This is a genomic window from Paludisphaera rhizosphaerae, assembly GCF_011065895.1.
Taxonomy (GTDB): domain Bacteria; phylum Planctomycetota; class Planctomycetia; order Isosphaerales; family Isosphaeraceae; genus Paludisphaera; species Paludisphaera rhizosphaerae.
On the sequence record NZ_JAALCR010000040.1, the window covers coordinates 1 to 45,050 of the forward strand.

28 protein-coding genes are annotated in these 45,050 nt (G+C 67.6%); 16 read left to right on the forward strand and 12 right to left on the reverse strand.

From position 1 onward, the window contains the following. The first annotated feature begins 181 nt into the window (after window positions 1–181). The 7 genes from G5C50_RS28915 to G5C50_RS32455 all read left to right on the forward strand — a co-directional run bounded on the left by G5C50_RS28915 (window position 182) and on the right by G5C50_RS32455 (window position 11,149). Complete coding sequence (locus G5C50_RS28915; RefSeq protein ID WP_165074723.1) at window positions 182–598, forward strand: SRPBCC family protein; 417 nt, start codon at window positions 182–184, stop codon at window positions 596–598. Between the two features lie 423 nt (window positions 599–1,021). Then, entirely contained in the window at window positions 1,022–1,414 is a 393-nt protein-coding gene (locus G5C50_RS28920) for a BlaI/MecI/CopY family transcriptional regulator (protein WP_165074725.1), read from the forward strand. Further along, window positions 1,411–4,014, forward strand: a complete 2,604-nt coding sequence (locus G5C50_RS28925; RefSeq protein WP_165074727.1) for a M56 family metallopeptidase — start codon at window positions 1,411–1,413, stop codon at window positions 4,012–4,014. The genes G5C50_RS28920 and G5C50_RS28925 overlap by 4 nt, the downstream gene beginning before the upstream one ends. Before the next feature lie 365 nt (window positions 4,015–4,379). Then, window positions 4,380–5,804, forward strand: coding sequence for an L-serine ammonia-lyase (locus G5C50_RS28930; RefSeq protein WP_165074729.1), 1,425 nt, complete (start codon window positions 4,380–4,382; stop codon window positions 5,802–5,804). A gap of 132 nt (window positions 5,805–5,936) precedes the next feature. Beyond that, entirely contained in the window at window positions 5,937–6,467 is a 531-nt protein-coding gene (locus G5C50_RS28935; RefSeq protein ID WP_165074731.1) for an RNA polymerase sigma factor, read from the forward strand. Next, window positions 6,464–8,047: a hypothetical protein gene (locus G5C50_RS28940; protein ID WP_165074733.1), complete on the forward strand. Its 1,584-nt coding sequence runs from the start codon at window positions 6,464–6,466 to the stop codon at window positions 8,045–8,047. Before G5C50_RS28935 ends, G5C50_RS28940 begins: the two co-directional genes overlap by 4 nt. Window positions 8,048–8,248: 201 nt before the next feature. Next, window positions 8,249–11,149, forward strand: coding sequence for a sigma-70 family RNA polymerase sigma factor (locus tag G5C50_RS32455; protein ID WP_206107904.1), 2,901 nt, complete (start codon window positions 8,249–8,251; stop codon window positions 11,147–11,149). 42 nt (window positions 11,150–11,191) lie between these two features. On the opposite strand, the gene G5C50_RS28950 is transcribed toward G5C50_RS32455, so the two are convergent. Further along, a complete protein-coding gene (locus G5C50_RS28950) occupies window positions 11,192–11,920 on the reverse strand; it encodes a helix-turn-helix transcriptional regulator (protein ID WP_165074735.1) in 729 nt (242 codons plus the stop codon). A gap of 339 nt (window positions 11,921–12,259) precedes the next feature. Between G5C50_RS28950 and G5C50_RS28955 the strand changes: the two genes are divergently transcribed. From G5C50_RS28955 to G5C50_RS28965, 3 genes are all read left to right on the forward strand, one after another. Next, window positions 12,260–13,735 carry an NHL repeat-containing protein gene (locus G5C50_RS28955; protein ID WP_165074737.1) on the forward strand — a complete coding sequence of 492 codons (1,476 nt, stop codon included), beginning with the start codon at window positions 12,260–12,262 and terminating at the stop codon, window positions 13,733–13,735. A gap of 217 nt (window positions 13,736–13,952) precedes the next feature. Beyond that, window positions 13,953–17,630: an Ig-like domain-containing protein gene (locus tag G5C50_RS28960; RefSeq protein ID WP_165074739.1), complete on the forward strand. Its 3,678-nt coding sequence runs from the start codon at window positions 13,953–13,955 to the stop codon at window positions 17,628–17,630. Window positions 17,631–17,795: 165 nt separating this feature from the next. Then, a complete protein-coding gene (locus G5C50_RS28965; RefSeq protein WP_165074741.1) occupies window positions 17,796–19,976 on the forward strand; it encodes a hypothetical protein in 2,181 nt (726 codons plus the stop codon). A gap of 36 nt (window positions 19,977–20,012) precedes the next feature. On the opposite strand, the gene G5C50_RS28970 is transcribed toward G5C50_RS28965, so the two are convergent. Both G5C50_RS28970 and G5C50_RS28975 read right to left on the reverse strand, forming a co-directional pair. After that, on the reverse strand, window positions 20,013–21,803 hold the full coding sequence (locus tag G5C50_RS28970; RefSeq protein WP_165074743.1) for a B12-binding domain-containing radical SAM protein: 1,791 nt from the start codon (window positions 21,801–21,803) through the stop codon (window positions 20,013–20,015). 274 nt (window positions 21,804–22,077) lie between these two features. Next, a complete protein-coding gene (locus tag G5C50_RS28975; RefSeq protein WP_165074745.1) occupies window positions 22,078–24,660 on the reverse strand; it encodes a serine/threonine-protein kinase in 2,583 nt (860 codons plus the stop codon). Between the two features lie 460 nt (window positions 24,661–25,120). On the opposite strand from G5C50_RS28975, the gene G5C50_RS28980 reads away from it, so the two are divergent. Both G5C50_RS28980 and G5C50_RS28985 read left to right on the forward strand, forming a co-directional pair. Next, window positions 25,121–26,068, forward strand: coding sequence for a hypothetical protein (locus G5C50_RS28980; RefSeq protein ID WP_165074747.1), 948 nt, complete (start codon window positions 25,121–25,123; stop codon window positions 26,066–26,068). Between the two features lie 635 nt (window positions 26,069–26,703). Then, window positions 26,704–27,636: a polysaccharide deacetylase family protein gene (locus tag G5C50_RS28985; RefSeq protein WP_165074749.1), complete on the forward strand. Its 933-nt coding sequence runs from the start codon at window positions 26,704–26,706 to the stop codon at window positions 27,634–27,636. A gap of 15 nt (window positions 27,637–27,651) precedes the next feature. Here G5C50_RS28985 and G5C50_RS28990 read toward each other — a convergent pair whose 3' ends face one another. The 4 genes from G5C50_RS28990 to G5C50_RS29005 form a co-directional block, all read right to left on the reverse strand. Further along, entirely contained in the window at window positions 27,652–28,302 is a 651-nt protein-coding gene (locus G5C50_RS28990; protein ID WP_165074751.1) for an HdeD family acid-resistance protein, read from the reverse strand. 119 nt (window positions 28,303–28,421) lie between these two features. Continuing rightward, window positions 28,422–28,988, reverse strand: coding sequence for a hypothetical protein (locus G5C50_RS28995; protein ID WP_165074753.1), 567 nt, complete (start codon window positions 28,986–28,988; stop codon window positions 28,422–28,424). A 278-nt stretch (window positions 28,989–29,266) separates the two neighbouring features. Further along, entirely contained in the window at window positions 29,267–32,755 is a 3,489-nt protein-coding gene (locus G5C50_RS29000; protein ID WP_165074755.1) for a tetratricopeptide repeat protein, read from the reverse strand. A gap of 429 nt (window positions 32,756–33,184) precedes the next feature. Next, entirely contained in the window at window positions 33,185–34,738 is a 1,554-nt protein-coding gene (locus G5C50_RS29005; protein WP_165074757.1) for a dockerin type I domain-containing protein, read from the reverse strand. Window positions 34,739–35,064: 326 nt separating this feature from the next. Between G5C50_RS29005 and surE the strand changes: the two genes are divergently transcribed. Continuing rightward, window positions 35,065–35,826: a 5'/3'-nucleotidase SurE gene (surE, locus tag G5C50_RS29010; protein WP_165074759.1), complete on the forward strand. Its 762-nt coding sequence runs from the start codon at window positions 35,065–35,067 to the stop codon at window positions 35,824–35,826. A 34-nt stretch (window positions 35,827–35,860) separates the two neighbouring features. Here the strand turns inward: surE and G5C50_RS29015 are convergent, their stop codons facing one another. Further along, window positions 35,861–36,664: a phytanoyl-CoA dioxygenase family protein gene (locus G5C50_RS29015; RefSeq protein ID WP_165074761.1), complete on the reverse strand. Its 804-nt coding sequence runs from the start codon at window positions 36,662–36,664 to the stop codon at window positions 35,861–35,863. 233 nt (window positions 36,665–36,897) lie between these two features. Next, window positions 36,898–37,701 (reverse strand): phytanoyl-CoA dioxygenase family protein, encoded by an 804-nt coding sequence (locus tag G5C50_RS29020; protein ID WP_165074763.1) that lies wholly within the window; start codon window positions 37,699–37,701, stop codon window positions 36,898–36,900. A gap of 456 nt (window positions 37,702–38,157) precedes the next feature. On the opposite strand from G5C50_RS29020, the gene G5C50_RS29025 reads away from it, so the two are divergent. Then, entirely contained in the window at window positions 38,158–38,976 is an 819-nt protein-coding gene (locus G5C50_RS29025; protein WP_165074765.1) for a PEP-CTERM sorting domain-containing protein, read from the forward strand. 99 nt (window positions 38,977–39,075) lie between these two features. Here G5C50_RS29025 and G5C50_RS29030 read toward each other — a convergent pair whose 3' ends face one another. The 3 genes from G5C50_RS29030 to G5C50_RS29040 are packed head-to-tail and all read right to left on the reverse strand — an operon-like array spanning window position 39,076 to window position 41,390. Then, a complete protein-coding gene (locus G5C50_RS29030; RefSeq protein ID WP_165074767.1) occupies window positions 39,076–39,570 on the reverse strand; it encodes a hypothetical protein in 495 nt (164 codons plus the stop codon). Window positions 39,571–39,616: 46 nt separating this feature from the next. Continuing rightward, window positions 39,617–40,489 carry a PDZ domain-containing protein gene (locus G5C50_RS29035; RefSeq protein ID WP_165074769.1) on the reverse strand — a complete coding sequence of 291 codons (873 nt, stop codon included), beginning with the start codon at window positions 40,487–40,489 and terminating at the stop codon, window positions 39,617–39,619. Between the two features lies 1 nt (window position 40,490). After that, window positions 40,491–41,390 (reverse strand): PDZ domain-containing protein, encoded by a 900-nt coding sequence (locus tag G5C50_RS29040; protein ID WP_165074771.1) that lies wholly within the window; start codon window positions 41,388–41,390, stop codon window positions 40,491–40,493. A 557-nt stretch (window positions 41,391–41,947) separates the two neighbouring features. Between G5C50_RS29040 and G5C50_RS29045 the strand changes: the two genes are divergently transcribed. Both G5C50_RS29045 and G5C50_RS29050 read left to right on the forward strand, forming a co-directional pair. Then, entirely contained in the window at window positions 41,948–43,045 is a 1,098-nt protein-coding gene (locus G5C50_RS29045) for an alpha/beta hydrolase family protein (RefSeq protein WP_165074773.1), read from the forward strand. 339 nt (window positions 43,046–43,384) lie between these two features. Beyond that, window positions 43,385–44,764, forward strand: a complete 1,380-nt coding sequence (locus G5C50_RS29050) for a hypothetical protein (protein WP_206107905.1) — start codon at window positions 43,385–43,387, stop codon at window positions 44,762–44,764. Window positions 44,765–45,050: the final 286 nt, after the last annotated feature.

The window sequence follows — 45,050 nt, forward strand, 5'->3', positions numbered from 1 at the left end:
CTCGCGGGGGAAGGTGGCCCGAAGGGCCGGATGAGGGGGCGACCGGCGCTGGGTTCAGAGTAAACAATCGGACGTGCATCCGACGCCGGTCATCCCCCTCATCTGACCGCTTCGCGGTCTGTCTTCCCCCGCGAGGGGGGAAGATCGTCGAACCGCAACCCCTCCAGCTCAGGAGTTTCCCATGGCCCAGGCATCGGCCTCGATCGAATTGGCGGCGTCCCCGGACCATGTCTGGCGGCTGGTCGGCGGCTTCGGCTCGCTCCCCGAGTGGCTCCCCTACATCCCCAAGAGCGAGCTGATCGAAGGGGGCCGCGTCCGTCGGATCACCACGGAGGACGGCGGGCTCATCGTCGAGCGGCTCGAATCGTTCGACGAGGCCGATCGCAGTTACAGCTACTCCTTCGTCGAGTCGCCGTTCCCCGTCTCCAGGTATCGCGCCACGCTCCACGTCCGCCCTGCCGACGAAGGCGACGGCTCGCGCGTCGACTGGTACGGCGAGTTCACCCCCGTCGGCGTCTCCGACGAGGAAGCCTCCCGCATCTTCCTGGCCATCTACGAAGGCGGCCTCAAGGCCCTGGCGGATCAACTCGGAGGGTAGACTTTCGACCCGGCCGATCCTCCCGTCTCCTCTGATGGGCATAGGCAACCCTAACGACATTCCGGACCGCCCCGGTTGTCCCCTCTCCCCCCGGGAGAGGGCGGCCGCGCAGCGGCGGGTGAGGGTCGTCGGATTTCGGATTGGGCGTCGTGGATGGGCTAACGGTCTTCCCCCCTCGCGGGGGAAGACAGACGCCGCAGGCGTCAGATGAGGGGGACGACCGCCGTCGGATTCGCGTCCGAAGCATGACTCTCGGAGCAACGCCGATCCCCCCTCATCCGGCCCTGCGGGCCACCTCCAGGGGGGAAGGCCATTACGGTCCTCTCCCCAAGCTAATCGAGAATTCTACGAAACGATTCGTTGATTTCTACGAAGCGTTTCGTATGATGCTCGTCGGGCTCAATCAACCAGGAGGGCCGAGCGATGGAAGAGCGGGAAGGGGCGTCACGGCCGACGGACGGCGAGCTGGCGATCCTGCGCGTCATGTGGGCCCGCGGGCCGAGCACGGTGCGCGAGGTTCATGAGGCGCTCGCGGGTCGTCGCGAGACGGGGTACACGACGACGCTCAAGCTGATGCAGATCATGGCGGAGAAGGGGATCCTGCTGCGCGATTCGTCGCAGCGGACCCACGTCTACTTCCCTCGCGAATCGGCCGAGGTCGTCGAACGCGGTTTGGTCCGCGATCTGATCGACCGCGCCTTCGACGGCGCGGCGGGGCGGCTGGTGCTGCGGGCGTTGGGCTCGAAGAAGGTGACGAAGGAGGAGGCGGCGCGGATCCGCGAGTTGCTCGACGAGATCGAGGGGGGCAAGTCATGAACGCATTCGCAACGATCATCGGCGGCCCGATCGCCTTCCGGCTGGCGTGGGGCCTGGTCCATTCCCTCTGGCAGGGCGCCCTGATCGCCGCCGCCCTGGCGGCCGTGCTGCCGTTCCTGCGCGGTCGACCGGGCGCCCGATACGCCGCCGGCTGGCTGGCGCTCGTCGCCCTCGCCGCGACCGTCCCGCTGTCGGCGGCCTTCGCGCCGGATGACGCCGAGCCCGTCGCGACCGCGATCGAGCGGCCGGTCGTCGTGGTCGTTCCGAAACCTCCCCTCGTCGCTCCCCAGCCGTCGGCCGCCGTCGCCTCGCCCGTCGCGAGTCCGACGCCCGCCGAGCCTGCGCCGACGCCCCCCGTCGCGGCCTTGGCTCCGATAACGAAGCCGCCGGCGCCGATCCCCGCCGACCCCTGGCGAATGCTGCGGCCGTTCGCGCCCTGGATCGCGGGGGGATGGCTATTGGGGGCCCTGCTGCTGGCCTTCTGGCGCCTGGGCGGCTGGTTCCGGCTGCGGGGGTTGAGACGAAGTGCAACGCCCGCATCGGACGACCTGCAAGCGGTGCTGGATCGCGTCGCCCGGCGCTTGAAGGTCGGGCGGGCGGTGAAGCTGCTGGAGTCGGCCCGGGTGCGGGCGCCGGCGGTGGTGGGCTGGCTGCGGCCGGCGGTGCTGGCGCCGCTGGGGATGCTCGCCGGGATGCCCATCGAGCAGGTGGAGTTGATCCTCGCCCACGAGCTGGCCCACGTCCGCCGGGGCGACTTCCTGGCGAACCTCTTGCAGACGGCCTTTGAGACCCTGCTGTTCTACCACCCGGCCGCCTGGTGGATCTCCCGGACGATCCGGGCCGAGCGCGAGGCCTGCTGCGACGACGCCGTGGTCGCGGCCACCGGCGAGCGGCTCACGTACGGCCGGGCCCTCGCCCACCTGGCGGAACTCTGCGCCGAGCCGCTTTCCGTCCCGGCCTCCGGCGGCGACCTGCTGACCCGCGTCCGCCGGATCGTCCGCCCCGAGCCGATCCGACCGCTGCCGCAGGCCGTCGGCGGCGTGCTCGCCCTGGCCGCGACCCTCGCCGTCACCGCCCTCGTCGCCGCGCCGCAGGCCGTGAAAGAGGCGGTCGCCGCCGATCCCCCCGCCGGCGACCGTCCCAGAATCGTCTCCGTCTCCCCCGCCGACGGCGCGACCGACGTCCCCGTCGAGACCGAGATCCGCATCCGCTTCGATCGCCCCATGAGCCCGACAAAGACGATTTTGGAATGGGCGATCGGCGGTCCCGCCTGGTTCTGGCCGCAGGGATCGTGGAGGTACGACGAGGAGGCTCGTGAATTCACCCTGCCGGTCCGACTCACGCCCGGCGTGAAGCATCGATTGAACCTCAACGTGAAGCAACCCGCCGGCCGCGGCGATGACTACGAAGGTTTCCGCGCCGCGGACGGCCGGGCCGCGGAGGTCTTCCAATGGTCGTTCGCCACGGTCGCGCCCAGGCCGGTCCCCGAAGGGGCGCCCAATCCCATGATGGGCGATGTTCGGCCGAGGAACAGCCGGGGCGAGGTCGGCCTGCTGACGCTCGTGACGATCCCCTTCGATCGGCCGATGGATCCCAACTCATACGAATTCTCCCGGGAGGAGGGTTACATCGGCGGCGACGCGGGGCCTCGGATCCTCGAAGCCTCTTACGACGCGGCGAAGTTCTCGTTCTCCTTCCTCATGTCGATGCCGTCGAACTGGTACGGCGAGCTGCTGCCGCAAAAATTCCGCTCGGTCGAGGGAGCCCCGGCCAGTCGGTATCCTCTGGTCTATCGCACGCTCCACAAGCCCTTCGACGACGCGCTGAGCGAGCGTGTCGCGGAGGCGGCCCGATCTCCCAAACTGCGCGAGGTCGTCGAGCGAACCCGCGAGGCTTCGCGCAAGATCGAGTCCGCGACGATCCACGCGACCGTCACGCAAGGGATGTCTCTGGCTCCCACGAAACAATGGCTCGACCGGATTTGGACGTATGGGGCGACGTTCCGCACGGCGCCTGGCGGCAAGTTCACGGCCGAGGTCGACGAACTCATGGGCCTCCGCTATCGCGTCGGTTCCGACGGGACGACCTGCTGGGCCGACAACCCCAGGGAGCCCGCCTCGGCTCCCGCGTCGGCGATCGAAGACAAGAAGATGTCGCTGATCGATCCCTTTGACGCCCACGGCCAGGCGACCGTCGCCGACTTGATCCGCGACCGCAAACTGGAGTACGTCGGCCAGAGCGATGTCAACGGCCGCCGCTGCCATGAGATCCGGTCGTGGAATCTCGATCCGCGCTTCCCCGATATGCTGCCGCACTGGTTCATCGATGCCGAAACGTTCCTGCCGGCGCGGGTGGTCAGCTCCTGGTCGATCGCGTTCGACTTCACCTATGAGGATATCAACGCAAATGTCCCCGACGACGTCTTCCGCGTCCCCCCCGGCGTGCCGCCCCCGGCGCCGCTTCCCGAGGGTTTCACCAGCCGGTACCTATTCGCGCGGGATGGGACCGACGGTTATCTAGGGGTTGGCTGGGGCATGTTGGGGAACGCCAAGAGGGCCGGCGGCGGGATCAGCTTCGGCGCGCCGGCAGACCGGCGGTAGAATGATCCGGGGGATCACGACGGGATGTAGGGGATGACCGGCGCCGGACGCGCAAGTCGTCTCGCATCGATCGAAGCCGGGGCGAATCGGCCTTCCCCCCCCCCGCGGCATGGGTCTCTCCAGTTTTCAAGGACCTTAAGTCTTTTTCTGAATCCATGTTATGTGTGGGTGCCATGGCCACGCTTGCGTGGCCATGCGATCGGCGACGGTCGTCCAACCGTCCCACGCCAGTTCATGGCCACGCAAGCGTGGCCATGGCACCCCGCAAATCCTTTCATGGATTGGTTTTCAAAACTGGAAAGACCCATGCCGCAGGGGGGGCAGGCCGTCGGGCGCTCGTTCCGAACACACTCGCAGGCGGCCTTATGGACTTCATCAGCACGTTCGACATGTTCAAGATCGGCCTGGGGCCGTCCAGCTCGCACACGATGGGGCCGTGGGCGGCGGCGCGGCGGTTCTTGAAGGCGCTCCGGCGTGAGGGGCTGTTCGACGGCGTCGTGCGCGTGCGGGTCGACCTGTTCGGCTCGTTGGCGAAGACGGGGAAGGGGCACGGGACGGACCTTGCGGTGATCCTGGGGCTCTGCGACTGGGACCCCACCGCCTGCGATCCCTCGCAGGTCCACCCGGCCGTGGCGCGGGTCCGGGCCGAGAAGACGCTGCCCCTGGCCGGCGTGCGGTCGATCCCCTTCGAGCGCGGGGACGTCGCCTTCCACATGGACGAGACCCTGCCGTTCCATCCCAACGCCCTGACATTCACGGCGACCCTCGACGACGGAACGACCCGGTCGGAGACGTACTACTCGATCGGCGGCGGCTTCGTCGTTCAGGAGGGGGAGGACGCGGCGCGGCCGGCGGGCGTCGACGTGCCATATCCCTTCGAAACGGCCGACGACCTGCACCAGGCTTGCAAACGCTCCGGCTTGACCATCCCCAAGGTCGTCCTGCGCGATGAACTGGCGACCCGCGACGAGGCCGCGATCCGCGACGGCCTGGACCGGATCTGGACGGCCATGCGGGGCTCCGCTTTTCGCGGGGCCTTCACCGAGGGGATCCTCCCCGGCGGCCTGGAGGTCGTCCGCCGCGCCCCGCACCTGAACCGCTCGCTGCTGGGCGATCGGTTCGAGGCCGCTTCGAAGGACGCCGAGAGCTGGGTCGAGGCCGTGCGGGCCTCGGCGGGGGGCTTTGACGCGACGCTCAAGTGGGTGGCCTGCTTCGCGCTGGCGGTCAACGAGGAGAACGCGGCGTTCGGCCGGGTGGTCACCGCCCCCACCAACGGCGCGGCGGGGGTGATCCCGGCGACGCTCCTCTACCGCGTCTGCTTCCACGACGGCGGCGCCGAGGCCGTCGCCCCGTTCCTGCTGACGGCCGGGGCGATCGGCGCTGTCTTCAAGAAGCGGGCGACGATCTCCGCCGCGCTGGGGGGCTGCCAGGCGGAGATCGGCGTCTCCAGCGCCATGGCCGCGGCCGGTTTGACCCAGACCCTGGGCGGGACGACCGAGCAGGCCCTGATGGCGGCGGAGATCGCCATGGAGCACCACCTGGGCCTGACCTGCGACCCCGTCGGCGGCCTGGTGCAGGTCCCCTGCATTGAGCGGAACACCATGGGCGCCGTCAAGGCGATCACCGCCGCCCAACTCGCCCTCGAAGGCGACCCCGCCCGCGCCAAGGTCAGCCTGGACGCCGTCATCCGCTCCATGTGGGAGACCGCCCAGAACATGAGCTCCAAATACAAGGAAACGTCCGAAGGCGGCCTCGCCGTCCAGATCCCCGTCAACGTGATCGAGTGCTGAAGCGATAGAACGGCTACGGGAGAAGGATCCGGTATCCGGACGTCCCCGACGAAGTCTTCCGGGATTCCTGTCGCATTTCGGCGGCGGCGCGCCTCTCTCTAGTCGGTGACGACGTCGAGGAGGGGGGAGCCCATGCAGCCAGACGCCGAGATCGTGCGGGCCGTGCTCGACGGCGACCGGGAGGCCTTCGCCGCTTTGGTCGCGCGGCACGAGCGCGCGGCCTGGGCGACGGCCTGGCGCGTCCTTCGCGACGACCACGCCGCGGCCGACGCGGCGCAAGAGGCGTTCCTCCAGGCGTTCCATAGGCTGGCCGACCTCCGCAGGCCGGAGCGGTTCGGGGTCTGGCTGCTCCGCATCACGAAACGCGAGTCCGTCCGGCTGGGCCGGAGGCTCGCGAGCGGCTCGGGCCGGCCGCTCGATGGGGACGGCGGGGAAGCCCGTGCGAGCCCCGCGAGCGACGTCCCGGCCGACGCCGAGGAACTGCTGGCGGCCGTGGCCAGGCTCCCGGAGCACGAGCGGCTCGTCGTCGCGCTCCATTACCTTGAGGGCCGCCCGGTCGCCGAGGTCGCGGCCGTGCTCGGGCGGCCCGTCGGCACCGTCACCAAGCAGCTTTCGCGAGCGATCGAACGGTTGCGCGTCAGGACGAAAGGGGTGCTGGGATGAGGACGCCGGAAGACGTGGAAGCCCGACTGGCCCGACTCCGCGAGGCGTGGCCCGTGGGCTCGATGGTAGGCGACGTGATGGCCCGGATCGGGCCGGACGTTCCCCGGCGCACGCGGCGTCGGCGGCTGCTCGTGGGGGCCTCGCTCTCGGGGATGGCCGCCGTCGCCGTGCTGGCGTGGGTCGTCCTGATGAACATGCCGAGGGACCTCCTGGCCGCCGTCCAGCAAGGGCTGGAGCGGGCGAACTCGGCGCACGTGACGACCACCTTCTGGGACGATCGCGACGCGCCGCATCAGTCCCACATCTGGTATCGTCGCGGCGAGGGGCTCCGCGTCGAGGCGCCCGGCCAGGTGATCTTCGAGGATGGCAAGACCCAGTGGTCCTGGTCGACCGAGCCGGGCACGCGCGACCCGATCGTGCTCCGCCAGCGCAGCCAGGGCTTCTTCACGACGGGCCTGATGTCGAAGCTCGCCCTGCCGGACGTCCGCGACGACTGGGGGCGGTTCCGGGACCCCGACCTGGACCGCCGGGTCGACGGCCGGGCGTGCCTCGGCTACACCTTCGCGCTGGCGGACCTGGAGCGGATCCCGCCGGGGGCCCGGCCCGCCGACGGCCAGGAACATCGCGCCCGAATCCTGGCCGAGCCCGACGGCCGGATCGCCCTGGTCACCCTGGAACGCCGCCCCGCGGACGGCGACTGGCGTCGCGAACGCGAGATCCGCATCGAGTACGACGCGCACGTCGCCCCCGAGCAGGTCGCGGCGACGCTCCCGACCGGGGCGCGCGTGGTCGACTGCGACCAGGCCTTCGACAGCCTCTACCCGCTCGACAGGGCCGTCCACCGCGTCGAGTTGGGCGGCCTGATCCTGGCCGTGCACGACCTGCAACCGCTCCAGGACCGCGAGGGGTTCTACGTCGTCTCTTCGGTCCGCGGCGCGCCCGAGTTCCTGAAGCAATACCCGCCGCGCCGGCGTCCGCTCAACCCGGAGATCACCTACCTGGACGTCGCGACCCAGCCCATGACGAACCGGAACTGGGGCGGGAAGTACGACGTCGTCGGCCTGGGCGAGGCGAACCGCGAAGGGGTGGAGTACCGCTGGTGGGCGATCGTCCCTCGGCGCTTCTTCGAGGTGAAGGACGGCCGGCGCGTCTACCTTCCCGAGAACGACGCGTCGGCCCGGCCCGGCGAGCCCGGTCGGCTCGACGACCTGCCGGGCCGGGCCCGCGTCCCCCTGGCCGCGACATACATGGACGATCACCACCGCGACGCCCGCGGCGTGTCGGAGGAGGTGTCGAAGTGGGTCGAGATCCCGCTACCGCCGAATCGCCCCCCCACGACCTGGGAAGAGGTCGCCGCCCGGGCGCGCCGCGACCTGCAAGTGATGGGCGCCGGCCACGTCGGCTGGCTGCTCGGAGTCGCCGGCGGGAACACCCCAGGAGGTCCGAGCGGCCGCCCCCTATCCCGCTTCGCCCCCGACGCGATCTCCGACGCCGATTTCGCCGCATCCGTCCGCCGCGGCCTGGACGACGTGCGCGAGTGGGACGAGGTGCACGCCATCCGATCCATGGACGGCCGGTGAGGTCGTCGAGTTCGTCGCGGTCGGGCGGACGCCCCAGCCGCGACGGATCCCGCCGCGCAGGCCGGGGCCGGGCCCATCCCTCGCGGGCCTCGGCCTGTCGGTCGTTCTTGAAATCCGGGGAATTCACCCAATCGCAGGGACTCTCCGAAGCCCGGCGCGACATTATCTTGGTGAGAACCGAGAGTGATGCGAGGGTTCGGAATGGGCAAGGGACGTGACGGCGGGCTCAGCCACGTACGGGTGTTGTTCAACGAGGGCGCGGTTGCGGGGCTGACGGACGCGCAGTTGCTGGAACGGTTCACGACGCGAGAGGGCGAATCCGCCCAGGCGGCCTTCGCGACGATCGTCGACCGTCACGGGCCGATGGTCCTGCGCGTCTGCGGGTCGGTCCTGCGCGATCGCCACGAGGCGGAGGACGCGTTTCAGGCGACGTTCCTGGTGCTGGCGCGACGGGCCGGTTCCCTCTGGGTCCGGGGGTCGCTCGGCCCCTGGCTGCATCAGACGGCGTATCGGGCGTCCCTGAACGCCCGGGCGGCCGCGGCGCGCCGTCGCCGTCATGAGCAACGCGCGGCCGAGTTGGCGCCGTCCGCCGTCCACGAAGACGAACGCGACGATCAGGGCGAGGTGATTCACGAGGAGGTCGATCGGCTCCCCGAAGGATGCCGGTCGGCCGTGGTGCTCTGCTACTTCGAGGGGCTTTCCCCCGAGCAGGCGGCTCGGGTGCTCGAATGCCCGGTGGGGACGGTTCAAAGTCGTCTGGCGCGGGGCCGAGAACGCCTCCGATCGCGGTTGTCGCGACGGGGCCTCGGCGAGGCGGTCGGCGCCCTGATGGGGGCGTCGCCCCTACCGGCGCCGTCGGCCTTGCTGGCGGACGCGACGGTCAAGGCGGCGTCGTCGCTCTCGGGAGCGGCGGCCTCGGCGGTCGCGGTCCGCATCGCCGAAGGAGTTCTGAGAACCATGTTCCTGACCAAGATCCGAACCGCGGCCCTCGCCCTGGTCGCGACCGCCGCGCTGGCCGTCGCCGGCGCGCAGACGCTCCGCCAGGGCGCCGCCGCTCCGGCGCCTCCCGTCGACCTGAACGCCGTTCGGGCGGCGCTCGGAGCCACGCCCGACGCCCTCAACGCCGCGGCTGAATCCTCATCACCCCCCGTGGATCTCGTCTGGAAAGACCTCCCTCCGGCCGAGGCCCTGGGCGTGATCGAGAGCCTCTCGGCCCTCACGCGAGCGAACTACGAGAAGATCAAGACATGGAAGGGATCCTACTCCAGCGTCGTGCGGCAGTATCTGAGCGTCGGGTTCGTCACCGACGCCGCGGGATCGAACGGTCCCTTCAACCAACAGTTCGATTCCGTCCTCAAGTTTGCGGTCGACGTCAACAGGGACGCCCTCTACCGAGATGTCGAGACGAGCCGAATGCGGTTTCTCAAGATCGGCTCAAACGAGGAGGTGAAGGTACCCAACGTGGCGGCCGACGATCACCGGTCGGTGACGACGCCGGAGTCCTATCTCGTCTTCAGTCCCAAGACACGGGCGACATGGGGCGTGATGCAGAACGTCCCCGAGGCGAAGAACGCGCGAAAGGTCGATCGATTCCCCACGAATGCGACCGAGTCCCGGCATGACGGCCCGGGGACCGACCCTCGCGAATTCTTCAAGACCGACCCCATGAATTGGTTCTGGTCGGGCCTTGACCGCTACGCCAGGGCGATGAAGGGGGAATCGGGGGCCCGGGCGAAGAAGGTCGTCGAGGAGCAACTGAAGGTCAGCAAGGCCGACGGACCGGGCGGCGTCTGGTATCAGGAGCGGATGTGGTACGACGACGGCCGAGGCGGACCCAGGCTCAAAGCGACGACCATCTGGAGCCCCCAGGCGGGCTACAATCCGGTCGCCCGAATCATGGCGTTCGACGCGCCTGACGGAAAAGAGCAAGGCCGGAAGGAATGGCGCTGGAGGTCGATCGACGGCGTGCTCATCCCTTCGTGGGTCAAAGACACGAATCGGCGCGAACCGGGCGGCGAGGTCTCGCTGGAGCACGAATCGAAGCTGCTGGAGTGCGTGTTGAACCAACCGCTGGATGCTCACCAGTTCGACGAGTTCGGCCTGGGCGTCGCCGATGGCGACATCATCCTGAACCACAAGGAGCGTGTGGGCTACATCGTCCGGGACGGCGCGATCGTGAAGCTCGCGGGCTTCGGGGAGAGATCGATCCTGAAGCCGAACGTTCCGAGGCCCGCGCCGGCGGCCTCGAAGGCGGGGCGGATCTACACGACGGCGATCCTCCGCACGGACGACGCCGGTCGGCCGGTCTCGTCGGTCGTGGCCGTCGACCCGGACGCCGAGGCAGTGTCGGGCGTCTTCGAGAGGGCGCCCAACCGGTTCAGGCTCTCTCCCGACGGCCGGTTCATCGCCTACGTCTTGCTTGAACCGATCGACTCCAATTCCGGGCCGAACGCCTCGTCGCTCTGGATTCGCGAAGGAGGCGGCGAGCCCAGGCGGGTCGTCCGTCTCGACGGAGCTTCGAGCGGCGAGGTTCCGGTCTGGTCCCCGGACGGCAAGCGACTGATCGTGAGCAAGGGGACGCTCGACGAGGCCCGCAAAGCCTGGATCCATGAAACGATCCTGCTCCACGCCGACGGCTCGGGTCAGGAGACGCTGAAGATTCCCCGTGAGGACACCGTGCAGGACTGGTCGCCCGACGGCTCGCGGATCCTCACGGCCTCGTCGCGCAACGCGAAGATCGGCTGGCAGCTTTACGTCATGAATCTCGACGGATCGAACCCGAGACAGATCACCGAAGGCGGCAACCCCTTCTCGGCCCGGTTCTCGCCCGACGGCCGCCGCATTCTCTACACCGACGGGCCGAAGGCGGATCGCAGGGGGATCTGGGTGGTCGACCTCGACGGCTCGAACCGTCGCCGCGTCTTCGACGAGGACGGCTCGGCCTGCTGGTCGCCCGACGGCAAGCGGATCGCCGTGGCGGTTCGGGGGCGGAAGCCCGAGGAACACGCCCGGCTGGAAGTCGTCGACCTGGAGACGGGAAGCCGCCGCACCGTCTTGACGATGCCCGGCCAGGAGATCGCCGACATGCCCGACTGGCGCTGAGCCGTGTCGGGCCGGCTCACGTCTCGGGCCGCGAAGGATCGCTCAGGGGATCGAGCGGACGCTCCATCCTCGCCGGATCCAGCGGGCCATCAACTCCGCGCGGCTGCGTACGCGGAAGTGTCGGAAGACGACCTTCATGTACTGGTTGACGGTGTATCGGCTCAGCTTCATCCGGGCGGCGATCTGCTTGTCGCCGTCGCCTTCCAGCAGGCATTGCAGAACGCGGCGGGCCTGCGGGGGGAGGGCCGCCGGGGAAGGGTCGCAGACCTGGGCCAGCGGGCCGCCGACGAGCGGCGCCAGCGCGGCCTGGGTCTCGTACACGACGGCCCGCTCCCGCGCGTTGAAGTCGCGCGGACGGCCGGCGCGCATCAGGTGGATCCCCAGCGAGAAGTCGCCCGCCGCGCCGGGGATTGAGCGGTTGCACCAGAGGGCGTTTCGCGCGCCGAGCGGTCGAAAGATGTCCTGAAACTCCTTCGTGGCCTCCCAGCGTCGGTCGTCGAAAAGCTGCGTGCGGGACAGGGAGATCCCGTCTTCGACAAGGAACCAGCGGCGGCAGACCCTCTCGGTCTCGTAGGACTCGGGATTCCTCACGTAATCGGCGAACCCGGCGAAGTAGCCGGCGCGATCGGACTCGCAGCTCCACCCCCATTCGGCCTGGCTCAGGTGCTTCGGCCGCTTGCTCCTGAAGCCCTCCATCTCACCGACGAAGCCGATCGAGCCGCCCGTCAGCCCGGCCAGCACCTCGATCAAGTGCTGCTGCCAGCATGTCACGTCGTCCCCTAACTCCCGGCATTCGCCGACGAGCCGATGGATCGCGCGGTAATCGGCCAGAGTAAGACGTGACGATTTTTCCATGAAGAGAATTTGGGTTGAACTGCGATGAGGTGAAGACTCCCTCATTTTAGGGATGACGCCGATCGTAAACCATTGCGTACTCTTTGCACAAGAAGTCACTTCAGTTCAGGATAAACAATTATTTTCTCGGTCTCTGAGCCGTTCCCGACCGGTTTCTCGCATGGTCTTCCGTTCGAGCCTCCGCGACGACGCCCGCCGCGGCCGAGGCGAAATGGACGGACCGAATCACCACCTCGATCGACCAGGAGCCCTGCCATGTGGACGCGCAACCCGTCGAAGCGATCCCGGAGCCCTCGGAGGGCCTCGCGGCCCCGGTTGGAGTTTCTCGAAGCGCGGACGGTTCTATCCGCGGCGTTTGATTCGGTGCTGACCGTGGGGAACGACTCCGCCAGCGTCGGCATCCGCGACCAGACCGAGGACGCGTCCGGAAATTCTTATGTGACGGGCGTCATCGTGGGGACGATGGACTTCGACCCGGCCGTCGTCCACGCCGACGGCTCCGACGTCCTCACCCCTCGGGGCACGAACGACGCCTACGTGGCCAAGTACAACGCCGACGGATCCTTCGCCTGGGCTCGATCCCTGGGGAGCGACTACGTCCAGAAGTCGACCCTGGACCTCCCCGAGAGCGGTTACGCCGTCCGCGCCGACGCCGCCGGGAACGTCTACGTCTCGGGAGTCTTTTTCGGCAAAGCGACCTTCGGGACGATTCAGTTGACCTCCGCCGGCGACGCCGACGCATTCGTCGCCAAGCTCAGCCCGAGCGGGAGCGTCCTCTGGGCGAAGAGCTGGGGAGGCTCGGGGCAGGACGTCGGCAACGATCTGGCCGTCGACTCCTCCGGCAACGTGATCGCGGTCGGCACGACGGCCTACTCCGACCCTGTCTCCGGTTGGATCGCCAACACGTCTCAGATTCGCAAGTACAGCTCCACCGGCGCGTCGACGTGGACGGTGAGCATCGCCGGCCCGACCCACGGCGCCAACAGCGTGGCGACCGATTCCGCCGGCAATATCTACGTGGGGGGCAAGTTCAGCGGCACGGTCGACTTCAACCCCGCCCTCCTGAAGGCGAACTACGCCAGCGGCAACTACGGGTCGGGCTACATCCTGAAGCTCACCTCGGCCGGCGCTTACTCCTGGGTCTCGACCTTCCAGACCAGGACGACGTCGCAGACGTACGGATCCGCCATGACGATCTACGATATCGACGTGGACGCCGCCGGGGACGTCGCCGTCGTGGGCAACGCCCAGGGTCAGATCGACTACGACCCGAGCGCGTCCGTCGATTACGAACTGCCCGATCAGAGGCGGGTCAACGGGTTCGTCGTCAAGCTGGCGCCGAGCGGCTCCCTGGCGTGGGCCCGGAACGCGGGCGCCGACTCCGCCACGCAGGTCGCCTTCGACGCGGCCGGCGCCATGTACGTCGCGGGCAATTACTTCACGGCGGCCGGCTTCACGCCCGGCTCCGGCCTGCCCGACGTACCGAGCTCGACCACCGGCTCGACCTACCTGACCAAGTACAGCGCCGCCGGCGCCCCCGTCTGGGCCGTGACGTTCTCCGGGACCGGGGCGATTTACCCTTACGGGCTCACCGTCGACGCCTCCGGCGAGATCACCCTGGCTGGCGCCTTCCTGGGCACGGCCGACTTCGACCCCGACCCCACCTCCACCCACGAAGCGACCAACACGGCGTTCGCCGACTTCTTCATCCTCAAGCTGAAACAGGTGTGAGGGGGGTGGGGCCGACGCCTGCACAATTTCCAACTGAAGCCGCTTGTCTACGAGGACAGTCGCCTGCCGTCTCGTCGCCGGGTGCCATGCCCACGCTTGTGGTGGGCATGTGATCGACGATGGACGAGCGATCATCCGCAACCGGTCCATGGCCACGACAAGCCTGGCCGTACCACCCGATTACGAAACCTCCGCGACTTAACACCGAGGTGACATTATGAGAACAAAGAAGCGCAAGGAGAAATCGAATTTCCGCAAGCGTGATCGACGGCTTCGGCTTTCGCCCCGGATCGGCGTGCTCGAAGAAAGGGTGATGCTCGACGGTTCGCTGGATTCCACGTTCGGAGCCGGCGGCCTCGTGACGACGGCCTTGGGAGCAACTCTTTCAAGGGCCCCGCTCGTGATCGGTGGATTCTCCACCCATCTTTCGCATGGCGAGGTCGTGGTCGCCGACGCAGCCTCCTCGCCTCTGCGTGTTAGCCGCTACGACGAGAGTGGTCGACTCGACACGACCTTCGGCAATAACGGCGTCGTGACCACGCCGGTTCTCGACGATAGCTATGCCCGCTCCGTTACGGTCTCGGGGAGCTCGGTCATCGCCGCCGGAATCGCCCGGTCCGAAAGCTCCCAATCCGAGTCCGAGTACTCGCCGGTGCTCGTGGAATACGACGTGAACGGCGCGCTTGACGGCGGATTCGGTACTCGCGGCGTGCTGGTGATCGATCCGAAGGTCTTGTTCGCGACGTCCTCGACCATGTCCGTGTCCGTCACGGCGGTCGCCACGCAGTCGGACGGCAAGATTCTGCTGGCGGGCTACGGATCTGTCCCGGGGGGAAATGGTCCCGCAACCTCCTTCGTGACGCGATACACCGCCGCCGGCGTGCTTGATACGACGTTCGGCGACGCCGGCGTTTTGAAGGGCCAAATCGGCGGCCAGTCGTCGACTTTGACCGCGATGAGCATCTCGCCGCTCGATGACAAGGTGTCGCTGGCGATTGACGCCGGCCTCGGCTATACGGTGGTCCGCCTCACGCGAGACGGCAAACTCGATGACTCGTTCGGCTCCGGCGGTGTGGCGACCGTGGAATTGAAATACCCCGGCGGGTCGGGTATCGCTCAGTCGCTCGCGTTCGACTTGCAGGGCGAACTCTACGCCGCGGGAACGATTACCACGGGTGCGGTCGGAATCATCAAGCTAACGTCCGCCGGGACTCTCGACGCCAAGTTTGGAAGCGGCGGCATCCTCGTCGGCGACTTCAAGCAGGGGGGGGTGTTTGAGAACGCTTATCCCGACATCGCCGTTCAGGCCGACGGGAGGCTGCTGATCGCCAGCTATGGCATGTACGCGGGACGGGCCGATTTCGTGCTGGCCCGTTATAACCCGACCGGGTCGCTCGACGCCGCCTTCGGCTCGGGCGGCCTGGTCCACACCGATTTCTCGACGCCGGGGTCGGCTGATTATACACGGGACGACGTGGCCACCGCCGTCGTCTTGTCGCCCGACGGCAAGGAGGCCGTCGTCGCTGGACTCGAAGGGTTCTATTCCTCCACTCCGGGGCCGCGTCTCGCCCTCGCCCGCTATGTGCTCGACGACCCGACGATCGCCGTTCCACCGCCTTCGGGGACGCTGCGACTCGATTCCTCCGCCGACTCGGGAAGCTCGTCCAACGACGGCATTACGAACAAAAAAATCCTCACATTCTCCGGCGTCCACAAGACCATCCCCTCGGCCTATCTCGAACTCGTCCGCGACGACTCGACCGTCGTCGACTACGAGTCGACCAGCGAGACGTTGACGGATCCCGGACCGATTCCCGAGGGGTCCCACCGGTATTCAGTGCGTCAGTTGAGCGCCTTCTTTCGAACGAGCGCCTCGACCTCGCCCGTGAACGTCGTGGTCGACAGGACCCCGCCGGCCGTCCCGCCGGCCCCGGTTCTCGACCCGTCGAGCGACACCGGAACGCCGGGCGACGATACAACGACGAGCACCAAACCGAAGCTAACCGGCACGGCCGATCCGAATACGACGGTCACGCTCTTCGACGACGCTGGGAAGTCTCTTGCTTCAGCTCAGGTCGGCGGTTCCGGACATTATTCTTTGCAAATCTCCTCCGCCCTGAGTTTAGGGTCTCACGTCGTCCACATTCGAGCGATGGACGTCGCCGGGAACTCGAGCACCGCCAGCAAGGCGCTGTCGTTGACGATCGTCAAGGACACGGCTCCAACTCCCATCACTCCAAAGATCACGCCGACCCTGATCGTCTCGGTCCACGGCCAGGAACAGGACCTCAAGGCGTTGGGCGCTCTTGTGATGCAGGGCGCGCTGGGCGTGTTCGGCGGAATCATCCCCGGCGCGGCCCTCACCTACGATGCCGTCAATGGCATTTCGGCCACCGGAAGCGGTCGCCAACTGGACCCCTGGCAAGATGACATCGGGACGCTTGCGCAAGTCATCTTCCAGGCGAACGACGCCAATCCGTCGTTTATCGAGTCGCTCGAGGTCGACTGGGACACCTACGGGAGCGAGCACGACCCCGCGCAGGAAGTGGCCAGGCAGATCAACGCCATCGTCGCCGACACGCAATATGACGGCTCGCCCTGGGATATCCTGTTCGTCGGCTACAGCCGGGGCGGTCCGTTCGTCCATGAGATCCTCAAGGGGCTCGACCTCGTATCAAACCCCAGGATCGACTACACCGAGGCGATCCTCCTCGACCCGACCGCGTCCAAGGTCTCGGGAGACGTGTTTCCCGCTTCCATGCCTCCCGGCCTCGATCGCGAGATCGTGTACGACGACGGCTACGCCTTCCCTCTCACCCAGTTGTCCTTTCATCTCCTGGGCAAGGAATACGACGTCGTCGAACTGACGAACGACGGGAACTCGGGGAATCGCGTCGCCGGGGCGGAGTACCGTTACGAACGGGATCAGATCCAGAAATACATCCAAGAAGACCACCCTGACGTCTGGGCTCTGATCAAAAAGTACTATATAGAGTCGCATGTTGGAAGCAATGCCCTTGATTCTTATAGATCCCACCTCGGCTTCCCTTACTGGTACATGGGTCGTGATCCATACGATGATCCACCGCTGGCGACTCAGTTCAAAGCCGATCTCATCGAATTCCTCAAGGCCAAGGACCAGGGCGCGGCCTTGAACGGCGGAACGGTGACGCTGCTTGACCACACGAAGAGTAGCCCCGCCTCGACCGCGCCGAACTTCAAGAATGCCAGCCAGGAGGCCGTCCAGGAGCTCACCAAGTTCGCGAACTCGCTCATCGACGACGCCAAGCGATTCGCCGCGCAGATCGCCAAGGAAGCCGAGAAGCTCGGCAAGGACATCGCGGCCGCCGCCAAGAAGGCCGGGGACGCGCTCGTCGCCGACGCGAAAAAGCTGGGGGGCGAGGCTCTGGCGGAGGCCAAGAAGCAGGCCGCGGCTCTGGCGAGAACGGCCCAGGCGGAAATCAACAAACTGGAGGCCGACGCCAAGAAGACCGCCGACGCCCTCTACAAGGAGGGCAAGCTTTTTGACAAGTCGGCGGCCAAGGAAGTCGACAAGGCATCCAAGCAACTCGCGAGTGTACAAAAGCAATCCGCGAAGGTGGTCGCCAAGGCGCAGAAGGACGCCGACAAGGCCGTGGCGGCCGTCAAGAAGGCCGTCGGCGACAAGCTGAAGAAGGCCCAGGAAGCGGCTAAAGCCGCGGCCGCCAAGGTTGCGGCCGCGACCGCGAAAGCCGAAGCCGACGCTCGCGCAGCCGCCGCGAAACTCGCGGTCGCCGCGAACAACGCCCGGATCGCGGCCGAGCAGGAAGCGGCGAAGATCGCCGCGGCCGCGTCGAGTGCGAGAGACAGGGTGTCAAGCGGCATCAGCAACGTCCGCAAGAAGTTCCACTTCTAATACGGGTTCCAGGATTCCCGGTCCGCCGGACGTCTTTCCGTCGACGACGATTCTGGTCGGCCCCCGGGGCCGACCAGAATCGCCACGGGGCGATTATCGCCCAGCCGCGCGCCGCAACGGAGGCGGGTCCTCCGCCGACAGTCGGTCCACCCACGGAGATTCACCATGTCGCTGAGCATTCGCGGTCGTCGATTCAGCGGTAGGAACTCGCTTGCCTCGGTCGGGCGCAAGGCCCCGCGGTTCCGGCCCGTCGTCCAGGATCTGGAGGATCGCCGGCTGATGACCGTGACGATCAAGATCGACTATTCCTACGACACGTCGAACTTCTTCAATACCACGGTGAAGCGCAACATCATGCAACTCGCCGCCGACATCCTGGGGAACCGGCTCGACGACCACCTTTCGGCCATCACGCCTTCGGGGAGCAATAGCTGGACGGCTCAATTCGAGAATCCGGCGACGGGCAACACGCAGAAGATCAAAAACCTGTCCGTGCCGGCGGACACGCTCATCGTTTACGTAGGCGCGCGGGACCTCGGCACGGGAAGCACTGCCGAAGGCGGCCATGGCGCTCCGGGAGGTCTGGGAGTTACAGGAATCCCCGCATGGGTCAACCTCATCGTATCCCGTGGCCAGCCAGGGGCCCTCGCCGCCAAGCCCACTGATATAGGCTCGTGGGGTGGGGCCATCGCCTTCAACAGCGCGACCAATTGGTATTTCGACGTGAGTAGTTCGAAGCTTGGTCCCAAACAAATCGATTTCCTCTCGGCGGCGATCCACGAGCTCGGCCATGTGCTGGGGATCGGCGACGTCCCGCCGGACGGCCACCCCACATCATGGACGCGGCTCGTCTCCGGCCACTCCTTCCTCGGGGCATACTCGGCCTCCGAGTACGGATCTTCGTCCGTTCCGCTGAATCCCGGCAACGACCATTGGGCCGAGGGGACCAGGAACGGCGGTTTTGAGACGGCGATGGATCCCACGCTACACGACAGCACCCGGAGGTTGTTCACCGACCTGGATTACGCCGCGCTGAAGGACATCGGCTGGCAGGTTCACGACCAGGGGTTCCTCCTGACCGTGGCCGGCACGGGCGGGACCGGCACGAACATGCTCTCCCTGGAGGACACCGGCAACACTCTCGCCAAGCTGCCCAACACATCCACCCTGCTGAGCACCGAGCACTACACATCCGGCGTCTTCGCCGTCTACAAGGCCGGCGACTTCACGTTCCGCGCGTTGGATGACGGGACCCTGGTGAAGTTCAACGCCGCGGGCGCCTTTGTGGGCACCCAGAAATTCACCGGCAGGGTGACCGGCCTCCTCTACAGCGCCAGCGAGAACGTCATGATCCTGGGGACGAGCGACGGCTGGATGCTCAAGGTCAGCGGCACGGGGGGCACCGGCGCGAACATGTTCAACGTCACGGAGACCTCCTACGGCTTCCAACGGACCTCCACCTCCACGAACTACCTCGTCGGCAGTGAGCAGTTCCTCCACTGGGGGGTGAGCGGGATCTATGCCAATCCCAGCGGGATCTACATCGCACTCGGGTTCGGGTCGGGGGGCCTGCTCAAGATCAACGGCACGGGCGGGACCGGCACGAACATGCTGGCCCTCGCCCAGGATCAATCCGGGGGGATCGTCGGCCTTTCGGGCTACCACTATTGGGTCGGCACCCAGAGGTTCATTGGCCGGATCACCGGTTTGATCTACACCGGGGGCCAGACTGTCATCGGCCTGACCGACGGCCGGATGGTCAAGATCAACGGGACGGGCGGCACCGGCACCAACATGTTCAACATCGTCGAGTACGCCGGTGGATTCCAGCGGGCCTTCGCCACGACCGACAACTACCTCGTCGGCAGCCAGTATTTCAGCACGTCGGTCATCGGCCTGTATCAGGCCGCCGCGGTCACCTTTATCGCGCTGGCGGACGGGTCGCTGCTCCAGATCAAGGGGACGGGGGGGACTGGCACGAACATGCTGGCCCTCCAAAGCAAGAGCGGTACGATCACGGGCCTTCCCGGCTACAACTACTGGATCCGCACCCAGAAATTCAGCGGCCGGGTGACCACCCTCCTCTACATGGGGGGGGCCACGATCATCGGCCTGAGCGACGGCCGGATGCTCAAGGTCAGCGGCACGGGCGGGACCGGCACCAACATGTTCAACATCGTCGAGATCGACGGCGGCTTCCAACGGGCCTTCACCACGACCGCCAACTACCTCCTCGGTAGCCAGCGGTTCCGCGCCGGCGTCTCCGGCCTGTTTCAGGTCGGCAACAACATGCTCGTGGCCCTTGACGAGCACCTCGATCCGACACACCCGATGCCCGGATTCTGAGCGCTGTGCCCGGGTCGAGTCGCCCGGTCGAGGGCGTCAGGCGTCGCCGGCCGGGGTCGTCCCCGCCGCTCTCGGGGCTTGCTGACTGATCACGCGGCATTCGACGCTCTGGCATCGTTCGGCGGGACGCCGCCTGGGTTGGGCGGCGGCGGCTTCGTTGGCTTCGTAGAAGGTGGGGGGCTCGTAGGTCCAGCCCTGGGAGAGGCGGTCGGCCTCGCGGTGGGAGGTCCAGTGGAGGTATCGGCCGCCGAGGGTCGCGGCGAGGCGGGCCTTCCAGCCGAACGTGCGGACGAGTTCGGCGAGCAGGCGGGTGGTCTTCTCGCGCAGGGCGGGGCGGTCGCGGAAATAAAGGCGGGCGGCGGCGACCATCGCCGTGTACTGGGTCGGCAGGCCCTGAGACTCCCAGGCGACCCGGTCGCGGACGCGGGGGTCGGGGTGGGCGTGGTGGCGCCGCCAGCCGGCGAGGAGCGTCTCGGCGATCCGGATCACGCTCGGGCCGTTCTCCTCGAAGTCGCGCGTGAAGGCGCGGATCATCCAGTCGCCCTCGGTCCCCGGCGGCAGCGACGGATGGCGGTAGTTGAACACGGACTGGCCGTGGACGTCCGCTGGGTTGCACTCGTCGTCGGGGAGGATCCGGCCGGCGGCGGCCAGCTCCGCGTACAGCGGCGTGCCGGGGATCGGCGTGTAGAGCATGAACTGGTGGAAGTCCGTCCGATACCGCACGGCGTGCGCGATCACGTCGTCCATGACCTCCGGCGCGTGGTTCTCCAGGCCGATGATGCTGGAGCCCAGGATCCGGATCCCGTGGCTTTGAAGCTCGCGGACCAGCGCCAGGGGGTCGATGTGGGAGAGCTTCTTATATGAGCTTTCCTCTCCTTCGAGCCCCATCCAGAGCCATGAGACGCCGATCCGCACCAGTTCGTCCATCGTGTATTTCTTCAGCGCGTTGGCCGAGCTGAAGACGTAGAGCGACCACGGCTTGCGATGCTTCTCCATCAGCTCCAGCACGCGGAGGGCGCGGGGGCGGTGGAGCAGGAAATTCTCGTCCATGATGAAGAACGAGCGGATCTTCATGGCGTCGGAAAGCTGGTGCATCACATCGAACAGCTCGTCGCCCGTCTTGTAGAAGTCGACATATTTTCCCTTGCCGCCGAACATGGCCGACGTCGAGCAGAAATTGCAGCCGAGCGGGCATCCCACGGAGGGGATCAAGGTGGCCGCCACGTCGCCCGGCTTCCCTTCGGCGGTCACCCCCATGCAGCGGGTGCCGATGCCCGAGTTGATCAGGGGATGCCGCAGCGGCTCGTCGACCTGGTCGTCCAGGAACCGTCGGAACCACGACACGCCGTCGCCGCGGACGATGTGGTCGGCGTCGATCCGATCCGCCAGGTCGGGGACGTTGGCGATGTGCCCGCCGACGACGATCGTCGCGTTGGGGCGATGACGGCGGATCATCTCGCACATGACCCGCACCTTGCGCTGGTTGAGGATGATGCTGCTGATCCCGATCACGTCGTAATCGTTCTCGCGGATCTCCTCCTCGAACCGTTCCCAGGTGGGGAAATCGAGCACGGTGCAGGGGGCTGAGAGGTTGGCCTGGATCAGCATCAGGCCCCAACTGCGGTGGAACATCCGGAGCGAGAACGGCCCCTGCACGCGCGTGACCTGGTTGTGGTAAAGCTCCATCGGATTGAGCGCGCGGCTGCCGTACTCGTCGTCCTGGGCGTAGGGTCCGCAGACGCTGGTCAGCAGGACTCGGGCGTTGTTCCCCAGCGGATGACGGGGAGTGGTCGTGGAGGGGCGGTCGATCACGGCGGTCGTGCTCATCGGCGAGCTCCTTTGCGATCGTCCCCCACGGCGCAGCCGTGCGCCGCGCGCAGCGGGACGATCTGTTGAGACTCCACCGTCGAGAATCCGGGGCGCAACCCAACCCCAAACCAACCGGCCGCAAAGCCGGCGACACGTCACCCCGTGGAAAGACGGTGGTCGGGTCGTGAATGGCTCTCGGCGATTCAGCGGAGAATCGACGGAGCGGGAAGGCGACCCGTTTTGATACGGGACAAGGACCGGGAAGGATCTCGCCGGCTTTCGATTCTGTCGCTCAGTCGGCGGTGACGCGGCAGGCGCAGGCCTCGGCCGCGTCGCGGCGAAGCCGGGCCAGAAACAGGCATTCGTTATCCTTATGGGAAGCAGGGCCAAGGGATTCCAATCGGGCGCGGGCGGCTTCGAGGCGGCCCAGCCGGGCCTCGGCCGTGGCGGCCAGGAGTTGGAGGGCGAACGACTCGCGATCTTCCGGCGGGGCCTCGGTCGTCGCCAGGGCGAGGGCCTCGTCGTGCCGCCCCTGCGCCTCCCGTGCGCGGACCAGGAGGATCCGCGCGTCGATCGAGAGGGGGCCGGCCGGGATCGTCGCGATCATCCGCTCGGCCTCGGAGGGTTCGATGGGCCCCGAACGAGCCTTAAGGCGGAGGCGGTCGACGACCACGCCGGCGTCGGTCCGATCGCCGGCCGCTTCCTCGAAGCGGGTTTGTGCCGCGGCGAAGTCGGCCAGGGCCTCGGGGATGCGCCCCAGCGCCAGTCGCGCCTCAGCCCGGAGGAGGAGGAGGGCGACCATGGCTTGGAGATAATCGCCGTTGCGAGGCCGCAGGCCGAGCGCCAGTTCCTGCATCGCCGCGGCTTCGTCCAGCCGCGTCTCAGCTTCCGCGACGGCCTCCCGCTCCGCCCGGATGAGGGCTAGCTGTTGGAGCCACATGGCCTGCTCGTGCTGGTACTGGGGCTCGTCGGGCAGGTCGCGGACCACCGCGGCGCCCGCCTCGACCGCACGGAGGGCGACGGACTCGTCGAGCGTCCCGGCGTCGTGCCGCCATCGGGCCAGTTGTCCCCAAGCTCGGGCGGCGGTCCGGCGGTAGCTCGGCTTCGCGCCGGGCCGTCGGCAGAGATCCTCGGCGATCTCCGCGGCGCGCCGGAGGCGGCCTTCGCCCTCCGGGTTCTGTCGCCTCATCTCAACGCGTCCCAGGTTGACGCCCTGGGAGGCGACGGCCTCCTCGTAATCCAGGTTCGCCGGCTGGTCGCGCGACAGCGCGGCGATCACATCGAGCGACTCGCGGTGCAGGGCGACGGATCGGGCGGCGTCCTCGACGTAGACGACGTCGGCGAGGCAGAAGAGGGTGCGGAAGAGGTCGTAGCGGATGTCGCTCCGTTTCGGGTGGTCGTGGACCAGACTGCGGAGGAGGTCGGCCGACGATTCGTAGCAGGCGACGGCCTGCGCCCACTGGTGCTGGTTCTGGTGAAAGCGGGCGAGATGGAACTGCGCCAGCGCCGCGCGGTACTGCACGTCGACGAGCGAAGCCTCGTCGCCTCCCGACTGTCGGATCTCCTCGATCGCCTGGGCGAAGCGGGCGAAATCGTCGTAGAACTTCGGGTCGGTGAGGCCGCCGATGCGGGCCAGCCGCTCCACGGTGTCGGCGTAGACGGCCGCCAGCCGGATCAGGCCGTCGTTCTTACGGCTCAGGTCGCGGTTCCAGCGCGAGAGGCCGACGAACCCGCCGATCACCACGGCCAGGCCGGCGATCCCCGCCGCGACGACGAGCCGGCGATGCTTCAGCATCCGCCGGCCGACGCGCTCCAGCCGCGAGACCGGTCGGGCCGTGATCGGCTCGCCGGCGAGGAAGCGGCGCAGGTCCTCGCCCATGGCGAGGGCCGAGGCGTACCGTCGCGAGGGATCGCGGGCCATCGCCGTCTCGACGATCGTCGCCAGGTCGCGCGGGACGCCGGAACGGATCCGCGCGATCGGCTCCGGATCTTGCTCCAGGGCGAGCTTGCACGTCTCGAACGGGGAGGCGGCGCGGTACGGCGGTCGGCCGGTCAGCAGGAAGTAGAGGACGGCCCCCAGGCCGTAGACGTCGATCGCCGGATTCCGCCGGGCCGCGTTCCCCAGGATCTGCTCCGGCGCCATGTAGCCGGGCGTCCCCGCCATACCCCCGGCGTTGGTCAGCGAGACCGCCGCCTCCTCGTCGACCAGTTGCGCCAGGCCGAAGTCGGTGACCATCGGGACCGGGACGCGGTCGCGCGTCATCAGGATGTTCGAGGGCTTCAGGTCGCGATGCACCACGCCGGATTCGTGAGCGTACGCCACCGCGGCGACGATCGGCGCCATCAGCGCAGCGCACTCACGGGGCGACGGCTGGGTTTCCTGGGCGTATCGGGCCAGCGAGACCCCCTCGATGAAATCCATCACCAGGAACGGCCGCCCGCCGTCGACCTCGCCGCCGTCGAGCAGCCGGACGATGTTGGGGTGCTTCATCAGGGCGAGGATCTGCCGCTCTAGTTGGAACCGGCGGATGGCCGTCGGCGTCAGGCTCCGGCCCATGAGCTTGACGGCCGTGAGCTGCCGGTAGTCGTCGACCCGATGCGCTCGATAGACGACCCCCATCCCGCCCCGATTCACGACGCTTTCCACCACGTAGCGTCCGACCCGGGCGCCGGGGGAGAGGTCGTCGTGCTCCTCATCCGTCTCGGTCGGCGGCGGTGGGGGCCACCAGAGATCGCTCGCGTCCTTCTCAGCCTCGGTCGAGAGGAGATCGGGAACCGACGCCGCCCCGGCGAGGAGTGCGACCTCCTCCACCTGATCGTGATGACGCAGGAGCGACGAGACCTCGTCCGCCAACGCCGCATTGCGTCGACGCAACCTCTCAAGCGCTTCGCGCCGCCGCATTTCGTCGCGGCCCACGAACCGCCGAAACAACCTCAGAGCGACCCGCCCTCGCGCCGCGTCCAAGTCCACCCCCGACGTTTTCGGGAATTTTTCTGGAGTCCCTTCCGAATTCGTCCACTTTCTCCGCGGATGATCCTGAAGACTCGGAATCCTCAACGTTCCCGAGTCTGCAGGCAGTGTAGCACGGTGTGGAACGAGATTCGACTCTTACGGTTTCACCAAACACACATCACCGAATTCGATGGGATTCGGGAACGGCGGCGAGGTGACGCGACGCGATTTCAGGCGGCTTGCGCCTGCATTCTCCGTGTATTCGGAAATCTCAATCCCTGGGTCGCCGGAGAAATCTCGAAAATCGGAATTGTCTCGCGCCTCGTGGGGATCGTCCCTCTCAGGTGACATTCCCGCCGAAACGATCGAGGAGACCCCCGCCATGCCCGCCACCGAGGCTCAAATCCGCGCCAATCGTGAGAACGCTCAGAAGTCCACCGGGCCCAAAACCGAGGCCGGCAAGGCCAAGGCGCGGATGAACGCGTTGAAGCATGGGATGCGGTCGAAATCGCCCTTCGCGCTGCCCCAGGAGGATCCGGCGGAGTTGGAGGCTCGACTCCGGGAGTGGATTGAGGAGTGGCAGCCGGCGAACGTGATCGAGCAGACGCTCGTGGAGAGGGCGGCGAAGGCTTCGTGGGCGCTGGAGAGGGTGGAGCGGTTTGAGGCGGCCTTGATTGCGCGGCAGGTGCGCAAGGCCATGTTGCGGTCGCGGGCTCGGGTGCAGGCGAGGGTCGGCCTGCTGGGGCGGAGGCTGTTCGCGACGGGGAATCGTGGGCCGCTGGAGGGGGTGAACGACGACCCGGCGGCCTTCGTGGCGGCGCTGGAGGATTCGCCGGAGGGCGTGCGGTGGTTGCTCGAACGCTGGGGGGAGATGCGCGATCTCATCGACGGCGATCACGCCTGGACGTATACCGATCAATTCATGTTCGTCCGGCTGCTGGGTAAGCATCCGTTCGACGCGGTGGTCGACCGCGAGTTGAACGCGATCTTCCTGGCGTGGGAGGCGTTGGAAGAAGGCCGGGGCGTGGAGTTCTGGGGGCACTTGCATCTCGGGTCGTCGAGGGACGACCCGGCGCTCAGCAGGTGCCGGCGCTGGCGGGAACTGGTGGATCGGCCGGCCGACGAGGCCGAGGCGCGGGGGCTGCTGCGGGCGGTTGTGGACGCCCAGGTCGAGCGGTTGCAAGACCGGCTGGCCGAGGTGGAGGAGGTCGAGGGAGACGACGCCTTCGAGATGGCCGAGCGAGCCTCATTCCTGGCCGTCGGCGCGGGCTCGCGAGTTGTTTCGGGCGGTGCAGATTCTGACGAAGATGCGGAAAGATTCGACGCGTGAACATAAAACGTCTTCCCCCCTGGAGGGGGAAGACAGACTGCGCAGCGGTCAGATGAGGGGGATGACCGGCGTCGGAAAGACATCGGATCCGACGGCTCCCTCGAACGCGGGGCCGGTCGTCCCCCTCATCCGGCCCTGCGGGCCACCTTCCCCCTCCAGGGGGGAAGGCCGTTGTGGCTCAGACAATGAGAGTCGGAGGCTCGCGGCTTCGTCCCCTCTCCCCCCGGGAGAGGGCAGCCGCGAAGCGGCGGGTGAGGGTCGTGGGATTTCGGAGGGCGTGACGGTTCCGCAAACAATCAACCCAGGCTGTGCCTACAGGTCCGACGACCCTCACCCGGCCCTTCGGGCCACCCTCTCCCGGCGGGGGAGGGGACGAAAGGGCGCCGCCGCTTCGCAAAAGGCGACGAACGAACCCACCGTCGCCAGGATCAAAGCGTCGACTGAACATGAAGTTAAGTCGGAAATGATCAACGCGTCGTCATGCAAACGAAGCCGCTCCCGTGCGGCGGGCTGAGGTTGGGGGACGGCTCTTTGACAATTCGGCGGAATCGAGGCACTCCCTTGCGGCAGGAAGTCGGTCCGCTCATGCTTGGACCGGGTTGGATGCTCGGTCCCAGGCCGGCGGAGATTTCAAGATGCGAAGCGCTCGGATGATGCTCGTCCTGCTGTCGGCGTTGACGGTGGGAACGGCTTCGGCGGAGGAAGCCAAGCGGTACCTGATCATCCACGGCGACGACGCCGGGATGTGCCATTCGGCGAATCGGGGGACGTTCCAGGCGATGGAGGACGGGATCGTCTCGTCCTGCAGCGCGATGGTTCCCTGCCCCTGGATCAAGGAGTTCGCCGAGTACGCCAAGAAGCACCCGGAGAAGGATTACGGCGTCCACCTGACGCTCAACTCCGAGTGGGAAGTCTATCGCTGGGGACCGGTCGCCGGACGCGAACGGGTGCCGAGCCTCGTCGACGCCGACGGCTACCTCCACCGGGGCGCCGACACGGTGGCCAAGGTCGCCAAGGCCGAGGAGGTCGAGGTCGAGCTGACCGCGCAGGTGGAGCGGGCCAAGGCGCTGGGGATCCCGCTCACCCATCTGGATACGCACATGGGTTCCGTCGTCACCCGGCCGGACCTGCTGGAGGTCTACGTCCGGCTCGGCCTGAAGTACGACCTCCCCGTGCTGTTCCTGCGCGACGTCGAGGGGGCGATCGGCGAGGAATACCCCGCCTTCCGCGAGCGCGGCAAGAAGCTGCTCGCCCAACTGGACGCCAAGGGGCTGCCGGTGCTGGACAACCTCCTGCAGTTCTACGGCGGCGACAGCCACGAGGCGCGCCTGGCGACCTACATGAAGGCCCTTCGCACGCTGCCGCCGGGCGTCAGCCAGCTCATCATCCACTGCGGCGTCGAGGACGATGAACTCCGGGCCGTCACCAGCAGCGCCTCGCGACGCGACGGCGACCGCCGGATCTTCACCGACCCGGCCGTCGCCGCCGAAATCAAGAAGCTGGGCATCGAGGTCATCACCTGGAAGCAGTTCCGGGAGATCACCGCCGCCAAGCCGGCCGGACAGTGACTTTCCGACGCCTTCTCAGGAGGCCGCCGGAGGAGGCTCGGCCGGAGCGGTGGGCGTTGGGTGGTGGGCCTTGTGGCGGGCGTCGAGATCCTTCAGGCGCAGGCCCAGCATGATCCAGGTCCAGCCGCTCCAGAGCATGTCGATGCCGACGAACAGACCGATGATGAACAGGGAGCTGGTCGGCCATTCCATCCAGATCATCAGGCCCAGGGCCAGCTCCAGCAGGCCGCCGACGAACACCCAACCCCACTGGGGGAACTGATACCAGGCCGAGGCGATCGTCCGGAAGGCTCCCCCCACCAGCAGGCCGCAGGCGAGCAGCAGCGTCATCGCGGCCATGGCGTCGAGCGGCCGGTTGAGGAACAGCACCCCCATCACCGCGTACAGCACGCCCATCAGCAGGACCAGAAAGAACCCAGACCAGTCGCGAGTCCAGAAGGCCCCCACCAACTGCGCCGCGCCTCCCATGATGAGCAGCACGCCGATGGTCAGGGCGGTTGTGAGCGAGGCGATCATCGGGATCGAGATGGCCAGAGTTCCAGCGACCACCAGGACGATTCCCAGGCCGATGAGCCAGGGCCAGCGGCCTCGGATGACTTCCAGCTCGTGGCGCAACTCCCTCCGGAACCGCTTCCTCTCCTCCATGACGTCCACGTCGGTGCTCATGACTGAACCTCGTCTCTGGGGTGTCTCATGGCGCGCGGCTGAACCGCGCTTCGCCCGGAGGGAGGCGCGGTTCAAGCTCTGGACCGTCGAATTGCAACCGGCGCGCCCGACGCGCCGGGTCAACCCAGTTTACGCCGCCATCGCGGACGCCGCGAGAAGGTGACGGCCCCGACGCCCAGGACCAGCAAGGCCGAGGCCGGGGGCTCGTCGACGCTCGTCACGTCGAGGACCACCTTGGTGGAGGAGTTGAAGCCGAGCCCAGCCCATGAAACGGCGATCGCGCCGGTGTTGAAGGTCAGATTCGACAGGGTGAACCCGGTCATGTTCGTCGCCGAGTTGATCTTCACCGCCGTGATCGGGGGCGCGGCGAACGAGAGCAGGTTGCCGCTGGTGATGAACAGCCCGCCGGAGTTCAACGAGGTCGGCGACGACGACCAGGAGCCCGACGAGTTGAACTGGTAGATGATCTGATCGTTCGTGACCGTGACCGTGAACTGAGGCGAGTAAACGCTGTGCGCCGCACCTTCGGCCGTGAACATCGTGGACGACCCGTAAGTCCCCCCGAACGTGTAGTACTGCGAGACCACCGTCGACCCGATCAACCCGGCGCGGGCGGGAGCCGCCGCCGTCATGAATCCGAGAGACGAGACCGCGAGCACCTGAATGACGAACCGGGACGGCTTCATGATCGCTCCTTGAACAGGCGGGGTTAAGCAGGGTGGGCGTTGGCTCGATGCATGCCTCCAGCTAAACCCTAGGTCGCGATCACGGTAATGCGGATTGTGTGGACGGAATTTTTAAGAAAATCCTCCCTAAGGCTTCCTAATTCGGCCCCCGAGGTCCTATGAGACGGTGGATAGGCTTACTTGAGGCCGAGCCACGGATTGGCCCCGACGCTCCGTCTCCCCCGGGAGTTTGGATGCGACCAGGCCTTCGATGTGATGAGGGAGCCCGGCCGGGGCTCTCAGGGCGCGCGATAGGGCTTGCCGGCGCGGTACAGGTCGAGCCGCGAGCGGTAGTCGGCGAGGGTCGCCTCGTCGGGCTTGTCCAGGAGTTCGACGGCCTTCTCCTGCCACTTGACGGCGGCGGCGAAGTCGCCGGTTTCGGCGTGGGCGGCGGCGAGGGTGTCCAGGAAGACCGGCCACTTCCAGTCGTTCAGCTCGCAGGCTCGCAAGGCGGATTCCAGGGCTCGTTTGCCGTCGCGGACCTTGTCGTCGGGGGTCGTCGCCAGGAGCCGGGCGCGGTCGTCGTGGGCGTCGGGAGCCTGCGGGTCGAGGCGGATCGCCTCGTCGTAGTCGGCCAGGGCGCCGGCGAGGTCGCCCGCGGTCTTTCGGGCCAGGCCGCGGTTCCTGTGGGCGAGGACGTCGCTCGGGTCGATGCGGATCGCCTCGTCGTAGTCGGCCAGCGCCTGGTCGTTCTGCCGCTTGCACCATCGGGCGAAGGCCCGGCCGTGGAAGGCTGGGGCGTACCTTGGGTCGATGCGGATCGCCTCGTCGAGGTCGGCGATCGCCTTATCGTATTCGCCTTTCAGGTTCCAGATTTCGGCGCGGTTGACAAGGGTGACGGCGTCCTGGGGGGCGATTCGGATCGCCTCATCATAGTCGGCCAGAGCCTTGTCATACTCGCCCTTGACCTTCCAGACGATGCCCCTGTTGCCGAGCGCGGCGGCGTCGAGAGGGTTGAGGCGGAGGGCCTCGTCGTAGTCGGCGAGCGCCTTGTCGTGCTCGGCCTTGTTGTGCCAGGCGACGCCGCGGTCGCGGATGGCGGAGGCGTTCTTGGGGTCGCGTCGGACGGCCTCGTCGAGGTCGGCGAGGGCCCGGTCGAGGTCCCCCTTCCGGCCCCAGGCGCGGCCCCGGGCCGCATAGCTCGAGGCGTCGTTGGGGTCGAGTCGGATGGCCTCGGTGTACTCGGCGACGGCCCGGTCGTGGTCCTTCTTCTGGTCGAAGGCTTCGCCGCGGAGCTGGTGGTTGAAGGGATCCTGGGGGTCGATTCGGACGGCCTCGTCGAGGTCGGCCAGCGACTTGTCGTAGTCCTGCTTCCTGCCCCAGCAGACGGCGCGGTTCTGGTAGGCAACGGCGTCGTCTTCCTCCAGCTTGATCAGCGCGGTGTAGTCGGCGATCGCCTTATCGTATTCCCCCTTGTTCTGCCAGGCGATCCCGCGGTCGCAGAGGGCGCCGAGGTTTTGCGGATGGAGGCGGATGACCTCGGTGAAATCGGCGACGGCCCGGTCGTAGTCCTTCTTCTCGTTCCAGGCGGAGGCGCGGTTCTCGTAGGCCGTGATGTACTTGGGGTCGAGACGGATCGCCTCGTCGAAGGCGGCGATCGCCTTATCGTACTCGTGCTTGTTCGCCCAGGCCTTCCCGATCATGAGGTGGGCTTGGGCGTCGTTCGGCTGAAGGCGGACGACCTGGGTGTAATCGGCGATAGCCTTATCGTATTCCTTGCGTTCCACATGAATCCAGCCGCGGTTCTCGTGGGCGTCGGCGTTGTCGGGGTCGAGTCGAATGGCCTCGGAGTAGTCGGCGATCGCCTCGTCGTCTTCGTTCCTGCGACTCCGGATGTTGCCTCGATCGTAGTAGGCCCCGGCGTCGTTCGGGTCGAGTCGGATGGCCTCGTCGTAGTCGGCGACGGCCCCGTCGAGGTCGTCCTTCTGCTCCCGGGCGAGGCCGCGATTGTGGTAGCTGGCGGCGTCGTTCGGGTCGAGTCGGACGGCCTCGTCGAGGTCGGCGATCGCCGCGTCGTATTCGCCTTTCTCGCCCCGGACGGCGCCGCGAGCCTGGTAAGCCAGGCTGTATCGGGGGTCGAGTCGGATGGCTTCGGTGAAGTCGGCGAGGGCCTTGTCGTATTGCTTCTTGAGGCGCCAGGCGTGGCCGCGGTTGAGGATGACCCGGGCGTTGTTGGGGGCGATGCGGAGAGCCTTGTCGAAGTCGTCGAGGGCCCTGTCGTATTCCTTGTTCGTGAGCCGGCAACTGCCGCGCGCGATGAGGACCTGGACGTCGTTGGGGTCGATGCGGAGGGCCTCGGAATAGTCGGCGATCGCGGCGGCGGAGTCCCCCCTCTTGCTGCGGATCATGCCCCGGATTCGGTAGGCCTGGACGTCGTTGGGGTCGATGCGGATGGCCTCGCCAAGGTCGGCCGTCGCCTTATCGTGCTCTTGTTTGTTCGCCCAGGCCATGCCGCGCGCGGCGTAGGCGTCGACATTCCCGGGGTCGAGCCGGATGACTTCGTTGAAATCGGCGATCGCCGCGTCGTTCTCGCCTCGTTCGACCCGGATGTGACCGCGTGCCTGATGGGCGTCGAGAAAACCCGGGTCGATCCGGATCGCCTCGTCGTAGTCGGCGACGGCTTCCTCGTACTTCCGTTGAGACGCCCTGTTGACGCCTCGGCTGTAGAAGGCCCGGGCGTTCCGTGGGTCGATCCGGATCGCGGAGTTGAAGTCGGCGAGGGCCTTGTCGTACTCGTGCATTTTGCTCAGGTCAGCGCCGCGATAGATGTAAACGTCGACGTCGTTCGGGTCGAGGCGGATCGATTCGGAGTAGTCGGCGATGGCCTTGTCGTATTTCCCCTGATCGCTCTCGACCGTGCCGCGGGCCCGATAGGCCAGGGCGTACTGCGGATTGAGGTGGACGGCCGCGTCGAAGTCGGCGAAGGCCTTGTCGTCCTCGCCCTTCCGCTGCCAGGAGACTCCCCGATTGTAGAGAGCGACGGCGTTCTTGGGGGCGATCCGGACGGCCTCGTCGTAGTCGACGATCGCCCTGTCCTCGTCCTGCGATTCGCTCCTGGCGATCCCGCGGTTGATGTAGGCGCCGGCGTTCTTCGGGTCGATGCGGATCACCTCGGAGTAGTCGGCGATGGCCTTCTCGTATTCTTGTCGCGAATCCCAGATGCGGCCGCGATTACCAAGGGCGTCGGCGTCGTTCGGGTTGAGGCGGATGACCTCAGAGTAGTCGGCGACGGCCTTGTCGTACTCGCCCTTCTCACCCCAGGCGACGGCGCGGTTGAAGTAGGCGTCGGCGTCCTTCGTGCCCAGCCGGATGGCCTCGGTGAGGTCGGCGATCGCCTCGTCGTACTGCTTGAGGTCCAGGCGGAGGCTGGCTCGTTTGAGGTAGTTCTCGGGGCGGGCGGGGTCGGCCTGGATGAGGGCGGAGGCGTCCTCGACGGCCTGCTCCAGGGTCTTGATGTCCTTGAGGTCGATCCAGCCCTCGGCCGCGGCTCTCTCGGCGACGACCCGGGCGCGCGGGCCTTCGACTTTCTCGACCTTGTAGATCCGGCGGTCCTTGGGGTCGAGCTGCTCGTCGGGCTTGCCGTCGACGTGGAGCGTCGCGCCTTCCAGGGCGATCACGCGGCGGCCGATCAGAGCGGCGGCCGGGCCGGGCCCCGGCTGCTGGGCGAGGGTCGGACGAAGGCCGGCGATGAGCAGCGAAAGCGCCAGAAAGAGGCGGCGGTCGAGCATGGTCGGCGTCCTCGAAGCGGGGGTGGGGAGCCCGGGGGGCGCGGTCGAGCGGCGTCGATCCTAGCATGGAGTTGTGCGAGGGTCGATGATAAAGCCGTCAGGATGAGAGATGTGAATGCGCTGGGTGCCATGGCCACGCTGGCGTGGCCATGTGATCGGCGACGGTCGCGCTGCCGTCCCACGCCGGTCCATGGCCACGCCAGCGTGGCCATGGCACCCAGGGCCCGCTTCATTCCGGTGGTGTTGAGCGAGGAATGTCGAGATGGGGATGTGCAAAGGCCCCTCGCGGGCGGGGGCGGCCGGGGCGGTCGGGCGAGGTGTGGTTTGCGCGACGGCTTCCGGCCTCGCGCTCCTCGTCGACGTTCCTGGACGCCCCCTCCCGCGGAGGGGCTTGTGTGGCGGTCGGCCCGATTCGGGGCTGGGCTTGGGTCAGGCCAGGGCGACGGGTGTCAGCGTGACGGCGATGCTCTGGAAGTAGATCGCGGTCAGCCCTTCGTAGCCGGAATCGGTCCCGACGATCAGCCAGAGGTTGCCCTGGGCGTCGGCCTGGACGGTGGCCGTGTGGGTGTGCTCGCGGGTCAGGGAGACGTAGGGGACGCTCGTCTGGTCGCCTTCCAGCTCCTGACCGTTGGCGATGTTCCCGACCACCGAGGCGTCCCTCCCGCCGGTGGAGTTGTTCCCCTTGTCGATGTTCATGCGAAGCATGTCGCCGTCGACGACCGCTTCGGGCTCGATCGTCGACGCGCCGGCTTTCAGGACGACCGACTCGCCGGGCGCCCCGCCGATGCCGGCGGCGTTGCTGGGGGCGTTGGAGGCGAACTTGATGGTGAACTCCACGGAGTACGTCGCGCCCGCCACCACGCCGTCCGCCGCCGTCAGCTTGCGGGTCAGGAACATGAAGGCGTCGTCGGAGCGGTTGTGGGACTGGAGCAGGTAGCCCGTGCCGTCCGTATTCAGGTCGGCCGGCAGGTCGCGGATGCCGGAGTCCAGCTCGTAGGTGTCGTTGGGATTCGTGGGGATGTCGGCGAAGCCGGCGTCCCAGCCCTGGGCGCCCTGGGAGAAGTCGTACGATTCGGTCACGACCGAGGCCGTCGAGCCCCGGACGACCGAGACGCTCTTCATGACGACCTGGCCGTCCGGCGACGTGGCGCGGAGGTCGAAGGTGTTGACCCCCAGGGCCAGGTCGACGTCGAAGTGGAACGAGCCGTCCGCGCCGGCGGTGGTGGTCACGGCCGAAGTGCCCGCGCCCAGCTTGACGATCGACCCCGGCGCGGCCTTGCCGACCAGGCTGGTCTTGGAGACGTCCGCGTCGACCGTGTTGTCGCCGTTGGGGTCGTCCGCGGGGGCGACGCCGGCGGTCAGCTCGCGAGGGCGGTAGGAGGTCGAGGCCCCCAGGTTGCGGAAGGCCAGCCGCCAGTCGCGGAGCGTCGTCACGCCGTCGCCGTCGACGTCGGTCCCGGCGAGGACCGTGTCGGCCGGACCGTTCACGCCGATCGCCGATCGGATCGCCGCCAGGTCGGTGCGGTCGACCTTGAAGTCGCCGTTGACGTCGCCGGCCAGCGAGACGTTGACGTCGTAGCCGCCGGTCGTCCCGTTCTGGGCCGTCGGCTGGATCGTCAACGCGCCAGGTCCGACCGAGACGATGGTCGACGATCCCGTCCCCCCCGAGACGTCGTCGTGACTGGAGATCGTCTGCACGCCCCGAGGATTCGAGGAAGCCGTCTCGGCGGCCGCGGGGTCGAACGAGGCGTCGGTCGACTGCGTGTCGACCTTCAGCAGCACGCGATTCCCCGCGCCGGGGCGGAAGCCGAAACGGTCGACGACCAGCGTGTAAGAGTCGGCCGGCGCGAGCACCAGCCTCCCTTGATAGACGGCGAACTTCGACCCCCCCACGGTGGAGAGCAGGGTGCGATCTTCCAGCAGATCCAGGCAGGGGTTGCGGCCGATCCGACGTCGCGGATCAACATGGGAGGAGAGTCTCATGTTGTCGCTCCAATGGTGTGTCGCCGACGCCCCGAACCGCACGAGCCGGCTCGGCCGACGGCGGAAACGAAAGCGGCCGACGAAGATGATCGCGAAACCCGTTCCAACACCAGGATCGCAGTCAGCCCTCGTCGGCCACACGGGAGTCGAGATCCCATGCGAGCAGGCGACATGAATAAAGGTTCATGTTTCAGGCGGGAGCCGCCGCCGGTCTGGGCCGGTCGGTTGACGGGGGGAGAGGGCCGCCGGTAGGATCGGCGAGGGGGGGAGCCCCCGGGCGGCCGACGTCGGGTCGATTACAACTGGAAGAGATCGAAGTTCCTACCATGCATATTCTTCTGACGAATGACGACGGCGTGTTCGCGCCGGGGCTGCGGGCGCTTCGCAAGGAGCTGCTGAAGCTCGGCGAGGTGACGGTGGCGGCGCCCGCCCTGGAGCAGAGCGGGGTCGCGCACACGATCACCCTGCTCAATCCCCTGGTGGTCAAGCAGGTCGACGACGACGATGGCAAGACGCTGGGGTGGTCGATCGAGGGCTCGCCGGCCGACAGCGTCAAGCTGGCCATCTGCGAGCTCATGCGACGGCCGCCGGACCTGATCGTCTCGGGGATCAACAGCGGGGCCAACGCGGGGATCAACGTCCTCTATTCGGGGACGGTCGCCGCGGCCATCGAGGGGGCTTTCTTCAAGATCACGAGCATCGCCGTCTCGCTGGAGCTGTCCGAGCACTTCGATTTCCCCACCGCCGCCAAGCAGGCGCGCAAGGTCATCGAGAAGATCCTGGCGAACAAGCCGGCCAACGGCTCCCTGTTCAACGTGAACCTCCCCGCGCACGCTCGGGGAGAGGCCAAGGGCGTGCGGGTGGTTCCCATGGATCTGGGCCGCCACGGCGAAGGCTTTGAGCGCAGGCAGGATCCTCGCGGCCGGACCTACTACTGGATGACCTACACCCCGCCTCGCGAGATCCCCGGTCCCGAGACCGACCTCACGGCCCTGGGCGACGGCTACATCACCGTCACCCCGCTCCACTTCGACATGACCCGCCACGAACGGCTTGAGGAAGTCGGCGGCTGGGACTGGAAGGACTGATCGAGGACGACGCCCGAACCTCCCGCCACCCTGCTCAACGGCTGAATCGCCCCTGGAACGCCACGCGGAGCCGGTGCAGCCAGGGCGGGAGATTCGGGGCGCCCACCCCCAGGACCCAGGCCTTGCGGCAGAGGTCCGAGAGGTTGGGGCCGGCCCCGTACACCAGGCAGGGGTGGTGGAAGGTCGCGTCGCCGGCGCGGAGCGATGAGGTGTAGACGGTCGCCGGGTCGATGGCGGCGGAGGTCTCCATGCCGGAGTTCTCGTCGCCGCGGCGCCAGTGGTGGGGGAGCTTTGGCCCCAGATGCGAGCCGGGGACGAACCGGATGGCGCCGCCGGAGGCGTCGACGTCTTCGAGCGCCATCCAGAAGTAGCCGTAGGACTTGGGCTCGCGTTTGCCGGTCAGTCCGTAGACGGCGGCGTCCTGATGCCAGGGGGACTCGACTTCGGGAAGCCCCACCGGCATGTAGACGGCGACGTCCCAGAGGATGGGCGCCGTCTTGCCGAGGAAGGACCGTGCAGCCCCCAGCGTGGCGGGTTCCAGAATGTGGCGCAACTCGGGGTCGAGCCGGAGGATGTTGCGGATCGCCGGGATCCCCGGCCGCCCGGCGCGAGCGGATTCGGGGGCCAGGTCGTCGACGTGCCCCGGCGGCAGATCCTGAATCCGTTCATAGAGCCCGTCGATCGTCTGTCGGATCAACGTCGCGGTGGTCGTATCGACAAACCCCGCCACGAAGGCGAAGCCCTCGCGCTGGTACAGAGACTTCAAATCCCGTCCGACGGGTTCGGCAATCGGCCTCGTCCCCGCTTCGCCGGCCGGGCCGGTTTTCAATCCTGCCATGTTCGCTCCTCGTCATGACGACGGGGTTCGCCCGTATCCAAGGGCGCCTCCTATCCTGAGCCTAGTTCAGGAATGTGAGGCGGGCGTTCTCGGGCGAGGATTCGAGGCCGATCGGGTCGCGAGGCCCCGAGTTGGATATTGAACGGCCCGGGTCGCCATCCGTGACGACGGCGGGCGACGGCGACATCACCGTCGCCCCGACGAGGACGACGCCCGGGCCTTCCCGGCGCTCGTCATCGGCCGAACCGTTGCTTGAACGCCACGCGGAGCCGGTGCAGCCAGGGCGGGAGATTCGGGGCGCCCACGCCCAGGACCCAGGCCTTGCGGCAGCGGTCGGAGAGGTTGGGGCCGGCCCCGTGGAGCAGCCAGGGGTGGTGGAAGGTCGCGTCGCCGGCGCGGAGGGAGGCGGTGTAGACGGTCGCCGGATCGATGGCGGCGGAGGTCTCCATGCCGGAGTTCTCGTCGCCGCGGCGCCAGTGGTGGGGGAGCTTCGGCCCCAGGTGCGAGCCGGGGACGAACCGGATGGCGCCGCCGGAGGCGTCGACGTCTTCGAGCGCCATCCAGAAGTAGCCGTAGGACTTGGGCTCGCGTTTTCCGGTCAGTCCGTAGACGGCGGCGTCCTGGTGCCAGGGGGACTCGACCTCGGGGTGCCCGGCCGGCATGTAGACGGCGGCGTCCCAGAGGATGGGCGCCGTCTTGCCGAGGAAGGACCGTGCAGCCCCCAGCGCGGCGGGTTCCAGAATGCGACGCAACTCGGGGTCGAGCCGGAGAATGTTGCGGATCGCCGGGATTCCCGGCCGTCCGGCGCGGACGGACTCAGGGTCCAGGTTGTAGACGTGACCTGGCGGCAAGTCATGGATCTGCTCGTAAAACCCGTCGATCGTCTGCCGGATCCTCGTCGCGGTGGTCGTATCGACGAGCCCCGCCACAACGGCGAAGCCCTCGCGCTGATACAGGGCTCCCAGATCTCGCCTGGCGGGATCCGTGTTTAGTTTCGTCCGTGCTTCACCGGCCGAGCCGGTTCTCAATCCTGCCATGTTCGCTCCTCATCATGACGACCGGGGTCGCCTCTTCCCGTGGGCGCCTCCTTTCTTGAGCCTAGTTCAGGAACGCGAGACTGGTGATCCCGGGCGAGGATTCGAGGCCGATCGGGTCGCGAGTCCCCAGGGCGGACGGACAAGACGGGCACCGTCGCCATCCGTGACGGCGACGATCGAAGGTTGCTCGTGTGAAGATTCAAGGCTGAGTCGCGTCGCCGCGAAGCGCCGTCGTGAAGCGATCGAGAGACGTCGCCGTCGTGTTGCGCCAACACTCATGGAGGCGGCCTTGTACGCCGCCGGGGTCGGCGGAATGATGCGTGGGTCGGGAGGGACCTCGGAGGCGATCGACGAAGATCGGGTGGGGCGAGGCAGGTGAAGAGGCCTCTTCTCAGCCACGACAGGCCGAGCCGAGAACTTGTGTTTTTTCAAAACTCAATGAAGATGGAGGCTCTGATGAAGAAGCTCGTTTACCTGGCGGCTCTGTTTGGGATGGGCTTGGCGACGACCGCGGTTCAGGCCGATCCGATCCTCTGGATCTGCGACAACAACGGCGACATCGGCCGGGTGGACGTCGCCACCGGCAACGTGCTGAACGTCTACAGCGCGGGCGTGACGCTGACCGACATCGCGTTCGATTCCGCGGGCAACCTGTACGGGATCAGCTTCACCAACTTCTACTCGATCAATACGTCGGGCCCGAACATCGGCCATGCCAACCTGGTCGGCTCGCTCAACCCTCCCGGCCCCGGCGACGGCGGCAACGGCGGGATGAACTCCCTGGTCTTCTCCAGCACGGGCGTGGCCTACGCGATGAGCAACGCCACTAACGACCTCTACACGATCAACACGAGCACGGGCGCCGCCACGGCGCTGTCCGGGGGCGTCGGCGCCTACCGTTCGTCGGGCGACCTGGCGTTCCACAACGGCAGCCTCTACCTGACGACCACGTCGAACGACCTGATCCGGGTGAACATGGGGCCGGTCTCGGCGACGCTCGTCGGCGCCCTCGGGGTGTCGAACGCCTTCGGCCTTGCCAACGGCGACAACAACGTCCTGTACGGCGTGGCCGGCACGAACATCTACACGGTCAACACCTTGACCGGGGCGGCGACGTTCCTGAGGAGCTATGCCAACGCCCAGGGCCTTGGCTCGGCCAACGGTGCGGCCTTCTATCTGGAGGCGACGCCCGTCCCCGAGCCCAGCAGCGTGGTGATGATGCTCGCCGGCGGCCTCGGCCTGGCGGCCGTCGCCCGGCGGCGCCGCGCGGTCTGATCGATCAGACGCGTGAGACGAACCAAAACCAAGAGGAGGGGCCCCGCGCTGCTGGCGCGGGGCCCCTCCTCGTTTGACACCCGCCGCCGCGAATCGCGATCAGGGGTTCTTCAGATCAGGGTATTCCAGGATGACGAGCTTGTGCTGCTGTTCGTCGTAGCCGTACTTCTGGTAGTGCGGGAGCAGGGGCAGGGAGATGTTGTTGGGCTTGATGATGCCTTCCATGAACTCGTTGTAGTCCTTGGGGAGGCGGTCGTTCTCGGCCTGATAGAGGTTCATCGCGTGCTGGATCTTGAGGATGGACGTCTGGCCGATCATGGTGACGTAGGCGTTGCCCTGGAGGGTGATCGGGTCCTTGGCGGTGATCTTGGGCTTCTCGATCACGTTGGCCCCCTGCGCGACCTCGGGCTCGATCTTTTTGATCTCGCTGGTGCGCTCGCCGACGATGAACTTGGGCTCCGGCTTCTCGGCAGGGGCGTGGGCGACGGCGTTCTTCTTGCCGCCGGCCTTGGTGACGTGCCGGGGTTCTTCGCAGCCGGCGAGGATCGTCAAGAAGGCCGCGGCCAGGCCGAGACTCAGGATGCGCGGGGACATGGGCGGGTTCTCCGGGGTTCGTGCGGATCGGTTCGCGGGCTTCGCTTCAGGCCCCGTCGGCGGGGCGGACGGTGAACGTGAGGGACTGGCCGTCGCGCTCGACGACGACCGCCGCGGGTCGGCCGGGTTCGACGGTCGCGGCGGCGGCGTAGACGTCGTCGGGGCTGGTCGTCCAGCGCTCGTCCAGGGAGGCGAGGACGTCGCCGGCGATCAGGCCCGCCTGCGCCGCGGGGGAGTCGGGGACGACCGATTCGACGCGGACGCCCTTGCCGCCGGGCTCGGCCTTCCCCAGCCGGAGGCCCCACAGGCCGGCCGGCGCCAGGACGCGGCGCTTCGCCACCTTCGGCCCGGCGATCTTGTCGGGGAGGTCCTTCATGAGGTCGCGGACCTCGAACTCCACCGGGGCGAAGGTCATCTCATCCTTCTGGTAGTCGATCGTCGTCCGATAGCGGGCGAAGAACGTGAAGCCGATGATGCCGTCGATCGGCTCGCCCAGGACGTCGCTGAGCACCCCGAGCGCGGGGTGGTCGAAGACGACGACCGGGAGCTTCTCCGCCGTCAGCGAGCCGACCTGAAGCTTGTCGACGACGGCCTCGCCGCGCATCGAGAACAAAAACGACTTCGGCGCCTTGGCGTCGACCGCGCCGGAGCCCTCGGCGGCCTTGTTGCTCAGGAGCGTGATCGGCGCGCCAAGGTCGAAGATCAGCCGATAGGGCCCCTTGCCGTTGAGCATGGCCCGGAGGACCATGTGGTTCGACGGCAGCATCGTAAACCGCGCCCGGGCCGGCTCGACGTCCTTCGGCGCCTGGGCGGTCGCCGGCCCCAGCCAGAACGCCGCCCCCGCCAACCCAGCGACGGCCAGGACGAGCAGCGGGCGCAACCGAGAACTGAGAACCGAGAACTGAGAACTGTTGAACATATTACAGCCCCTCCCCGGCCTTGAGCTTGAACGATTTCTCGTCGCCGCCGCGTTTGACGGTCAGCTCGACGTCTCGGTTGCGGCGGAGGCTCGCCAGGGCTTCGCGCGCTCCCTTGACGCCATCGACGGGCTTGCCGTCGATCCTCAGCACGACGTCGCCGGCGAGGATCCCGGCGGCGCCGGCCGGTGAGTCGGGCAGGACGCGTCGGATCGCGACGGCCTTGGAGGCGTCTTCGGACCACTCCACGCCGAGGAACCCGCGCGGCTCCAGCTTCTCCTCGGGCTGCTTGCCGATGAACAGGGCCAGGCCCTTGGCCAGGGGCCCGAGCGCGCCCATGACCTGCATTTCCAGCGGCGGGTTCTTGCGGGCGTCGTCGTCGGGGACGGGCGGGTCGGCGGGAACGAAGTCCAGGCGGGTCCAGGTCATGCGGTCCTGGGTCAGGTCGATCTCCAGCTTGAACCGGGCGAGGATCGTGAACCCGAGGATCCCGTCGATCGAAGCCCCCGGCAGCCCCAGCGCGTTCATGCCGACGAGCTGGAACGGGTCTTCCACGCGGCCCTTGACGTGCTCCAGCTTCGCGCCCCCTTCGATCTCCAGGCTCTCGATGGGCGTCCAGAAGCCTTTCTCGGGGGCCTTCAGGCCGATCTTCGCGGCCGTCTCGGTCGCGACGTAGAGCGCGGGGGCGCCGCTGTCGACGAGGAAGTTGAACGGCCCCTTGCCGTTGATCCGGACGCGGACGAGAAAGTGGTTCGTATCGGTGAGTCGATAGGGAACGCGGAACGCCCGGCCGATCTGCGGGTCCTTCCCCGCGCCGACCTTCTCCTGAGCCTGCGTCGCGATCCCGGCCGCGATCGCGACCAGGCCGAACGCCGCGGCGACGCCGACGAGCTTGTGGATCATTGAGTCGTCCGTTCCCGAGCGAGATGCGATACATGCCGACGACCGAGAGGATTCCCAGACACTTTCAGCTTAGACGTCCACCCTCGCCGTGGGAAGGGGAAGCATGCAGGCTCGGACGCCGGTAAACTCGAGCGGCCTCTCCGCGTCCGAAGTCCCCTCTCCCCCCGGGAGAGGGTGGCCCGAAGGGCCGGGTGAGGGTCGTCGGAGCGCAGAGGGCACATTGGATCGATCCGGAACCTAACGGCTTTCCTCCCTCGCGGGGGAAGGTGGCCGCTCAGGAGTTGTCAGTTGCCGGTTTCTAGAGAGGATCGTGAGTCTTTACGCCTGAGAACTGAGAACCGGAAACTGAGAACTCCTTGGCGGTCGTCCCCCTCATCGGATCGCTTCGCGATCTGTCTTCCCCCGCGAGGGGGGAAGACCGTGCTTCGCCATCGCTCTGCCCGAAGCGCGACGACCCTCATCCGCCGCTGCGCGGCACCTTCTCCCGGGGGGAGAAGGGACTTTGAACGCGGCCGAGGACCGTGTCGACCAAGTCTCCTTCGTACCCAGGTCATCCCATGCCCACCCCTCGAATCCTGGCGTCCTCGTTCGCGCTCCTCGTCGTGCTCGCCGCCGCCGCGCCGAGGCTCCCGCGCGAGAACCTCCTCGTCTACCGCGCGGCCGATGGTTCGCCCGCGCCTGTCCGCTCGGTGGACGACTGGCTGAAACGGCGCGGGGAGATCGTCCGGGGCGTCGAGTCGATCATGGGGAGGCTGCCGGGGCCGGAGAAGCGCTCGGCGCTGGACGTCACAGTGCTGGAGGAGGTCGACTGCGGGAGCTACGTCCGGCGCAAGATCACCTACACGTCGGAGCCCGGCTCGCAGGTCCCGGCCTATCTGCTGGTTCCGAAGAAGCTGCTCGGAGGGCAGGGGGGGAAGGCGCCGGCGATCCTCTGCCTGCACGGGACGGACAACGTCACCGGCGCGGGGACCGTGGTGGGGGTCGGCGGCAAGCCTAACCGCCAGTACGCCAGCGAGCTGGCCGAGCGCGGCTATGTGACGCTCGCCCCCAACTACCCGCTGCTGGCCGAATATCAGCCCGACGTGGCGAAGCTCGGCTGGCAGAGCGGCACGTTGAAGGCCGTGTGGGACAACATCCGCGGAATCGACCTGCTGACCTCGCTGCCGTACGTCCGGGCCGAGGCCATCGGCGCGATCGGCCATTCCCTCGGCGGCCACAACGCGGTCTACACGGCGTTCTTCGACGATCGGGTCAAGGCGATCGTCACCAGTTGCGGGCTCGACTCATTCCTCGACTACAAGGGGGCCGACCCCGCGAACTGGTACCCTGAGAAGGGCTGGTGCCAGACCCGCTACATGCGGAAGCTCGCCGACTACCGCGGCCGGCTGGAGGAGATCCCCTTCGACTTCTACGAACTGGTGGCCGCCCTCGCGCCGAGGACGACCCTGATCGTCGCCCCACTGCACGACGCCAACTTCCAGCACGACAGCGTCGACCGCATCGTCGCCGCCTCCCGCCCGGTCTTCGCCCTCTACAACGCCGCCGACCGCCTGAAGGTCGAACACCCCGACTGTCCCCACGACTTCCCCGAAGCCATGCGACAGGAAGCCTACGCCCTCTTCGACCACGAGTTCGGCCGTCCGGCCACGCCGTGAAAGTGGGACGACCGCACGTCGAGCGCGTCCGAAAACGGTCTTCCCCCGCGAGGGGGGAAGGCCGTGAGCGTCCGGATCCAGGGTGTTGCGCGTTCGGTACGATCTCCGAACCCCCACGATCTCGGGCGGTCGCATTGGATCAAATTAACAAATATCGTCGCGTGTTCCGTCTGAACTTCAGTCGATTTCGACAATCCGATTTTTCCGGTTTTTCGCGTCGCCCGGATTGCTCTGTCGACGATGGATAAACGGAAATCCGTTCCGCGCCAGGCGACGACGTGGCAGGAGCCCGTGTCGTCCACCCAGGACTTCGACGAAAGGATTCACGAGATGTCCCACATGCACGACCAGTCCGCGACCTCCCGCGCGGATCGCCCGGCGCGACGGCTCCGTCGGTCGACCTCTCCCGTTCTGACGACCCTGGAAGACCGTCGGCTGATGACGGCCGGGGTCGCGACGACGACCGCGGCAACGACGGCGGCGGCGATCGACCCGACCGCGACGACGTCCGCCGCGCCGTTGGTCGCCCCGGCGCGGATGTCGACGATGATCGCCCCCGCCGGCGACTCGTCCTCGTTCTACGACCCGACGCAGACCGACGACTGGATCTACTCCGGCTCCGACGCCCAGTTCGGCCCGACCGGAAACATCGTCCTGTACGGCGGCGGCAGCGCCTGGCCGACGACCTGGTCCGGCCCGTCCGCGACCGACGTCTCGCCCGAACAGGCGAAGCTCGACGCGGCGTTCGCCAAGCAGTCGGCCGACATGCAGGCGATCCAGGACAAGTCCCAGGTCACGCCCGCGCTGCTGGCCTCGCTCCGCGCGGCCCGCTCGACCGTCGCCGACCAGGCCGGCGCTCCGGACGCGACCCTGCTGAAGACGTTCCAGGCCGACGCCCAGACGGTGCAGACCTCCGGGACGTTCACCGACGCCCAGAAGCAGCAGCTTCAGAGCGAGTACACCGCCGTCCTGAAGAGCGCAGGCGTTTCCGACGCCGCGATCACCGCCCTGTTCGCCGCCCAGGACGCCGTGAAGACGGCCGGCGGCGTCACGGCGGCGGACGTCGCGACCCTCGCCGCCGACCAGCAGGCCGTCCAGACGCTCATGGACGCCATGCCAAAGGACGCCGTTACCTACTCCGCCGCATCCGACGCCTTCCGGTCCAACGCCGCCGGCTCGCCGATGACGACGATGATGATGACGCCCCCCGGCGCGGCGGCCATGAGCACGACCGCAACCGCAGCCACAACCGCCCCGGGCGGGACCGGCGCCGTGGCCACGACCGCCGTTCCTTCGACCGCGGTCACCACGGACGTCTCCCTCGCCTCGACGACCACGGTTGCCCCCACAACCACGGCCACGACCACCTCGGCCAATATCGATCCCGCCCAGCTCGCCGCCGCCAGGGCCGCGGCCGTCGGCGCGATCCCGGTGGGCGTGCGCGTGCAGAGGGCGGGGAACAGCTACCTCTCGACGACGACCACGGTCGGTCTGCCGAACTACCACTCGACGTCGTCCGTCACCCCGCTCGCCGGCGCCGTCAAGCGGCTCTCGGCCCGGGCGCTGAACAACGCCCAGAGCACGACGACCTCCTCCGGCGCCCGCCGCGGGATCGGCGTCCGCACTCTCAACTCGGGCACGGCCACGGCCACAGCCGTCCCGGCCATCCGCCAGCGCCTCGCCTTCGCCGGTTCCATGCGGCAGGCGCGGACCTCCTAATTCAGCGCACGCGGCTCACGTGAACCGCCCAACTCGCACGATCCGAAGCCGGCGAACCGCCCGGCCTCGGATCGTGCCATTTCGAAGACCGACCGCACAGCGGTCAATCTCGGGCAGACGACGGATTTCAGATCGAGTGTTGCGAAGGGGCGCAAACGGTCTTCCCCCCTGGAGGGGGAAGACAGACCGCGCAGCGGTCAGATGAGGGGGACGACCGGCATCGGACAATAGATCCGATGACCGCTCCAGCTCCAGCGCCGATCCCCCCTCATCCGGCCCTGCGGGC

Excerpts from the sequence above, each read along its gene's own strand:
- G5C50_RS32455 (WP_206107904.1), top strand. The coding sequence starts at position 8,249 with ATGGGCAAGGGACGTGACGGCGGGCTCAGCCACGTACGGGTGTTGTTC.
- G5C50_RS28980 (WP_165074747.1), top strand. The coding sequence starts at position 25,121 with ATGCCCGCCACCGAGGCTCAAATCCGCGCCAATCGTGAGAACGCTCAG.
- G5C50_RS29015 (WP_165074761.1), bottom strand. The coding sequence starts at position 36,664 with ATGGCAGGATTGAAAACCGGCCCGGCCGGCGAAGCGGGGACGAGGCCG.
- G5C50_RS28935 (WP_165074731.1), top strand. The coding sequence starts at position 5,937 with ATGCAGCCAGACGCCGAGATCGTGCGGGCCGTGCTCGACGGCGACCGG.
- G5C50_RS28915 (WP_165074723.1), top strand. The coding sequence starts at position 182 with ATGGCCCAGGCATCGGCCTCGATCGAATTGGCGGCGTCCCCGGACCAT.
- G5C50_RS29000 (WP_165074755.1), bottom strand. The coding sequence starts at position 32,755 with ATGCTCGACCGCCGCCTCTTTCTGGCGCTTTCGCTGCTCATCGCCGGC.
- G5C50_RS28930 (WP_165074729.1), top strand. The coding sequence starts at position 4,380 with ATGGACTTCATCAGCACGTTCGACATGTTCAAGATCGGCCTGGGGCCG.
- G5C50_RS29045 (WP_165074773.1), top strand. The coding sequence starts at position 41,948 with ATGCCCACCCCTCGAATCCTGGCGTCCTCGTTCGCGCTCCTCGTCGTG.
- G5C50_RS28940 (WP_165074733.1), top strand. The coding sequence starts at position 6,464 with ATGAGGACGCCGGAAGACGTGGAAGCCCGACTGGCCCGACTCCGCGAG.
- G5C50_RS29005 (WP_165074757.1), bottom strand. The coding sequence starts at position 34,738 with ATGAGACTCTCCTCCCATGTTGATCCGCGACGTCGGATCGGCCGCAAC.
- G5C50_RS28965 (WP_165074741.1), top strand. The coding sequence starts at position 17,796 with ATGTCGCTGAGCATTCGCGGTCGTCGATTCAGCGGTAGGAACTCGCTT.
- G5C50_RS28960 (WP_165074739.1), top strand. The coding sequence starts at position 13,953 with ATGAGAACAAAGAAGCGCAAGGAGAAATCGAATTTCCGCAAGCGTGAT.
- G5C50_RS29025 (WP_165074765.1), top strand. The coding sequence starts at position 38,158 with ATGAAGAAGCTCGTTTACCTGGCGGCTCTGTTTGGGATGGGCTTGGCG.
- G5C50_RS28995 (WP_165074753.1), bottom strand. The coding sequence starts at position 28,988 with ATGAAGCCGTCCCGGTTCGTCATTCAGGTGCTCGCGGTCTCGTCTCTC.
- G5C50_RS28970 (WP_165074743.1), bottom strand. The coding sequence starts at position 21,803 with ATGAGCACGACCGCCGTGATCGACCGCCCCTCCACGACCACTCCCCGT.
- G5C50_RS29050 (WP_206107905.1), top strand. The coding sequence starts at position 43,385 with ATGCACGACCAGTCCGCGACCTCCCGCGCGGATCGCCCGGCGCGACGG.
- G5C50_RS29020 (WP_165074763.1), bottom strand. The coding sequence starts at position 37,701 with ATGGCAGGATTGAGAACCGGCTCGGCCGGTGAAGCACGGACGAAACTA.
- G5C50_RS28985 (WP_165074749.1), top strand. The coding sequence starts at position 26,704 with ATGCGAAGCGCTCGGATGATGCTCGTCCTGCTGTCGGCGTTGACGGTG.
- G5C50_RS29035 (WP_165074769.1), bottom strand. The coding sequence starts at position 40,489 with ATGTTCAACAGTTCTCAGTTCTCGGTTCTCAGTTCTCGGTTGCGCCCG.
- G5C50_RS28920 (WP_165074725.1), top strand. The coding sequence starts at position 1,022 with ATGGAAGAGCGGGAAGGGGCGTCACGGCCGACGGACGGCGAGCTGGCG.
- surE (WP_165074759.1), top strand. The coding sequence starts at position 35,065 with ATGCATATTCTTCTGACGAATGACGACGGCGTGTTCGCGCCGGGGCTG.
- G5C50_RS29030 (WP_165074767.1), bottom strand. The coding sequence starts at position 39,570 with ATGTCCCCGCGCATCCTGAGTCTCGGCCTGGCCGCGGCCTTCTTGACG.
- G5C50_RS28925 (WP_165074727.1), top strand. The coding sequence starts at position 1,411 with ATGAACGCATTCGCAACGATCATCGGCGGCCCGATCGCCTTCCGGCTG.
- G5C50_RS28990 (WP_165074751.1), bottom strand. The coding sequence starts at position 28,302 with ATGAGCACCGACGTGGACGTCATGGAGGAGAGGAAGCGGTTCCGGAGG.
- G5C50_RS28955 (WP_165074737.1), top strand. The coding sequence starts at position 12,260 with ATGTGGACGCGCAACCCGTCGAAGCGATCCCGGAGCCCTCGGAGGGCC.
- G5C50_RS29040 (WP_165074771.1), bottom strand. The coding sequence starts at position 41,390 with ATGATCCACAAGCTCGTCGGCGTCGCCGCGGCGTTCGGCCTGGTCGCG.